This is a genomic window from Streptomyces sp. NBC_00178, assembly GCF_036206005.1.
GTDB lineage: Bacteria > Actinomycetota > Actinomycetes > Streptomycetales > Streptomycetaceae > Streptomyces.
Window position 1 is genome coordinate 5183057 of record NZ_CP108143.1, and the last position, 57671, is coordinate 5240727.

The following is a 57671-nucleotide window of genomic DNA, read 5'->3' on the forward strand; positions in this document are numbered from 1 at the left end:
CATGCCGATACGTGAACTCACAGAGGTGGCGCAGGAGTTCGGTGTCCCCATGCACGCCGACGCGGTGCAGGCGTTCGGGCAGCTGGAGGTCGACTTCGCCCGCTCGGGGCTGGCCGCGATGACCGTCAGCGCGCACAAGATCGGCGGCCCGGTCGGCACCGGTGCGCTGCTGCTCGGCCGCGACCAGACGCCGGTGCCCGTGCTGCACGGGGGCGGGCAGGAACGGCACGTGCGCTCCGGGACGCTCGACGTGGCCGCCGTGGCGGCGTTCGCCGTCGCCGGACGGCATGCCGTGGACGGACGCGAGACGTTCGCGCGTGAGATCGGGCGGCTCCGCGACGAGCTGGTCGCGGCGGTCCTGAAGGCCGTCCCCGACGCGCTCCTCGGGGGCGACCCGGCCCCGGGCGGCCGGCTGCCCGCCAACGCCCACTTCACCTTCCCCGGCTGCGAGGGCGATTCCCTGCTGCTGCTGCTCGACGCCCAGGGGATCGAGTGCTCCACCGGTTCCGCGTGCACGGCGGGCATCGCCCAGCCGAGCCACGTGCTGCTGGCCACCGGAACCGACCCCGGCCTGGCGCGCGGCACCCTGCGCTTCTCGCTGGGCCACACCTCCACCGCCCGGGACGTCGAGGAACTCGCACGAGCGATCGGCCCGGCGGTCGACCGGGCCAGGACGGCGGGGCTCAGCTGAGGGACGGGGGCCGGCGGCGCGGACCGGGGCAGGCACGGAACGCCGGGCCGCACGGTCGCCGCCGGGCGCGGAGGGTCAGCCGGACGCCGTGGACGGACGCGCCGTGGACCGAACCGCCGTCGACGCGGCGCGCACCAGCTTCATGTAGCGGTTCCAGTCCCAGTGGGGGCCGGGGTCGGTGTGGTCCGTGCCCGGCACCTCCACGTGCCCGATGATGTGCTCGCGGTCGACCGGGATGTCGTAGCGCCTGCATATCGAGGCGGTCAGGCGCGCCGACGACTCGTACATCGCCTTCGTGAAGTCCTGCGGCCGGTCCACGAACCCCTCGTGCTCGATGCCGACGCTGCGCTCGTTGAACGAGCGGTTGCCCGCGTGGAACGCCACGTCGAGCTCGCGGATCATCTGCGTGACCCGGCCGTCCTGCCCGACGATGTAATGCGTCGCGGCCCGGTGCGCCGGATCCTGGAAGACCTTCACCGCGCCGGCGAGACTGCCCTGGGTGACATGGATGATCACCCGGTCCACGCTGTAGTCGTCCGGCCGGTCGGCGCGCCGCCAGTTCGCCTCGGACGCGGCGATCCACCGCGCCGGGGTGTAGTCCAGCTCGCCGGGATCGCGCGGCTTCTCCACGCCGGGCATCCGCCACCAGACGTGCCTGATCTCGTCCACGGCCAGCGCGGCCGTGCCCGCGGCCGCGACCCCGCCGCCGATCAGCAGCGCCCGCCGACTGATGCCGTGACCAGGGCCTTTCCCTGATGAACCGGCACTCCCGTTGTTACCCATGTGCTCCTCAACGCATATCCGCGAGGATTCGGTTCCCCGGGCCCCGTACTCTGGACGGGCTATGACTCAGATCTCCCAGCGCCCTCTCCGCGTGCTCGCCGCCATGTCCGGCGGAGTCGACTCCGCCGTCGCCGCGGCGCGTGCCGCCGAGGCGGGCCACGACGTGACCGGCGTGCACCTCGCCCTCTCCGCGAACCCGCAGTCCTTCCGCACGGGCGCGCGGGGCTGCTGCACCATCGAGGACTCCCGTGACGCGCGCCGCGCCGCGGACGTCATCGGGATCCCCTTCTACGTCTGGGACCTGGCGGAACGCTTCCGCGAGGACGTCGTGGACGACTTCGTCGCGGAGTACGAGGCGGGGCGCACCCCCAACCCGTGCCTGCGCTGCAACGAGAAGATCAAGTTCGCCGCGCTGCTCGACAAGGCGCTCGCGCTCGGCTTCGACGCCGTGTGCACGGGCCACTACGCCACGGTCGTCCTGAAGGACGACGGCACCCGTGAGATGCACCGCGCCTCCGACATGGCCAAGGACCAGAGCTACGTCCTCGGTGTCCTGGACGAGAAGCAGCTCGCCCACGCGATGTTCCCGCTGGGTGACACCCTCACCACCAAGGACGAGATCCGGGCCGAGGCCGAGCGCCGGGGCCTGGCGGTCGCCAAGAAGCCGGACAGCCACGACATCTGCTTCATCGCCGACGGCGACACCCAGGGCTTCCTGGCAGGCCGCCTCGGCGGGCCCGCCGAGGGCGACATCCTCGACGAGTCGGGCGCGAAGGTCGGCACCCACGAGGGCGCGTTCGGATTCACCATCGGCCAGCGCAAGGGCCTGCGCATCGGCCACCCGGCCCCGGACGGCAAGCCCCGCTACGTCCTCGACATCTCCCCGGTGAACAACACCGTGACGGTCGGCCCCGCCGAGGCCCTGGACGTCACGGCCCTCACCGCCATCAAGCCCCGCTGGTGCGGCACGGCCCCCACGGGTCCCGGCACCTACACCGCCCAGCTCCGCGCCCACGGCGGTGAGACCGAGGTGACGGCGGAACTGGTGGACGGCATCCTGTCCGTCACCTTCACCGAGCCGGTGCGCGGAGTCGCCCCCGGCCAGGCGGTCGTGCTGTACGACGGGACGCGGGTCGTCGGCTCGGCCACGATCGCGACGACCGTCAGGCGCGAGACGGCGGCCGCGGCCGGCTGACGACGTCCGGACCGGCCAGGTCGCTCCCCTGCGACGACCCGGCCGTGCCGGATGCCCCGCGCCGGTGTCCCGCGCGGAGGTCCGTGGTGCCGCCGGGCGTCCTCGCGGAGCCCTGTCGCGGGACAGCCCTCAGGACGCCGTGCGCAGGGACGAGTCCCGGGCGAAGAAGTCCTCCAGGACCGGTGCGATCACATGCGGTGCCAGTTCGCTGGTCTGACCCGTCAGGGTGCGGTGCCTGGCACGGGGGACGGCCGCCGCCAGGGCGAGCGTCGTCTCGTGCGCCTGCGGGGTGCTGAAACCGCCCGTCACGACGAGAGTGCGTGCCGTGAGGGAGGCGAACCTCCCGACGGGCACCGCCCCGTCGCCCAGCAGCGCCTCGTCGTACGCGAGGGTGTGGGCCACCGCTTCGAGCCCCCGCCACAGTGGCGCCCGGCGCATCCGGGCGACCGTCGCCTCCGGGACCCCCGCACGCGCGAGGTGGAGTGCCACGGCCCCCGCCCGGTCGCCCGCCGCGAGCAGGCGGTGCAGCAGCGCCGTATGCCGGGACGCGTCCGGGCGTCCGGCGGGGCCGGATGTGTACGGCGGCTCGTAGACCGCCAGCAGGTCCACGGGCAGTCCGGCGGCGTGCGCCTCCAGGGCGAGCGCTCCGCCGGACAGCATGCCGAACAGCGAGACGCGCCCGCCCACCCGGGCCGCCACCGCCGCCAGGTCCTCGATCTCGCGGCGCACCGCGTACGGCCCGCTGTCGCCACTGCTCCCGCGGCCCCGGCGGTCGTACGTGACGACCGTGAAGCGCGGGGCCAGGAGCGCGGCCAGCGGCGCCTCGTCGGCCGCCGTGCCCAGGGCCCCGCCGACGAGGACCACCGGCGGCCCGTCGCCGCGGCGGCGATAGGCGATCGACGTGCCGTCGCGGGAGAGAGTCGTGTCCATGTGAGGGTGGACTCCCGGGCCCCGCGGAACTCATCGCCCCGGCGGAGAGAAGTTTCCGGGGGTCAGCCGGTGACCACCTCGGTGGCGTAGAAGCAGAAGTGGTCCTTGATCGGACCGACTTGGTCCCTGGGCTCCGGATAGGCCCACACGAGGTCCGCCGCACCGGGCAGCGACCAGTAGGACGCGTCGCCCTTGAACGGGCAGTGGGTACGGGTGGCGGACGGCGTCAGCAGGTCCGTGCGGACGTCCTCGGGCGGCAGGTAGTAGCGGACCGGACAGCCCGTCTCGCGCAGCACCAGCGGCCTGCGGCTCTCGGCGAGCACCTGTCCGTCGTGCACCGCCCGCACGTGCACGTCGGCGGGTTCCACGGTGATGGTGTGTCCTGTGGTGGAGGTCATATGTGCTTCAGCCCCCCGGGAGGCCGGTTTCTTCCCGCGTCCCGGGCCGGTCGTACGGTGTCCCCATGAACATCTGCGTCTTCCTCTCCGCCGCCGACCTCGACGACCGCTACACCGGGCCCGCACGCGAGTTCGCCGAGCTGCTGGGCCGGGGCGGGCACACCCTGGTCTGGGGCGGGTCCGAGAGCGGGCTGATGAAGGTCGTGGCCGACGGGGTGCAGGAGGCCGGCGGGCGGCTCGTCGGGGTCTCGGTCGACTTCCTTGCGGCGAAGGCGCGGACGGACGCCGACGAGATGGTGATCGCCAAGGACCTGGCCGAGCGCAAGGCCCTGCTCCTGGAGAAGGCCGACGCCGTCGTGATCATGGTCGGGGGAACCGGCACGCTCGACGAGGCGACCGAGATCCTCGAACTGAAGAAGCACGGCAAGCACGCCAAGCCCGTCGTGCTGCTCAACACCGCCGGGTTCTACGACGGTCTGCGCCAGCAGTTCCAGCGCATGGACGACGAGGGTTTCCTGCCGCTGCCCCTCACCGACCTGGTGTTCTTCGCGAAGGACGCCGTCGGCGCGCTCGCCTACCTGGAGGAGTCCGGCGGCCTGGGGTGAGGTCCGGGACACCGTGCGGAGGGCGCCGGGCGTGATGCGAGCATGAGGGCATGCCTACTCATCTCATCACCGGCGCCGGCTCCGGAATCGGCGAGGCCGTCGCCCGCCGCCTCCGGGAACGCGGCGACGACCTCGTGCTGCTCGCCCGCAACGCCGCCCGCGCCAGGGAACTGGCTGCGCTCCACCCCGGCGCCCGCACGCTCGTCGGCGACCTGGACAACCCCGACCGGCTCTCCTGGGCCTTCGGCCAGCAGACGATGCCCGACCGCCTCGACTCGCTGCTCCACGTCGCGGGAGTCGTCGAACTCGGCCGGATCGGCGAACTCACCCCGAAAGCCTGGCACTTCCAGATCAACGCCAATCTGATCGCCCCCGCCGAACTGACCCGGCTGCTGCTGCCCCAGGTGCGCGTCTCCCAGGGCCACGTCGTGTTCGTGAACTCCGGCGCCGGGCTGGCCGCGCACGCCGAATGGGGTGCCTACGCGGCCAGCAAGCACGGCCTCAAGGCGCTCGCCGACTCGCTGCGCCACGAGGAGCACGGCTCCGGGGTCCGCGTCACCACCGTCTACCCGGGCCGTACGGCGAGCCCCATGCAGGCCAAGGTCCACCAGCAGGAGGGCAAGGAGTACGACGCCTCGCGCTGGATCGACCCCGAGTCGGTGGCCACGACGATCGTGATGGCGCTCGATCTGCCCCGGGACGCCGAGGTCACCGACCTGACGGTCCGCCCCGGCCGCTGAGAGCGGCACCCCGGGGCCCGTAGGCTTTCCGCGTGAGCGAGAAGAGCGGGTTCAGCGCGAGTGCAGCCACCGGGATCGGGTCCATGCCGGGAGGGGACGCCCGGGAGACGGCCAGAACCGTGACGGGGTCCTTCGCCGACGGCCAGGGCATGCCGTACCTGGGGGAGCTGCCCGCGCGGGGACCCGGGGCCGACATGACCGGCCGGACGATCGGCATGCTCGTCGACCTGTACGGCCACGTCGAGCCCAGCGGCTGGCGCGTCAGCGACCGGCCCGGCCGCGACACCCGGCGCGCCCGCTCCTGGCTGGGCGAGGACCTCGACGCCCTGGAGGAGTTCACCCAGGGCTACGAAGGGCTGCTCAAGGTCCAGGCCGTCGGCCCCTGGACCCTGGCGGCAGGGCTCGAACTGCGCGGCGGGGAGGCCATGCTCGGCGACCCGGGGGCCTGCCGCGACCTGGCGGGCTCCCTCGCCGAGGGCCTGCGCTCCCACCTCGCCGAGGTGCGGCGCAGGATTCCCGGCGCGGAGGTCGTGCTCCAGCTCGACGAGCCCTCCCTGACCGCCGTACTGCGCGGGCGGGTGAGGTCCGCGAGCGGCTACCGCACCTACCGCGCGGTGGACCGGCAGGTCGTCGAAGGAGCGCTGCGCGACCTGCTCGCCGTCAACGGCTCCTCGCCCACGGTCGTCCACTCGTGCGCCCCCGAGGTGCCCTTCGCGCTGCTGCGCCGGGCCGGAGCGGGGGGCGTCTCCTTCGACTTCTCGCTGCTCACCGAGCGTGAGGAGGAGGCGATCGGGGAAGCCGTCGAGGGCGGTACCCAGCTCTTCCTCGGCGTGGTTCCCGGTCTCGACGGCGCCTCGACCGCATTGTCGGACCCTGGCGGTAGCGTCAAGGAGGTCAGGACGTTGTGGAGCAGGCTGGGGCTGAATCCGGGGACTCTCAGCGAGTCCGTCGTGATCACTCCGTCCTGCGGGCTCGCGGGGGCGTCGCCCGCGTACGCGCGCGCCGCGCTCGCCCACTGCGCCCGGGCCGCGAAGTCGCTCGCAGACAACCCTGAGTAACGGGTCAACGGGAGGAACGGACGATGGCCGGCGAAGAGCAGGCACAGCAGCTGACCGGTGTGCCGGCGGAGGTGCGTGAGCAGCACGCACTCCTCGCCGAGCAGATCGAGGACCACCGCTTCCGCTATTACGTGAAGGACCAGCCGGTCGTCAGCGACGCCGAGTTCGACCGGCTGATGCGCGCGCTGGAGGCCGTCGAGGACGAGCACCCCGCGCTGCGCACCCCGGACTCGCCGACCCAGAAGGTCGCGGGCCCGTACACCACGGAGTTCACCTCCGTCGAGCACCGGGAGCGCCTGCTCTCCCTGGACAACGCCTTCGACGACGCGGAACTCGCGGCCTGGGCCGAGCGTGTGGCCAAGGACGTGGGCCGGGGCGGCTACCACTTCCTGTGCGAGCTCAAGGTGGACGGGCTCGCGGTCAACCTCACCTACGAGCACGGCAGGCTGACCCGCGCGGCGACCCGCGGCGACGGCCGCACGGGCGAGGACATCACCCCCAACGTCCGTACGATCGCCGAGATCCCGCACCGCCTCGAAGGCGACCGGATTCCCGCCCTCGTCGAGATCCGCGGGGAGGTCTTCTTCCCCATGGAGGCCTTCGAAGGGCTCAACGCCCGGCTCGTCGAGGCCGGTGACAAGCCCTTCGCCAACCCGCGGAACGCGGCGGCGGGCTCGCTCAGGCAGAAGGACCCCAAGGTCACCGCAACCCGCCCGCTGCACATGGTGGTGCACGGCATCGGCGCCCGCGAGGGCTTCGACATCGACCGCCTCTCACAGGCCTACGACCTGCTGAGGGAGTGGGGCCTGCCCACCGCCCGGCACAACAAGGTCGTCGAGACGCTCGACGAGGTGCGGGAGTTCATCGGTTACTTCGGCGAGCACCGCCAGTCCGTCGAGCACGAGATCGACGGCGTCGTCATCAAGCTCGACGAGATCCCCCTCCAGGGCAGGCTCGGCTCCACCTCCCGCGCGCCGCGCTGGGCCATCGCCTGGAAGTACGCCCCGCAGGAGGTCAACACCAAGCTGGTCAACATCCGCGTGGGCGTGGGACGCACCGGCCGGGTCACGCCCTACGCCCAGGTGGAGCCCGTGGAGGTGGCGGGGTCGGAGGTGGAGTTCGCCACCCTCCACAACCAGAACGTCGTGAAGGCCAAGGGCGTCCTCATCGGGGACACGGTGGTGCTCCGCAAGGCGGGCGACGTCATCCCCGAGATCCTCGGCCCGGTCGTCGACCTCCGCGACGGCGGCGAGCGCGAGTTCGTCATGCCGTCGGAGTGCCCCGAGTGCGGGACGGCGCTGCGCCCCATGAAGGAGGGCGACATCGACCTCCGCTGCCCCAACGCCCGCTCGTGCCCGGCCCAGTTGAGGGAGCGGCTGGCATACCTGGCCGGCCGGAAGTGCCTGGACATCGACCACTTCGGCTACGTGGCCGCGGCGGCCCTGACCAGGCCGCTGGAACCCGCCGAGCCGCCGCTGCTGGACGAGGGCGACCTCTTCGGGCTGACGGTGGAGCAGCTGCTGCCCATCCGGGCGTACGTCCTGGACCCGGACAGCGGCCTGCCCAAGCGCGACCCGAAGACGGGCGAGGAGAAGATCGCCACCGTCTTCGCCAACCAGCAGGGCGAGCCGAAGAAGAACGCCCTCGGCATGCTGGAAGGCATCGCCGCCGCCAAGGAGGCACCGCTCGCCCGGATCCTGACCGGGCTCTCGATCCGCCACGTGGGACCGGTGGCCGCGGTGGAACTGGCCCGCCAGTTCCGCTCCGTCGACCGGATCGACGAGGCGTCCGAGGAGGAACTGGCCGCGGCCGACGGGGTCGGGCCCATCATCGCCGCCTCGGTCAAGCAGTGGTTCGCCGAGGACTGGCACCGCGAGATCCTGCGCAAGTGGCGTGAGGCCGGAGTCCGTATGGAGGACGAGGGCGCGGGCGCCGACGAGGGCCCCCGGCCCCTGGAGGGGCTCACCGTGGTCGTCACCGGCACGCTCGCGACGCACACCCGGGACGGTGCCAAGGACGCGCTCCAGAGCCTGGGCGCCAAGGTCACCGGCTCGGTGTCGAAGAAGACCTCCTTCGTCGTGGTGGGTGACAACCCGGGGTCGAAGTACGACAAGGCGATGCAGCTCAAGGTGCCCGTCCTCGACGAGGACGGCTTCGCCGTGCTCCTCGGACAGGGGCCGGATGCGGCCAGGGAGGCCGCTGTTCCCGCGGAGGCCTGATCGAGGCGCGATCGATACACAGGTGACGCGTGGCCCGTGCCCCGCGGGGAATCAAGGGGACGGGCCGGAAGGACCGGACCGGCCCGTCCGCACCACCCGTTCGGCGGACAGCGGGCGGCGCGGGCTCCCCGGTCCGCATTCGGGCAAGAGCTGCAGAGCGCTGCCCGCGCGGGCCTCCGGCGGCCTACTGTTGAACGAGCACCTGCCGTGCCCTGGCGCGGGGCGGGAATCGGGTCGTGTGGGCATGGGAGCGGGGGCCACCGTGGGACATCGGCACCGCCGGCTGTGAGAGGGACGGAATGGAACCGACCGAGAGCGCCGCACCGGTGTCGCGGCTGCAGGGTTTCGTGGGCCTGACGTCACGGGCGGGCACGGTGATCGTGGCGGTCGCCGCACTCCAGCTCGCCACCGGGTTCTACCGGACGGTCCAGGACGGACGCGCCCTGTTCCCCGACGGCGCCGCGGGCTGGTCGCTCGCCCTGCTCACCGGGATCATCGTGGGACATCTGGTCGCCCTCGGGCGCGACCGCTGGTGGGGCGGCACCGGTTCCGGTGCCGCCCTCACGCTTGCGGTCCTCCTGCTCTACGGCTGGGTGCCGGCCGGGCTGGTCAGCCTCGTCGTCGTGGTCCTCGTCGGCATGGCCAGGCGCCACCGCTGGTGGCAGGGCCTGTTACACGGTGCCGTGGACATACTCGGCGTCGGGGCCGCGGCGCTCGTGCTGTCGGCGTTCGGCGAGGCACCCACGGTCGAGACACCCTGGCGGCCACTCCACTGGGGCATCGCGGCCCTGCCGGAGGTGCTGCTCGCCGCAGCGGTGTACCTGCTCGTCACCCGAGCTCTTCTGTGGTACGCCCGGGCCTCCCGGACCGGCGGGCTGCCGACGATCGCCCGTACCGCGCTGCTGCGTCAGGGGCTCGTCGCGGTGGCCCTGCTCGGCATCGCCCCCCTGATCTGCGTGGTGGCCTCGGCCACGCCCGTGCTGCTGCCCCTCTTCGCCGTACCGCTGATCGCCCTCGACTCCACGCTGTGGATCGCCCGGGCGCGGGCCGAGGAGCAGCTGCGCGACCCGCTGACCGGCCTGCCGAACCGGCAGTGGCTGCTGGAGCGGACGTGGACCGCACTGGAGGAGACCCGGGGCACCGGCACCCGGTCCGCGCTCGTCCTGATCGACCTGGACCGCTTCCGGGCCGTCAACGACACCCTCGGACACCTGGCCGGTGACCGGCTCCTGCTCCAGATCGCGGAGCGGCTGCGGCTCGCCCTGCCGCGGGGTGCGGAAGCCGCGCGGCTCGGCGGCGACGAGTTCGCCGTCCTGCTGCCGACGGCGGACTCCACCACCAGCGCCCAGCGCGTCGCACGCCACCTCGTCGCCGCCCTCTCCTCGCCGCTCGACCTCGACGGACTGACCCTGGTGCTGGAGGCGAGCGCCGGGGTCGCCGTCCACCCCGACCACGCCCTCGACGCCGAGGGGCTGCTGCGGCGGGCGGACGTCGCCATGTACCAGGCCAAGCGGGACCGTACGGGCGTCGAGGTCTACGAGTCGAAGCGGGACAGCAACACCCCGGACCGGCTGGGCCTGCTGGGCGACCTGCGCCGCGCCCTGGACGCCCGGGAGGTGGAGCTCCACTACCAGCCGAAGGTCCGCTTCGACGGTCAGGTGGCGGGCCTGGAGGCCCTCGTCCGCTGGGTGCACCCGGAGCGCGGCCGGGTCCCCCCGGACGAGTTCATCGCGATCGCCGAGTCCTCCGGGCTCATGCCCCACCTCACGGAGTACGTGCTGGAGACGGCGCTGGCCCAGGTGGCCCGGTGGCGTGCCCAGGGCCTCTTCGTGCCCGTGGCCGTCAACGTCTCGCCCCGCGACGTCCACACGCCCGGCTTCGCGGGCAGCGTGGCGGCCCGGCTCGCCCGGCACGGCGTGCCTGCGGGGTCGCTGCAGCTGGAGATCACGGAACACGTCCTGCTGGAGGACCCGCAGCGGGCCGCCGACACCCTGGCGGGACTGACGGCGCACGGAGTGAAGATGTCGCTGGACGACTTCGGCACCGGCTACTCCTCCCTCGTCCACCTGCGGAAGCTGCCGGTGAGCGAGCTCAAGATCGACCGTTCGTTCGTGGCGCGGCTGGCCGTGGACCACGAGGACGCCGAGATCGTCCGCTGCACCATCGACCTCGCCCATTCGCTCGGGCTGATCGTGGTCGCCGAGGGCGTGGAGGACGACGAGACCTGGGAGCGGCTGCGGGACCTGCACTGCGACGCCGTGCAGGGCTGGCTCGTCGCGGCCGCGATGCCGCCGCAGGAGACGACGGCCTGGCTGAGGGCACGGGGCGAGCACGGCTGGCGGCGGCCGTCCGAGCTGAGGGCCGCGGCCGTGCTGCCCGAGCTGGAACCCAGGTCCGCGGGGCGCGCGCTCAACCCCGGACCGGCGACCGCCTGAGCCACGGGCACACCGGGCGGCCGTTTTGTCCTCAATCGGCGCCCGGCCCCGATCGGCTCGGCCACGGGCGTGCCCGGCGACCCCATAGGATTGGGCCAAAACCACACACCAAACCCTGAGGATCGCTGCATGCCTGGCATCACGCGCGAGGAGGTCGCCCACCTCGCCCGGCTGGCGCGTCTGGAGCTGAAGGGCGAAGAGCTCGAGCACTTCGCCGGTCAGCTCGACGACATCATCGGCGCGGTCGCCCGCGTCTCCGAGGTCGCCGACCAAGACGTACCGCCGACCTCCCACCCGCTGCCGCTGACGAACGTCATGCGCGCGGACGAGGTCCGTCCGTCGCTCACCCCCGAGCAGGCGCTCTCCGGCGCCCCGGCCCAGGAGCAGCAGCGTTTCAAGGTGCCGCAGATCCTGGGGGAGGACTAACAGCCATGACGGACATCAGCACCATCATCAAGCTCACCGCGGCCGAGATCGCCGCGAAGATCGCCTCCGGCGAGCTGACGGCCGTCGAGGTCACCGAGGCCCACCTGGCCCGGATCGACGCCATCGACGAGAAGGTCCACGCCTTCCTGCACATCGACCGTGAGGGCGCGCTCGCGCAGGCCCGCGCCGTCGACGCCAAGCGTGAGGCGGGCGAGAAGCTCGGCCCGCTGGCCGGCGTCCCGCTCGCGCTCAAGGACATCTTCACCACGAAGGACATGCCGACCACCGTCGGTTCGAAGATCCTCGAGGGCTGGGTCCCGCCCTACGACGCGACCCTCACCAGGAAGCTGAAGGCGGCCGACGTCGTCATCCTCGGCAAGACCAACATGGACGAGTTCGCCATGGGGTCCTCCACCGAGAACAGCGCCTACGGCCCGACCGGGAACCCGTGGGACCTCACCCGCATCCCGGGCGGCTCCGGCGGCGGCTCCTCCGCCGCGCTGGCCTCCTTCGAGGCGCCGCTGGCCATCGGCACGGACACCGGCGGTTCCATCCGCCAGCCCGCCGCCGTCACCGGCACCGTCGGCGTCAAGCCCACCTACGGCGGCGTCTCCCGCTACGGCATGGTCGCCTTCTCGTCCTCCCTCGACCAGGGCGGCCCCTGCGCCCGCACGGTCCTGGACGCGGCGCTCCTGCACGAGGTCATCGGCGGACACGACCCGCTCGACTCGACCTCCATCGACGCGCCGGTCCCGCCGGTCGTCGAGGCCGCGCGCAACGGCTCCGTACAGGGCATGCGCGTCGGCGTCGTCAAGCAGTTCTCGGGCGAGGGCTACCAGGCCGGCGTCGTCCAGCGGTTCAACGAGTCCGTCGAGCTGCTGAAGTCCCTCGGTGCCACGGTCGTCGAGCTCGACTGCCCGTCGTTCGACCTGGCGCTCTCGGCGTACTACCTGATCGCGCCGTCCGAGTGCTCCTCGAACCTCGCCCGCTTCGACGCCATGCGCTACGGCCTGCGGGTCGGCGACGACGGCACGCGCTCCGCCGAGGACGTCACCGCGCTCACCCGCGAGGCCGGCTTCGGCGACGAGGTCAAGCGCCGCGTCATCCTCGGTACGTACGCGCTCAGCTCCGGCTACTACGACGCGTACTACGGCTCGGCCCAGAAGGTCCGCACCCTCATCACCCGGGACTTCGAGAAGGCGTTCGAACAGGTCGACGTCATCGTCTCCCCGACGACGCCCACCACGGCCTTCCCGATCGGCGAGCGCGCCGACGACCCGATGGCGATGTACCTCGCGGACCTGTGCACCATTCCGACCAACCTCGCCGGTAATTCCGCCATGTCGCTTCCCTGCGGCCTGGCCCCGGAGGACGGGCTGCCGGTGGGGCTGCAGATCATCGCCCCCGCCATGAAGGACGACCGGCTGTACAAGGTCGGAGCCGCCGTCGAGGCCGCCTTCGTGGAAAAGTGGGGTCACCCGCTGCTTGAGGAGGCTCCGTCACTGTGAGTGCAATGACCAAGAAGGCCAAGAACTTCAAGAAGTCCAAGTCCGGCGTGTACCTGTCGCTCGGCACCACCGCCTTCGGCGCGCTGAGCGTCGCGAAGCAGGCCAAGCTCGCCCGGCAGGAGAGCGACACCCTCCGGCTGATCGACGCCGCCGTCTCGGCCGCCGCGATCGTCACCGGCCTGGCGATCCTCTACCGCGAACTCAAGCGTCTCGGCGACGACGACGTCCTGCTGGGCTGAGAGGGAAAGTTTCACCGTGACTGTCATTGACCTGGAGTCGTACGAGGACGCCCTCGCGACGTACGACCCCGTCATGGGCCTCGAGGTCCATGTCGAGCTGGGCACCAAGACCAAGATGTTCTGCGGCTGCTCCACCGAGCTCAAGCAGGACGCCAACTCGCAGACCTGCCCTGTCTGCCTCGGGCTGCCGGGCGCGCTCCCGGTCGTCAACGAGATCGGCGTCGAGTCCGCCATCAAGATCGGGCTCGCGCTGAACTGCGAGATCGCCGAGTGGTGCCGCTTCGCCCGGAAGAACTACTTCTATCCGGACATGCCGAAGAACTTCCAGACCTCGCAGTACGACGAGCCGATCGCCTTCAACGGCTACCTGGACGTCCAGCTGGAGGACGGCGAGATCTTCCGCGTGGAGATCGAGCGCGCCCACATGGAGGAGGACACCGGCAAGTCGACGCACGTCGGCGGTGCCACCGGCCGCATCCACGGCGCCTCCCACTCGCTGCTCGACTACAACCGTGCGGGCATCCCCCTCATCGAGATCGTCACCAAGCCGATCGAGGGAGCGGGCGCACGCGCCCCCGAGGTCGCCAAGGCGTACGTCGCCGAGCTCCGCGAGCTCATCAAGGCGCTCGGCGTCTCCGAGGCCCGCATGGAGATGGGCCAGATGCGCTGCGACGTGAACCTGTCGCTGCGCCCGCACGGCCGCGAGGCGTTCGGTACGCGCTCCGAGACGAAGAACGTCAACTCGCTGCGCTCCGTCGAGCGCGCCGCCCGCTTCGAGATCCAGCGCCACGCCGCGGTGCTGAACTCCGGCGGGACGATCGTGCAGGAGACCCGGCACTTCCACGAGGAGGACGGCTCCACCACGGCCGGCCGCATCAAGGACAACGCCGAGGACTACCGCTACTTCCCCGAGCCGGACCTGGTGCCGGTCGCCCCGTCCCGCGCCTGGGTCGAGGAGCTCCGCAAGGAGCTTCCCGAGCTGCCGCGGCTCCGCCGTCAGCGGCTGAAGGACGAGTGGGGCGTCAACGAGCACGACATGCAGTCCATCCTCAACGCGGGCGCGGTCGACCTGATCGTCGCCACGACCGAGGCGGGCGCGCCGTCCGACCAGGCCCGCAAGTGGTGGATGGGCGAGCTCGCCCGTAACGCCAACGAGACCGGCCGCAGCCTGGACGAGCTGCCGGTCACCCCGGCGCAGGTCGCCCGGGTGGCCGCACTCGTCGCGTCCGGTGACCTCAACGACAAGCTGGCGCGCCAGGTTCTCGAGGGTGTCCTCGCGGGCGAGGGCGACCCGGACACCGTCGTCGAGAAGCGCGGCCTGAAGGTCGTCTCGGACGAGGGCGCGCTGGGCACGGCGGTCGACGAGGCCATCGCGGGCAACGCGGCGATCGCCGACAAGATCCGCGGCGGAAAGGTCGCCGCCGCCGGCGCCCTGGTCGGCGCGGTCATGAAGGCCACCCGTGGCCAGGCCGACGCCGCGCGGGTGCGTGAACTGATCCTGGAGAAGCTCGGCGTCGAGGGCTGACCCGGGCCCACACCGCAGGGGCGGAGCATCCACCGGATGCTCCGCCCCTGCGGCGTGTGCGGCCCCCGGCCGGCGCAGGCTGTGCGCGGCGCCTGCCGGACATTCACCACCGGGCCGTGCGCACGCCTTCCGGCCGCCACCTCGCTTGTCTACCTTCCTGGCGTACCACTGGTTCTCGGGAGGCTCACATGGCTACGGACTTTTCACGGCGGCGGCTCTTCACACTGGGCGGCGGCGCCCTCGGGGCCGCAGCCGCGGGCTCGCTGCTGCCTCCGTCGCTCCAGGCCGCCATGGCCGCGCAGCCGCAGCAGGCCACGGGATCCGGTGGCCTCGCGGACATCAGGCACGTGGTCGTCCTGATGCAGGAGAACCGTTCGTTCGACCACTACTTCGGCATGCTCCGCGGAGTCCGCGGCTTCGGCGACCGCAATGCGATCGAGCTGCCGTCGGGCAGGCCCGTCTTCGAGCAGCCGGGACCGGCCGGTACCGCGGTGCTGCCCTTCCCCGTGCGCGAGGCGGCCGCCACGCAGAAGCAGGACCTCCAGTACATCGGTGCCCTCGACCACTCCTGGAGCGGTGGCGGCAAGGCGTGGGCCGACGGGTGGATGAACGGCTGGGTGACCGCGAAGACCGCCGCGACCATGGCGTACTACGACCGCCGGGACATCCCGCTGCACTACGAACTGGCCGACACCTTCACGGTCTGCGACGCCTACCACTCCTCCGTCCACACCTCGACGAGCCCCAACCGCAACCATCTCTGGAGCGGGAAGACGGGCTTCGAGGCGAACGGCTCCCGGGCCGTCGGCAACGACGCATACGACGAGGGCACCCACCCCGGCTACGGCTGGGGCACGTACGCGGAGCGGCTGGAGAAGGCCGGGCGCAGCTGGCGCACGTACACCGAGTGGGAGAACTTCACCGACAACCAGATCGAGTTCTTCAGCACCTTCAAGGCGCTGGCCCGCAAGGCCCTGGTCAGGACCGGCGGCCACACCTACATGGAGTCCTTCTACGCGGCGGTCCGGGACGCCGGGGCGGGGCCCGAGCGCGACCGGCTGCTCGGACTGCTGGAGGACGGCGTCGCGATGCTGACCCGCCCGGAGCGAAGCCTCTTCGAACGCGGTCTGCGCCGGGTGGAGACGGGGACGCTGGCCGACGCCTTCGCCGCCGACGTCGCCGCGGGCACGCTGCCCGCGGTGTCCTACCTGGTGCCGTCCGCGGTCGACTCCGAGCATCCGAGCGTCTCGTCCCCGGTCCACAGCGCGACGATCGTCTACAAGATCCTCGACGCGCTCGGCAGGCACCCCGACGTGTGGCGGCACACCGCCGTCATCATCAACTACGACGAGAACGACGGCTTCTTCGACCACGTGCCGCCGCCGGTCCCTCCCGTCGAGGTCACCGAGGAACGCTGGGAGGGCAAGCCCACCGGGCTCGGTGTGCGGGTGCCGCTCCTGGTGGTGTCACCGTGGACCGTCGGCGGCTACGTCTGCTCCGAGGTCTTCGACCACACGTCGGTGGTGCGCCTCCTGGAGCGCTGGACGGGCGTGGCGGAGCCGAACATCGGCGACTGGCGCCGTTCGGTCACCGGCGACCTCACCTCGGTCTTCGACTTCCGCCGGACGCAGCGCAGCCCTGAGATCGCACCCCCGGGCGCCGTCCCGCCCTTCGGCGGGCGGTGGCAGCCGCGGCCGCCCGCCGACCAGCGCATGCCCGTCCAGGAGGCCGGCGTCCGCCCCGCCAGGCCGCTGCCCTACCAGCCCGACGCACAGGCGGTGCTGATGGACGGCGACCGGCTGCGGCTGTCCCTGACCAACACCGGAAGGTCCTCCACGCACTTCGCGCTGTACCCGTACGCAGGGGAGTTCCCCGTCCCGCAGCACCGCGACGTCCGGAGGAAGGCCGAGCTGACCGTGCCCCTCCACGGTGAGCGGTACCGGTTCACGGTCACCGGGCCGAACGGCTTCCGGCGGGAGTTCGAGGGCACCGCGGACAGCCCCGCCGAACTCGCCACGAGGATCGACGCCGACGAGCGCGACCTGCACCTCACCCTGCGCAACACCGGCCGCCGGACCCTGACCTTCGTCGTCCGGCCGCTGGCGTACGTCGAGGAGGACGACCTGCTGGACTGGACCCGGAGGGTCGAGGTCAAGCCGGGCCGCAGCCGCACCGTCGTCCACTCGGCGGCCGACTCCCACGGCTGGTACGACCTCGACGTGACGGCGGACGCGGAGGGGTCCTTCCGGCGGCGTCTGATGGGCCACATCGAGAACGGCAGGCCGAGCGTCTCCGGCTGACGGGCCCCGCCTCCCGCGCACCCACGGGACCCCTGGCGCGCGGCCCGGCCGGTCCGGGCCCGCGCCCGGCCCGTGCTGTGGGTCCGGCGCGTGCGGCGTTAAGGAGGTTCTCATACGGGCCCCCTAGCGTGCGGCGCATGAAGACCACCCCCTCCACCACGACCACCGACGACACCGAGAAGAAGGCGGCGGGCGAGACCGCCGCCGCACCGGACCTGGAGAAGAAGGCCGGCCCCGCGCAGGACGCGGTGCCGGCGGGCGTCGCACCCGGCCTGACCGCGTCGGACGTGACCGCGATGGACGTGGCGGCGACGGACGCCGCGGCGGAGGACGGCCTGGAGAGCGAGCTGGAGTCCGACCCCTACGCAGAGGCGGAGGCCGCCGCGTCCGCCGGGACGGGTTCCGGCGCCGCGGCCGTCGTGGCCGCCGGGCTCGGGATCGTCTCCCTCTCCGGAGCGTGGACCGGCCGGGTCGCCGCCGAGCGCGAAACCCTGATCGGCCAGATCAAGACCTCCGGCGGCGGCAGCGCCGCACAGCAGATCAACGAGATCTACGGCGACGCCTGGCACAGCACGGCGCTCGTCAACGGCCTGTTCGCGCTGCTCGCCCTGCTCGTCGGTGTGTTCGTGCTGGTCCGGCCCGCCTTCGGGGCACCGTCCCCCCTGCCCCGGCCGGGCTGGATCCGTTCCGTGGCCTGGGCGGGCGTCGCACTCGGCGTGCTGGGCGTACTGATCTCCGTGGGCATGTACCTCGACCTGTTCGTCGGCCTGCCGTCCGCGGCCGGCGGCTGAGCCCCCGGAACCGGACAGCCGGTCGCGCGGGTTCCGGGAGGCCGGGCCCCGGCGGGACGGGAACTCCGAGGCGCCGCCCGGCCTTCCGGGCGGCGCCTCCCCGCATGGTCCGCGGACGCCGGAGAGGCCGTCTCGACGCCATCGCGCCGGGCCGGCCCCCGCCTCGGGATCGCCGGAGCGCAGGCGTCCACCGGCAGAGGCACACCGTGGACGAGCGCCGCGTCCTGTGCCGACCGCCGGCCGTGCCTTGAGGCGGGTCACGACGTACCTCCGACCGTGCGCGGTGCGTCACCGGGGGTGGGCGGGCACCACCGGCCGTCGGGATCCACCTGGCACCCTGCGGCAAGGCGGTCACAACGTGATGATCACCCCGTCGATCAGCCGGAGTTCAGAGGGCGGGGCCGCGTCGTCGGCGCCGGGACGGGAGCCAACGGCCTTACTGGCAGGCACGGTTCACGAGGCGATGCGTGGAGCGCGTCTCCTCAGGGACGACCCGCGGACCACCCGCGGACCACCCGCGGACGACCCGCGGACGACTCGCGGACGACCGGCGGAGGCACGCCATCGGGATGTCCGGCGACGGGGCGCGGAGGCACCGTAGGGACGTCCGGCGTCGGGCCGACGCGCGATGCCGGGACACGTAGGGCCGTCCGGCGACGGCCCGAGGCGCGCCCTCGGGATGTCCGGCAGGACACCTAAGGCCCCCCGCCCGCAGAGATACGGCACTCGCCCGATGCGGTGAGGCCCCCTGCCGGACGAGAGTGGTGCCACGGCAACCGCCGTGGCACCAACTCCGTTCCACGTCAGGGGAGACGACCATGTACCACTACGAACTCCACCAGCTCGCCGTCGGTGAACTGCTCCACCGGGCCGAGGAGCAGCGCACCGTGCGCCAGGCCGTCCTCGCCCGCCGCGCCGCCCGGCGCTCGGCGCGGCGTACCGGACGGGACGAAACCGAGGGGCGGGTGGGGGACGAGCGGGGCCGGTTCGGCCGTGCCGCGTAGCGGTGGAGCCCCAGCCGAAAACCCCTCTCTCGAAGTCGCACGCGTATGCGATGCTCGGCGACGTGGAGACCAACACCGTCAGCCCCGTCTTCGTCGGCCGGACCGGTGAACTCGCCGCGCTCACCGACACGCTCACCCGGGCCGGAGCCGGCGAGCCCCAGGCCCTCCTCGTCGGCGGCGAGGCCGGGGTCGGCAAGACGCGGCTGGTCGAGGAGTTCCTCGCGGCGGCCCGCCGCCGCGAGGCCGTCGTGGCCGTCGGGGGATGTGTGGAGATCGGGGCCGACGGTCTGCCCTACGCCCCGATCTCCACGGCCCTCCGCGCCCTGCGCCGTGCGCTGCCCGACGAGCTGACCGAAGCCCTGGCGGGGCAGGAGGGCGAACTCGCCCGCCTGCTGCCCGAACTGGGCGAGGCCGACCGGGCCCCGGACGACGAGCACGGCACCGCGCGGCTCTTCGAGCTCGCGGCCCGGCTGCTGGAGCGCCTCTCCGCGGCGTGCACGGTCGTGCTCGTCCTGGAGGACCTGCACTGGGCCGACGCCTCCACCCGCCATCTGCTCGCTTACCTCTTCCGGACCCTGCGCAGCGGCAGGCTGGTCGTGATCGGGACCTACCGCGCGGACGACGTCCACCGGCGCCACCCCCTGCGGCCGCTGCTCGCCGAACTCGACAGACTCCGTACGGTCCGGCGCATCGAACTCGACCGCTTCAGTCACGCCGAGGTGGGACGGCAGCTCACCGGGATCCTCGCGACCGTCCCGGACGCCGGACTCGTCGACGACATATTCGAACGCTCCGACGGCAACGCCTTCTTCGTCGAGGAGCTCGCCCGCAGCCTCGAATGCTGCGGAGACAGCTCCGGCCTCTCCGACTCGCTCAGGGACCTCCTGCTCGTGCGCGTGGAGGCGCTGCCCGAGAACGCCCAGCGGATCGCCCGGATCGTCGCCGAGGGCGGCTCCACGGTGGAACACCCCCTCCTCGCCGCCGTCGCGCAGCTCGGCGAGGACGACCTCGACGAGGCCCTGCGGTCCGCCGTCGGAGCCAACCTCCTGCTGCCCGCGCCCGACAGCGACGGCTACCGCTTCCGGCACTCCCTCGTGCGCGAGGCCGTCAGCGACGACCTGCTGCCCGGCGAACGCACCCGCCTCAACCGCCGTTACGCCGAAGCGCTGGAGGCGGACCCGTCGCTCGTGCGCGCCGACGAGCGTGCCGCCCGCCTCGCGAGCTACTGGTACGCCGCGCACGACGCGGCGAAGGCCCTGCCCGCAGTGCTGCAGGCGGCCGTCGCGGCCAGACGGCGGTTCGCCTACTCCGAACAACTGCGTCTGCTGGAGCGGGCGATGGAGCTCTGGGACGACGTCCCGGACGCGGTGCGCGCGACCCTGCGTCCCCTGGACTACGCCGAGGTCTACCCCGGCTGCGGATGCGAGCCGGGGACAAACCCGCTGCGCTACCTCGACCTGATGGCGGAGGCCACCGTCGCCGCCCGCATCGGCGGCGACCGCGAGCGCTCCCTGGCCATCGCGAAGAAGGCGCTGCGCATCCTGGACCAGGACACCGACCCCCTTCGGGCCGCGTGGTTCTGGGTGCAGCGCTCCCTGCTGATGCAGACGCTCTCCAGGGGCGACGGGTGGCAGGAACTCGCCACGGCCCAGGGCCTGGTGCGAGGGCTCCAACCGTCGGCCGTACACGCGGACGTCCTGGCCGCCGTCGCCGGCTGGGGCGCTCTGCACCGGCCCGGAGCGGAGACGCTGGTGGCCGCGGACCGGGCCGTGGAGTACGCCCGGCTGGTGGGCGAGGAGTCCATCGAACTCCACGCCCGGCTCACCAGGGGCTGGCTCACCATCGACGCGGGAGCCGTCGAGGAGGGCATCGCCGAGATGTACGCCGTCCGGGAACGGGCCGAGGAACTGCGCCTGGTGGGTGTGATGAGCCGCACCAGCATCAACCTGCCCTCCTCACTGGAGTCCATAGGCCGCTCCCTCGAATCGGTGCGGGCCGCCGATCACGGCATCGACATCTGCCACCGGCACGGGCTCCCCGAGTCCGAGGCCTGGGTGAGGGCGAACCAGGCGCAGTCGTACTTCTCGCTGGGGCGCTGGGAGGAGTGCCGAGGGGCCCTCGACGCGGCGGCCCCGCTCGCCCGGTCCCGCAAGTCCAACGGCCTCGTCGCCTCGCACCGGACCGATCTGGCCCTGGCCCGCGGCGACTTCGAGGCGGCCGCGGAGCACCTGGCGGCCAACAGGCGGCACATCGGGCTGCACGACCCCCAGCCGCAGCACCTGATCGGCCCGGTCCGGCAGGCCATGACCCTCGCGGCACAGCAGGGACGGCTCCCCGAGGCGCGCGCCGCCTTCGAGGCGCAGTCCGAAGCCGGTCTCCCGCCCGGCACCCAGCGCTACTCGCTCCCGCTGCTGTACGCCGCCGCCACCATGGAGGCGGACGCACGGGGGCTGCCGGCCACCGACCCGGAACGGCCGGCCGTCCTGGAGCGGATCCGCGGGCACCTGAAGCGGACCCCCATGCTCGTCCCCGTGTGGGCGGGATACGGCGTGCTGATCGAGGCGGAACTGGCCAGGGCGGAAGGGGCGGACACTCCGGACCACTGGTGCCGGGCCGCCACGGCCTTCACCCCGCTCCAGCGGCCCTACGAGTCCGCCCGGATCCGTCACCGCTGGGCGGAGGCGATACTCACCGCCTCCGGGGACCGGGCCAGGGCCGTCCGCCTCCTGCGCGAGGCCCACTCGGTGGCCGCGGCCCTCGACGCGCGGCCGTTGGTGGAGAGCATCGAGCTGCTGGCCGGCCGGGCCCGGATCGCCCTCGCCGCCGCGCCGGGAGCCGACGAGGCCAGGGCGGAGAGCACGCGCGCGCAGGACGTGGCTCCGGCGGTCGACGCGATCGAGTCGTTCGGGCTGACCTCGCGCGAACAGGAGGTGCACCGGCTGGTCGCGGCCGGGTACACCAACCGCAGGATCGCGGAGGAGCTGTACATCTCGCCGAAGACCGCGAGCGTGCACGTCTCCAACATCCTGGCCAAGCTCAGCGTCTCCAGCCGTGGGGAGGCGGCCGCGCTGGCCCACCGCTTCCGGCTCTACACGGTCGGCTGACCACCGGCAGCCGCCGCCGTGCCGCCCCCGGCCCGGCGGCTACCGCACCTTGAGGAGCAGGATCCGGTCGTCACCCGGCTTCGGGGTGCCGCGGCCGTCCGTGTTGCTCGTGACCAGCCACAGGGTGTCGCCGCCCGCCGCGAGGACCGTGCGGAGCCTGCCGTACTTCCCGTCGAGAAAGGCCTGGGGTGCCGCCAGCGGTTCCGCGCCGGGTTTGCCGGAGAGGGGGATCCGCCAGAGCCGCTCGCCGCGCAGCCCCGCCATCCAGATCGACCCCCCGGCATAGGCGATGCCGCTCGGGGACGCCTCGGAGGTCTTCCACTGGGCCACCGGGTCCACGAACCCGGCCTCGCCCTTCCTGCCCTCCACCTCCGGCCAGCCGTAGTTCCCGCCCGGTTCGATCCGGTTCAGCTCGTCCCAGGTGTTCTGGCCGAACTCGGCGGCCCACAGCTGCTTCCGGCCGTCCCATGCGAGCCCCTGCACATTGCGGTGGCCGTAGGAATACACCACCGAATCGGCCTCGGGGTTGCCGTGCACAGGTTCGCCGTCCGGGGTCATCCGCAGGATCTTGCCCGCGAGCGAGGCCTTGTCCTGGGCGAGACCCGTGTCGCCCGTCTCGCCCGTGCCCGCGTACAGCATGCGGTCCGGGCCGAACGCGATCCGCCCGCCGTTGTGGATGGAGCCCTTCGGGATACCCCGCAGGATGGTGTCCGGGGCCCCCAGCTGCTGGCCCGGCGGCTTCTTCTCGTCGTACTGCATGCGGGCGATGCGGTTGTCCGACTCGGTGGTGAAGTAGGCGTAGATCAGGTGGTCCGCGCCGAAGGTGGGGGCGACGGCGAGGCCGAGGAGCCCGCCCTCACCCGACGGGGCGACCCCGGGCACCGAACCCAGCAGGGTCTTCCTGCCGCTCTCCCCGTCGATCCGCGTGATGGTCGCGTCGTCGCGCGACGCCACCAGCAGGTCTCCGCCCGGCAGCACGGCCAGGCCCCAGGGGGACGCGAGGCCGGTGGTGAGGGTCCTCACCACCTCGACCGAGCCCTTGGCGGGCGGCAGATCGGGTGAGGGGCTCGCCGCGCCCGGGGGAGCGGTCGACGAAGCCGTCGCGGAAGAGGAGGGGGCGCCCTCACCGGCCGCCGGGCCGTCGGCGGACGAGCAGGCGGACAGCAGGAGCGAGGCCGAGGCGAGTCCGGCCACCACCCCCTTGCGCAGCACGGGACTCAGCACAGCACCGATCCTTTCGACGGTCGTACGACTACTGTTCTTACACCGCTCCGCCCCAGCGGGTTCCCGGTCTCCGCCGATTGTCCCGCCGCGGTCCCGCCGGCACGACTCAGTCCCACGACCCGCGCGCCCGCGGCAGCCCGGCGATCTCCTGGAGGTCCCGGTCCGTGAGCGTCAGTCCGGCCGCCGCGGCGTTCTCCACCACCCACTCCTCACGCTTCGCCCCCGGTACGGGCACCACGTGGCGGCCCTGTCGCAGGACCCAGGCCAGCGCCACCTGAGCGGGAGTGGCGCCGTGCCGCTCCGCGATCCGGCGCAGCCCCGCCACGACCGGCTGGTTGGCCGCCATCATCTCCGAGGTGAACCGGGGGTGCCTGGCCCGCGGGTCGTCCGGCTCGAAGCCGTGGCCCGGCTTGAGCGTCCCCGTCAGATAGCCGCTGCCCAGCGGCATCGCGGCCAGCACGCCCACACCCCGCGCCGCGCACCACGGCAGCAGGTCCTCCAGCGCCTGGGGTGACCAGACCGACACCTCGGCCTGCACGGCGCTGACGGGAAAGACCTGCTGCACCCGCTCCAGCTGCCGGATCGTCGCGTCGTGCGTCCGCGCACCGGGCCTCCGGCCCGCCCTGGCCCCCACCGCGCACAGACCGAGCGCCCGCACCTTGCCCGCGGTGACCAGCTCCGCCATCGCACCCCAGGTCTCCTCCACCGGCACCTCGGGATCCGCCCTGTGCAGCTGGTAGAGATCGATCACATCGGTCTGGAGCCGGCGCAGCGAGGCGTGGCAGGCCCGGCGCACGTACCCCGGACGGCCGTTGGCCACGACGTGCTGGTCGCCCACGAGAAGGCCGCACTTGGTGGAGAGGAACGCCTCGGACCTGCGGCCCTTGAGCGCCCTCCCGAGCAGGAGTTCATTGGTGAAGGGGCCGTACATGTCGGCGGTGTCGAGCAGTTGCACGCCCGCGTCCAGCGCCGCGAGCACCGTCCGCACCGAGCGGTCCCCACGCTGCTGCGACGTGCTGTACGCCCAGCTCATCGGCATACAGCCCAGCCCGACCGCGCCGACGGACAACGCCGTCGCACCGATAGTCCTGCGCTCCAACTCCCCGAACCCTCCCTAGGCCGCGCGATCATGGGACCACCAGCACCCCAAAGTAACCTCTGCCGTCGCGAGGGCTTCGCATAGCCTCCTGACCATGACTTCCGCAACCGCCAACGACGTATGGCTGCCCTTCGCCGCCCATGAGATCGACGGACTCCCCGAGGGCCTCGACTACCGCTTCTGGGACGGCGGTCCGGACTACCCGGCGGACCCCTCCGACTGTGCCTTCTACGTCGTCCCGTACATGAAGGGACCAAAGGTCGCGGTCCGTCCGCTGGGGGCCATGGACCGGGTCAGGGTCGTCCAGACCCTCTCGGCGGGCATCGACCACGTCGAGCCCGGGCTCGGGCTGCTGCCCTCCGGGGTGCAGCTGTGCAACGCCAAGGGCGTGCACGAGGCGTCGACCGCCGAACTGGCCCTGGCCCTGGTCCTCGCCTCGCTCCGCGGCTTCCCCGGCTTCGTGCGCGGCCAGGACGAGGAGGAGTGGCGCTCGGGCTTCTACCCCGCGCTCGCCGACAAGTCCGTCCTGGTGGTGGGTTACGGATCGATCGGCGCCGCCATCGAGGACCGGCTCGAACCCTTCGAGTGTGCGCGGGTGGTGCGCGTCGCACGCTCCGCACGGACCACCGGGCGCGGCCCCGTACACGCGATCGAGGACCTTCCCGCGCTGCTGCCGGAGGCCGACGTCGTCATCCTGTCCACCCCGCTGAACCCGTCCACACAAGGGCTGGTGGGACCCGGGTTCCTCGCCGCGATGCGCGACGGCGCGCTGCTCGTGAACGTCGCCAGGGGAGGTGTCGTCGACACCGCCGCCCTGCTGGCCGAACTCGAGTCCGGCCGCCTGCGTGCCGCGCTGGACGTCACCGACCCCGAACCCCTGCCCGCCGGCCACCCGCTCTGGCATGCTCCCCACACGCTGCTCACTCCCCATGTGGGCGGCAGCACCTCCGCGTTCCTGCCCCGGGCCAAGCGGCTGCTGGCCGGACAGCTCACCCGGTACGCGGCCGGGGAGCCGGTCGCCAACCTCGTGCGCACGACCGGCTGACCACGTGACGGACAGGGGCCCGACCGCACGGAGTTCCCACAACACCCCAGGTGGTCACGGAGAGTAGAGAAGGTATGTCCCTGAGTGACGACTCTGGTGTATCGTCCACAACAGGGCTGCGCCGTGGAAGGGACGGCGCCGGGGGTGAGCCGAACGCGAGGGGGCGACGGGCGATGTGCGGCCAGTGGAGAGACGATCCGACGCTGCGGGGCCGACGGAAGCGGCCGGTACCGAGGGTGCCCGGGCCCGCCCGCGGAGTTCCCCGGTGAGCGCCCTCGGCGCCATGCTCTCCCGGCAGCCCGCCACCGGCCGCACCGCGGGGCTGCGCGCCCAGCTCGCCCTCGCCGCCCTCTGCGCCGGATACGGGGTGGGGGCGGCCGTCGGCTGGGGATCGCCCCGACTCGCCCTGTTCATGGGCGACTTCGGCCTCAGTGTCGCGGCGCTGATCGCCGCCGTCTCGTGCTTCCTCTACGCCCGCGCCGGTGACATCCGGTTCCGGCCGGCCTGGCTCCTGTTCTCCCTCTCCTCCGCGATGGCCGCGGGCGGGAACGCCGTCTGGGGATGGTACGAGGTGGTGCTGGGGCGCGCGGTGCCCTCCCCCTCGCTCGCCGACCTCTTCTTCCTCTGCTTCGCACCGCCCGCCATCGTCGGCCTGCTCGTCCTCGCCAAGCGGCCGGTCACCAGGGCGGGCTGGGTCTGCCTCGTGCTGGACGCCTGGCTGATCGGCGGGTCCCTCCTGACCCTCTCCTGGAGCCTCGCGCTCGCCCACACCGCCCACGTCGTGAACGAGGCGGGCGAGAGCGTCGCGAGGGCGGCCCTCTCCCTCGCCTACCCCCTGCTCGACATCGTCCTGGTGTCCATGGTCCTCGCGCTGCACTTCCGGCGGGTCAACGTGAACCGCTCCGCCGTGAACACGGCCATCGCGGGCCTCGCCCTGACCGTGGTGTGCGACGCGCTGTTCACGGCCCCGCTGCTGCGCTCGGCGTACCACTCCGGACAGCTCCTGGACGCCGGGTGGTTCGCCGGTTCCCTCCTCCTCGCCTACGCGCCCTGGGGGGCCCGTCGGCACGAGGAGGACAACGCTGTCGACGCCGTCCCGGAAGCCCGGGCCGTGAGCCGTCCCATCGCCGGCTCCCTGGCCGCGCTCACGCCGTACCTCGCCGCGGCCGTGTGCACCCTCGGCATCCTCTACAACGTGGTCGAGGGCCGCCGGGTCGACCGCGTCGTCGTCCTCACCGGCTGCACCGTGGTGCTCGCCCTGGTGCTGCGGCAGGCCATCATGCTCCTCGACAACATCGCCCTCACCCATGAACTCGCCCAGAAAGAGAACTACTTCCGCTCCCTGGTGCAGGGCTCCAGCGACGTCATCATGATCGCCGAGCCGAGCGGCGTGCTGCGCTACGTCAGCCCCGCCGCGGCCGGGGTGTACCGGCGCGACGCCGAGGACCTCGTCGGCGCGGAGCTCGCGTCGATCATCCACCCCGACGACCTCGGGGGAGTGGTCCACGAGCTGCGGCGCTTCCTCGCCGCGCCCTCGCGCGACGCGCGCACCACCCGTATCGAATGCCGCTTCCGGTCGGGCACGGGGGACTGGCTGCACGTCGAGTCGACCGTCAACCGGCACGAGGGCGGCCTGCTGCTCAACAGCCGGGACGTCACCGAGCGGGTCAGGCTGCAGGCGCAGTTGCAGCACAACGCCGAGCACGACCCCCTGACCGACCTGCCCAACCGGTCCCTCTTCACCGCCCGGGTCGGCCGCGCGCTCGGCGGCCGGAGAGCCGGCGACCCCGGCACGGCGGTGCTCTTCATCGACCTCGACGGCTTCAAGGCCGTCAACGACTCCATCGGCCACCAGGCGGGCGACGAACTGCTGATCCAGGCGGCCCGCAGGCTCCAGGAGTCCGTACGCACCTCCGACACGGCGGCGCGCCTGGGCGGGGACGAGTTCGCCGCCCTCATCGTCGGTGACGGCACGCGCGACCAGGCCGCCAGGGAGTGCCAGGTCCACGAGATCGCCGAGCGGCTGCGCCTGAGGCTCTCCCAGCCGTACCGGATCGGCACCGGGGACGTCAGGGTGGCCGCCTCCATCGGAGTCGCCTTCGCCGAGCCCTCCATCACGCCCAAGGACCTCATGCGCAACGCCGACCTCGCCATGTACCGGGCGAAGGCGGGCGGCAAGGACCGGGTCGAGCTGTACGCCCCCCAGATGCAGGCCGACGTCGTGCGCCGCTCGGAACTGGTCGCGCGGACGCGCACCGCCCTGCGCGACGGCGAGTTCGCGCTGCTGCACCAGCCCGTCGTCCATCTGGCCACCGGGACGGTCGCGGCCGTCGCCGCCCAGGCCCGATGGCGGTCCTCCCAGGGCATCCTCTTCACCCCCGCGGAGTTCCTCAGGGCGCCCGAGGACGGCGAGCGCGCCGCCGAGCTCAGCACCTGGCTCCTGGAGGAGGCCGTCGAGCAGGCCGCCGACCGGGCGGGCGCCGGGCACGCCGTCTCCGTCAGCGTGCGGGTCCCGGCCTCCAGGCTGCTGGACCGGACCCTTCCCCCGGGATCGGTCGAGGCGCTCCTGACGCGGTACGGCCTGCCCTCCGGCGCCCTCATGATCGAGGTGGCCGACAGCGACCCCCGGATCTCCTTCGACGAGCTGGAACAGCGGCTGGTGTCCCTGCGGCGTCTCGGTGTACGGATCGCGCTCGACGGCTTCGGCAGCGGGTACGCCGCCGTCAACGCCCTGCGCCGCCTCCCCGTCGACGTGCTGAAGCTGGACCGCTGCCTGGTGGAGGGCGTGGTCGAGTCGGCGAGGCTCCACAAGATCACCAGTGGGCTGCTGCGCATCGCCGGCGACCTCGGGATGCAGTCCGTGGCCGACGGGGTGGACGTACCCGAGCAGGTGCGGGCCCTGCGTGCCATGGGCTGCACGCACGGCCAGGGCATGGCCTTCGCCGGGCCGCTGGACGAATACCGTCTGCGGCGGACGCTGATCCGCGGGAAGTACCCCGTCCCGGGTCTCGGGCCGGCGGCTCGGCCGGTGCTCGCGGGCGGCTCGATTCCGCTCCAGACCCGCTCACATGATGAGACGCCCGTCCCACCCACTTGACACCGCACGCGTGCCGGAGAGAGGGTCAATGCCATGCGCACCCGAATTCTCGTACTTGGAAAGCGCGTCGGCTGAAGCAGGGTCACTCATGGAAACCCTGCAGACCGCACCGGCGCGCTCCCCTCGCTTGCCTCACGGCACGAGGGGTTTTTTGTTGCACCGGGACCTCTCAAAACCCCACAAACACACCGCATAAACCCTCAGCTTCGAGAAGAGATGCCGATGACCGAGCAGGCCACCGGGGCCCAGCACCCGCAGCCGCGGGCCCGTAACGGCGGACCGTCCTCCGCCTCCGTTGAGCACCTCACGGGCGCGCAGTCCCTCATCCGTTCTCTCGAGGAGGTCGGGGCCGACACCGTGTTCGGGCTCCCCGGCGGCTGCATCCTCCCGGCGTACGACCCGCTGATGGACTCCACCCGCGTCCGGCACATCCTGGTCCGCCACGAGCAGGGTGCGGGCCACGCGGCCACCGGTTACGCACAGGCCACCGGCAAGGTCGGGGTCTGCATGGTCACCTCGGGCCCCGGCGCCACGAACCTGGTCACCCCGATCGCCGACGCCGCGATGGACTCGGTGCCGATGGTCGCGATCACCGGCCAGGTGGCCTCCGCCGCCATCGGCACGGACGCCTTCCAGGAAGCCGACATCTGCGGCATCACGATGCCGATCACGAAGCACAACTTCCTGGTCACCCGCGCCGAGGACATTGCGCATACCATCGCCGAGGCCTTCCACATCGCCTCGACCGGCCGCCCGGGCCCGGTCCTCGTCGACATCGCCAAGGACGCACTGCAGGCGCAGACGACCTTCAGCTGGCCGCCGACGATGGACCTGCCCGGCTACCGTCCGGTCACCAAGCCGCACGCCAAGCAGATCCGCGAGGCCGCCCGGCTGATCACGCAGGCCCAGCGCCCGGTGCTGTACGTCGGCGGCGGCGTCCTCAAGGCCGGCGCCACCGCCGAGCTGAAGGTCCTGGCGGAGCTCACCGGAGCGCCCGTGACCACCACCCTGATGGCGCTCGGCGCGTTCCCCGACAGCCACCCGCTGCACGTGGGAATGCCCGGCATGCACGGCTCGGTCACCGCCGTCACCGCGCTCCAGAAGGCCGACCTGATCGTCGCGCTCGGTGCGAGGTTCGACGACCGGGTCACCGGGAAGCTCGACAGCTTCGCCCCGTACGCCAAGATCGTCCACGCCGACATCGACCCCGCCGAGATCGGCAAGAACCGCGAAGCCGACGTCCCGATCGTCGGTGACGCCCGGGAGGTCATCGCCGACCTCGTCCAGGCGGTCCAGGCGGAGCACACCACCGGCACACCCGGCATCTCCGCCCAGGAGCGGTACGCGGCGTGGTGGAAGGACCTCAACCGCTGGCGCGAGACCTATCCCGTCGGCTACGACCTGCCCGAGGACGGCAGCCTCTCGCCGCAGCAGGTCATCCAGCGCATCGGTGAACTCGCCCCCGACGGCACGATCTTCGCCGCGGGCGTCGGCCAGCACCAGATGTGGGCCTCGCACTTCATCCAGTACGAGCAGCCCGCGACCTGGCTCAACTCCGGCGGCGCCGGGACCATGGGCTACGCCGTCCCGGCGGCGATGGGCGCCAAGGCCGGCATGCCGGAGCGCGCCGTCTGGGCGATCGACGGCGACGGCTGCTTCCAGATGACCAACCAGGAACTCACCACCTGCGCGCTCAACAACATCCCGATCAAGGTCGCCATCATCAACAACGGCGCGCTCGGGATGGTCCGCCAGTGGCAGACCCTGTTCTACAACCAGCGCTACTCCAACACGGTGCTGCACACCGGCGCGGACCCGGACGGCGTCCCCGCCAAGGGCACCCGCGTCCCGGACTTCGTCAAGCTGTCCGAGGCCATGGGCTGCTACGCGATCCGCTGCGAGGACCCGGCCGACCTGGACAAGGTCATCGCCGAGGCCAACGCGATCAACGACCGCCCGGTCGTCATCGACTTCATCGTCCACGAGGACGCGATGGTGTGGCCGATGGTCGCCGCCGGAACCTCCAACGACGAGGTCATGGCGGCGCGCGGTGTCCGTCCCGACTTCGGCGACAACGAAGACGACTGAGAGACAGAGAGAGACCGACTCCATGTCCAGTAAGCACACGCTCTCCGTCCTGGTCGAGAACAAGCCAGGTGTCCTCGCCCGGATCACGGCCCTGTTCTCCCGGCGCGGCTTCAACATCGACTCGCTCGCGGTCGGGACCACCGAACACCCCGACATCTCACGCATCACCATCGTCGTGAACGTCGCGGGCCTGCCCCTGGAGCAGGTGACCAAGCAGCTCAACAAGCTCGTCAACGTGCTGAAGATCGTCGAACTCGAGCCCGCCGCCGCGATCCAGCGCGAGCTCGTCCTGGTGAAGGTCCGCGCGGACAACGAGACCCGCTCCCAGATCGTCGAGATCGTCCAGCTGTTCCGCGCCAAGACCGTCGACGTCTCGCCCGAGGCCGTCACGATCGAGGCGACAGGGGGAGCCGACAAGCTGGAGGCCATGCTCAAGATGCTGGAGCAGTTCGGCATCAAGGAGCTCGTCCAGTCCGGCACCATCGCCATAGGGCGCGGCGCGCGCTCGATCACCGACCGTTCTCTGCGCGCACTCGACCGCACGGCGTAAACCTTCACGGGGCACCCCGCCGCTCGCATGGCGAGACCCCGCCACGTATCCCACGCACCCCGCCGTACGGTGGGACGCAACACCCGCACACAAGGAGAAGACCCAGTGGCCGAGCTGTTCTACGACGACGATGCCGACCTGTCCATCATCCAGGGCCGCAAGGTCGCGGTCCTCGGATACGGCAGCCAGGGCCACGCCCACGCGCTGTCGCTGCGTGACTCGGGTGTCGACGTCCGAGTCGGTCTGCACGAGGGTTCGAAGTCCAAGGCCAAGGCCGAGGAGCAGGGCCTGCGCGTGGTCACCCCGGCCGAGGCCGCGGCCGAGGCCGACGTCATCATGATCCTCGTCCCGGACCCGATCCAGGCCCAGGTCTACGAGGAGTCCGTCAAGGACAACCTCAAGGACGGCGACGCGCTGTTCTTCGGCCACGGCCTGAACATCCGCTTCGACTTCATCAAGCCGCCGGCCAACGTCGACGTCTGCATGGTCGCTCCGAAGGGCCCGGGCCACCTGGTCCGCCGCCAGTACGAGGAGGGCCGCGGCGTCCCGTGCATCGTGGCCGTCGAGCAGGACGCCTCGGGCAAGGGCCTGGAGCTCGCCCTCAGCTACGCGAAGGGGATCGGCGGCACCCGCGCCGGCGTCATCAAGACGACCTTCACCGAGGAGACCGAGACCGACCTGTTCGGCGAGCAGGCCGTCCTCTGCGGTGGCACCGCCGCTCTGGTCAAGGCCGGTTTCGAGACCCTGACCGAGGCCGGCTACCAGCCGGAGATCGCGTACTTCGAGTGCCTCCACGAGCTGAAGCTCATCGTGGACCTCATGTACGAGGGCGGCCTGGAGAAGATGCGCTGGTCCATCTCCGAGACCGCCGAGTGGGGCGACTACATCACCGGCCCCCGGATCATCACGGACGCCACCAAGGCCGAGATGAAGAAGGTTCTCGCGGAGATCCAGGACGGCACCTTCGCCAAGAACTGGATGGCCGAATACCACAACGGCCTGCCCAAGTACAACGAGTACAAGAAGGCCGACAGCGACCACCTGCTGGAGACCACCGGCAAGGAGCTGCGCAAGCTCATGAGCTGGGTCGACAACGAGGAAGCCTAGAGTTCCCGGCCGGGGGCGGGTCCGCGAGGGCCCGCCCCCGGCCGCGTACGGCCCACCTCGCCCGTGTCACTGCGGGGGAGGGACGGGTGGCGGAAACAGCACCGTACGTCTGTACAGACCGTCCAACCCCGTGCGGGTGATCCTTCCACCAGGGCGCTGCCGACGCCCGGCCGCATGACTACACTTCCCCTCAACCCATACACGCGTCAGGGCCCACAGTGTCGTGCGTCTTCCACGCGGCTAGCCCCTCCACCGCCTGCGGCCGTCGGGACGGCCGTCCGCACTGGACTTGTGAGGACACACGTGAGCTCGAAACCTGTCGTACTCATCGCCGAAGAGCTGTCGCCCGCCACGGTCGACGCCCTGGGTCCGGACTTCGAGATCCGGCACTGCAACGGCGCCGACCGCGCCGAACTCCTCCCCGCGATCGCCGACGTCGACGCCATCCTGGTGCGCTCCGCCACCAAGGTCGACGCCGAGGCCATCGCCGCCGCGAAGCAGCTCAAGGTCGTCGCCCGCGCGGGCGTCGGTCTCGACAACGTCGACGTCTCCTCGGCCACCAAGGCCGGCGTGATGGTCGTCAACGCCCCTACCTCTAACATCGTCACCGCCGCCGAGCTGGCGTGCGGCCTGCTCGTCGCCACCGCGCGCAACATCCCGCAGGCCAACACCGCGCTGAAGAACGGCGAGTGGAAGCGCTCCAAGTACACGGGTGTGGAGCTCAGCGAGAAGACGCTCGGTGTCGTCGGCCTCGGCCGCATCGGCGTGCTGGTCGCGCAGCGCATGTCCGCCTTCGGCATGAAGATCGTCGCCTACGACCCCTACGTGCAGCCCGCGCGCGCCGCGCAGATGGGCGTCAAGCTCCTCACGCTGGACGAGCTGCTCGAGGTCTCCGACTTCATCACCGTGCACCTGCCGAAGACCCCCGAGACGCTGGGCCTCATCGGTGACGAGGCGCTGCACAAGGTGAAGCCCTCGGTGCGCATCGTCAACGCCGCCCGCGGCGGCATCGTCGACGAGGAGGCACTGGCCTCCGCCCTCAAGGAGGGCCGCGTCGCCGGCGCCGGCCTGGACGTGTACACCAAGGAGCCCTGCACGGACTCCCCGCTGTTCCAGTTCGACCAGGTCGTCTGCACGCCGCACCTCGGTGCCTCCACCGACGAGGCGCAGGAGAAGGCCGGCATCGCCGTCGCCAAGTCCGTCCGCCTGGCGCTCGCCGGTGAACTCGTCCCCGACGCGGTCAACGTCCAGGGCGGCGTCATCGCCGAGGACGTCCGTCCCGGACTGCCGCTCGCCGAGAAGCTCGGCCGGATCTTCACCGCGCTCGCGGGTGAGGTCGCCGCCCGCCTCGACGTCGAGGTCTACGGGGAGATCACCCAGCACGACGTGAAGGTGCTCGAACTCTCCGCGCTCAAGGGCGTCTTCGAGGACGTCGTCGACGAGACCGTCAGCTACGTCAACGCCCCGCTGTTCGCGCAGGAGCGCGGTGTCGAGGTCCGCCTCACCACCAGCTCCGAGTCGCCGGACCACCGCAACGTGGTCACCGTCCGCGGCACGCTGTCCAGCGGCGAGGAGGTCGCGGTCTCCGGCACGCTGGCCGGCCCCAAGCACCTCCAGAAGATCGTCGCGATCGGCGAGCACGACGTCGACCTGGCGCTCGCCGACCACATGGTCGTCCTGCGCTACGAGGACCGTCCCGGCGTCGTCGGCGCGGTCGGCAAGATCCTCGGCGAGGCCGGGCTCAACATCGCCGGCATGCAGGTCTCGCGCCAGGACGCGGGCGGCGAGGCGCTCGTCGTCCTCACGGTCGACGACACCATCCCGCAGGGGGTCCTGACCGAGATCGCCGAGGAGATCGGCGCGACCTCGGCCCGCTCGGTGAACCTCACCGACTGACCTGACCCGCACGACGACCGCGCCCGGCGGACGGAGCCGACTCCGTCCGCCGGGCGCGGCGTCATGTTCCGGTGGTTCAGCCGTCGACGTGCCCGGTGACGAGCGCGATCAGGAACACGGTCCAGCCGAGGGCGGTGCCCAGGGACGGGAATCCCGCGGCGACCGCGCAGCCCGCCACGGCGAGATCCTTCCGCCGACTCCTGCGGGCGTGTCCGGGCGAGGAACCAGCTCGGCAGGATCAGCGCGAAGGCGGCCCCCAGTCCGGCTGCCAGGAGGAAGCCCCGCTCCGCGAAGAAGTGTTGTCGTGCGCGGACACCGTGACGGCCGGCGCCGGGGCCGGCAGGGTGGCCGCCGGAGGCGCGGCCCACCGGCGCGGGCCGGTTTCCGCGGGCGCGGTGGCGGGGATCCGGATGTCGTTGCTCACCAAGCCAGTTGACCGCGCGGAGCGAGTGCGGGACCTGGACGATCGCACTCAGCCGCTGCCCGGCACGTGCTCGACGGCCCGTGCCGGGATGCTCACAGCCGGGCCTGCTTCAGCGCCATGTGCAGCAGCAGGCGGTCCTCCCCGTCGTTGAGGTCGAGGCCGGTGAGCTGCTGGACGCGGCCGAGGCGGTAGTAGAGCGTCTGGCGGTGGACGCCCAGTGCGGTGGCGGTCCTGCTCGCCTGGCCCGCGAGGTCGAGGAACACCTCGGCGGTCCGGGCCAGTTCGGCGTGGGGCGGGGTCAGCAGGGTGCGGACGGTGTGGTCCGGCCCGGTGTCCTCGGTGCGGGGGAGGGCGGCCAGCAGGCGGTACGGGCCGATGGCCGACCAGTCGGCGACCGGGCCGTAGCGGGACTCGGCCGCCGCGGCCCGGGCCGCGGAGAGTGCCTCGCGCCAGGAGTCGGCCAGTTCCGCCAGACCACGGCGGGCGGCCGCCAGGCCGCCGGTCGCGCCCGGCCCCGCGGCGGCGCGCAGCCGGTCCGCGGCCTGCGCCGCCGGGTCGAGGGAGTCGGCGGAGCGCAGCCGCACCAGCGCCGCGAGCGCCTGGGTGCCCGCTCCGGGCACCGCGGTGAGGGCCGCGGCCGAGGGCACCGTGCGGACGGAGGGCGTCTCGCCGGGCCACGGGGTCACGCACACCACCGTGTGCAGGCCCTCCGCGCCGGTCCCCAGCGCGTCGCGCAGGGCCGCCACCGCCATGTCGCGCTGCCATCCGTGCCCGGCGACGAGCACCGCGCCGAACTCCCGCGACAGGTCCGAGCCGGCCCGCTCCTCGTCGGCGAGCAGGGCGCCGATCCGGGCCGCCACGTCCATCGCCGCCGCGAGCTGCCCGTCGGCCGGGCCCGGGTCGGCGTCGAGCAGCCAGACATAGCCCAGGACGACACCCCGATGGCGTACCGGCAGGCAGATCCGGTCGCGGAAGACCCCCGCCTCGGGGGCGGCCGGAATGCGGACCGGTCCCGTCGCCCGGGTGATGCCGAAGCCCTCGAACCAGGCGCGGACCGCCGGGGTGGAGCGGCGCGTCAGGATCGAACGGGTACGGACCGGGTCCATGGCCGTGTCGTCGTCGCTGTCGTGGGCGCCGAAGGCGACCAGGCCGAAATCACGGTTCTCCAGGGTCGCCGGCGCGCCGAGCAGGGCCGAGATCTCGTCGACCAGCTCCTGGTAATCGCCCTTCACCCCGCCATTCTCGCACCTCTTCAGACATATGTCTGAGATCCAGTACACGGATGCGTGACAGGTGTCGATGGCAGGGGCCCTTGGCGGTCCCTAGATTTCACCTTGGTTCTCCGTGCCGTCCCGGTCCGTACACATCGTCGCCGGTTCGGCCTCTTTCGTACTCCGTGGAGGTGCCCCGTGCTGGGTCCCGTGATTCTCGCCGCGTCCCGCAGCGACGCCATGCGCCGTTTCATCTCGGCCGCGCCCGGCACCAAGCAGGTCGTCGACCGGTTCATCGCGGGTGAGACCGTCGACCAGGTCGTCACGGTCGTGAAGGACGCCGCGGGCAAGGGCCTCGAGGTCACCCTCGACGTCGTCGGCGAGGACATCACCACCCCGGTGCAGGCCGCCGCCGCGCGTGACGCCTACCTGGAGCTGATCGGCCGCCTGGAGGAGCTCGGGCTCGGGGTCCGGGCCGAGATGTCCGTCAAGCTGTCGATGTTCGGCCAGTCGCTGGAGGGCGGCCACGAGCTCGCCCTCGCGAACGTCCGCCCGGTCGTCGAGGCCGCCGCCGCGATCGGCACCACGGTCACGCTGGACGCCGAGGACCACACCACCCTCGACTCGATGTTCGCCATCCACACGGAGCTGCGGAAGGACTTCCCGCAGACCGGCTGCGTGATCCAGTCGTACCTGTTCCGCACCGAGGCCGACGCGCGCCGCCTGGCGGCCGAGGGCAGCCGGGTCCGCCTGGTGAAGGGCGCCTACAAGGAGCCCGCCTCCGTCGCGTACCAGAACAAGCCGGAGATCGACAAGGCGTACGTCCGCGTCCTGAAGACCCTGATGCTGGGCGACGGCTACCCGATGATCGGCTCGCACGATCCCCGTCTCATCGCCATCGGCCAGGAGCTCGCACGCCAGGCCGGGCGCAAACTGGACGAGTACGAGTTCCAGATGCTGTACGGCATCCGCAGCGACGAGCACGTCCGGCTCGCGGCCGAGGGCCACCGGATGCGCGTCTACACGGCGTACGGCACCGACTGGTACGGGTACTTCATGCGCCGCCTCGCGGAGAAGCCGGCCAACCTGCTCTTCTTCGGCCGCTCCGTCCTCACCAAGGGCTGAGCCGGCGAACCGGAGCCAGCGGGCCGGACCAACCGAACCAGGGCTGACCGCCCGGCCGACCACCCACCTCAACCAAGGAGACAAGGCACTCATGGACGCTGTCACCCAGGTCCCCGCGCCGGTCAACGAGCCGGTCCACTCCTACGCCCCCGGCACCGCGGAGCGCGCCCGTCTGGAGGCGAAGCTCAAGGAGCTCAGCCAGAACCCGATCGACCTGCCGATGACCATCGGCGGCGAGAAGCGCATGGGCGGCGGCGAGCGCGTCGACGTCGTGCAGCCGCACAACCACAAGGCCGTCATCGGCACCTTCGCCGGTGCCACCGAGCAGGACGCCCAGGACGCCGTCGACGCGGCCCTCGCCGCCGCTCCGGCCTGGCGCGCCATGTCCTTCGACGACCGCGCCGCGATCATCCTGCGCGCAGCCGAGCTGCTCTCCGGCCCCTGGCGCGAGACGCTGGCCGCCTCCACGATGCTCGGCCAGGGCAAGACCGCCCAGCAGGCCGAGATCGACTGCCCCTGCGAGCTCGTCGACTTCTGGCGCTTCAACGTGCACTACGCGCGCCAGATCCTCGCCGAGCAGCCCCCGGCGAACTCCCCGGGCGTGTGGAACCGCATGGACCACCGTCCGCTGGAGGGCTTCGTCTACGCGATCACGCCCTTCAACTTCTCGGCCATCGCCGCCAACCTGCCCACCGCCCCCGCCCTCATGGGCAACGTGGTGGTCTGGAAGCCGTCCCCGACGCAGACCCACGCCGCCGTGCTGCTGATGCAGCTCCTGGAGGAGGCCGGCCTGCCCAAGGGCGTCATCAACCTGGTCACGGGCGACGGCATCGCCGTCTCCGACGTGGTGCTCAACCACCGCGACCTGGCGGGCATCCACTTCACCGGCTCGACCCCCACCTTCCAGCACCTGTGGAAGACGGTCGGCAACAACATCGCCAACTACCGCACCTACCCGCGGCTGGTCGGCGAGACCGGCGGCAAGGACTTCGTCGTCGCGCACCCGAGCGCCGACCGCGCCGTCCTGAAGACCGCGCTGACCCGTGGCTCGTTCGAGTACCAGGGCCAGAAGTGCTCCGCCTCCTCGCGCGCCTACGTCCCGGCCTCCATCTGGAACTCCGGTTTCAAGGAGGAGTTCGCGGCCGAGGTCGACGGCATCACCATGGGTGACGTCACCGACCTGTCGAACTTCATGGGCGCCGTCATCGACGCGCGTTCGTTCGCGAAGAACAAGGCCGCGATCGACCGCGCCGCGGCAGACCCGTCCTGCACGATCGTCGCGGGCGGAACCTACGACGACAGCGTCGGCTACTTCGTGCGCCCGACCGTCATCGTGTGCGACGACCCGGCCAACGAGGTCTTCACCACCGAGTACTTCGGCCCGATCCTCGCCGTCCACGTCTACGAGGACGAGAAGTACGACGCCATGCTGGAGCAGATGGAGTCGGTCTCCGACTACGCGCTCACCGGCGCCGTCATCTCCAACGACCGCGCGGCGGCCGCGTACACGATGGACAAGCTCCGCTACGCGGCGGGCAACTTCTACATCAACGACAAGTCGACCGGTGCGGTCGTCGGCCAGCAGCCCTTCGGCGGCGGGCGTGCCTCGGGCACCAACGACAAGGCGGGCGCGCCGCAGAACCTGCAGCGCTGGACGCTGACCCGCGCCATCAAGGAGACGCTGGTCCCGCCGACCGAGTACACCTACCCCCACCAGGGCTGACGGCCCCGGGGCGCCCGCGCGGGCGCCCCGCTCCAGAACTCCGCCCCCCGACCGGTTCCCCCGCCGGCCGGGGGGCGGTTTCCATGTCCGGACCGCCCGCCCGGCCGGGGCCTCAGCCCTTGACGGTGAAGTCCGCCCGCAGGAGGGCGTCGTCACGGGAGGACGGACCGACCAGCAGCTCGAAGGCGCCCGGCTCGACCACCCGCCGGCCGGCGGCGTCCACGAGGGTGCAGTCGGCGACCGGCAGCTCCACCTGCACCTCACGCGTCTCGCCGGGGGCGAGCGTCACCTGCCGGTAGGTCTTGAGCTCCTTCTCGGCCCAGGTCACCGAGGTCACGGTGTCGCTCACGTAGACCTGCACGGTCTCCAGGGCGGGCCGCGCGCCGGTGTTGCGGACGGTCACGCGCGCCCGCAGGGTGTCACTCCCGCCCACGCACGCCGTCAGCACCTCCAGCCCGGTGTACTCGACGCTCGTGTAGCTCAGGCCCTCGCCGAACACGAAGGCCGGACTCTGGGTGAGGTCGGCGTACCTGCTGCCGTGCTGGCCGCGGATCTGGTTGTAGTACGTCGGCTGCTGGCCCGCGTGCCGGGCGAACGAGAGCGGCAGGCGGCCCGTGGGTTCGACGAGCCCGAGCAGGACCTCCGCGACGGCCCGGCCGCCCTGCATGCCCGGGTTGAAGGCGTGCACGATCGCGGCGGCGCCGAGCGCGGACGGCGGCAGCACCAGCGGCTTCGAGCTGATGACCACCACCACGAGCGGCTTCCCGGTGGCGGCGAGCGCGTCGAGCAACGCGACCTGGTCGCCGACGAGTTCGAGCGTCGCGGTCGAACGGCCCTCACCGACCAGCTCGATGCGGTCGCCCACCACGGCGACGACGTAGTCGGCCGCTTCGGCCGCGGCGACCGCCTCACCGATCAGGGCCTCGGAGGGCTCCGAGGGCACGACGACCTCAGGACGCGGCTGCCCGTCGGGGAAGAACGCGCCCTCCGGGTCGGGCCCCACCGTCAGGATCTCGGCGCCGCGGGCGTACGTGACGCTCCAGTCGTGCGGGACGTGCTCGCGGAAGCCGTCGAGCACGGTCCGGATCATGGCGCGCGGGTGGCCGTCGGGCAGCCAGTCGGCCTGGCCGGAGGAACCGGCCCAGTCGCCCAGCTGGTTCTGCGCGTCGTCGGCGTTCGGGCCGACGACGGCGACCGTACGCGGCGCGGCGGAGGCGGCGGCGCGTCCGTCATCGCCCGGGACGAGTCCGCCGGCCAGCGGCAGGGTGCCGTCGTTGGTGAGCAGCACCAGGGAGCGGCGCGCGGCCTCCAGGTTCAGCTCGGCGTGCCCGGCGCTGCCGATGACCTCGGCCTGCCGTGCGGCGTCGGGGTGCCGCGGGTTCTCGAACAGACCGAGCTCGAACTTCAGGGTGAGCACGCGCCGGACCGCGGCGTCGATCTCCGCCTCGTCGAGCGTGCCCTCGGCGACGGCGTTCTGGGCGCCGTCGAAGAACTGCGGGGTGGTCATCACCATGTCGTTGCCCGCCCGGACCGCCGCGGCGGCGGCCTGGGTGTGGTCGGCGTAGACCTTCTGCTCCCAGACCATCCGGCCGACGTTGTCCCAGTCGGTGACCAGCGTGCCGGTGTAGCCCCACTCGCCCCGCAGCACCTCGTTCAGGAGCCAGTCGTTGACGGTGATCGGCACCCCGTCCATGGACTGGTAGCCGAGCATGAAGGTGCGGCAGCCCTCGCGGGCGACCCGCTCGAACGGCGGGAGGAACCAGGAGCGCAGCTTGCGCCGGGAGATGTCGGCCTCGCTGGCGTCACGGCCGCCCTGCGTCTCGGAGTAGCCGGCGAAGTGCTTGGCGCAGGCCAGGACGGCCGTCGGGTCGTCCAGCCCGTCGCCCTGGTAGCCGCGCACCATCGCCGAGGCCAGCTCGCCGATGAGGAACGGGTCCTCGCCGAACGTCTCGCTCACCCGGCCCCAGCGCAGGTCCCTGGTGATGCAGAGCACCGGCGAGAACGTCCAGTGGACGCCCGTCGCCGCGACCTCGACCGCCGTCGCCCTGGCGACGCGCTCCACGAGCGAGGGATCCCAGGTCGCGGCGAGGCCGAGCTGCGTGGGGTAGATCGTGGCGCCCTCCCAGAAGGAGTGGCCGTGGATGCAGTCCTCGGCGACCAGCAGCGGGATGCGCAGACGGGTGCGCTCGGTGAGCGCCGCCGCCTCCAGGACCCGCTCGGGCGAGGCGTGGAGGATCGAGCCCGCGTGCAGGTCCTCGATGTGGTGGCGCACCCCGTCCTTGGCGTTCAGCTGGAGCATCTGACCGGTCTTCTCGGCCAGGGTCATGCGGCCGAGGAGGTCGTCGACACGCTCGGGGACGGGGAGCGCGGGATCGAGGTAGGGCAGGGAGGGGGACACGGGGGGTCCTTTCGCGACACGGTTCGTGTTCACCATAGAGTCAATCCCGACCACCTGGTAAGTATCTTCGGGGGCCGAACGGAAATCCGATGTAATGCAGTGCCGGCCCGAACCGACGCCGGCGGGACCGGGAGAGTGGCAAGTGACCGCCGAGGCGCCGCGTGGCTACGCGAAGGGCCGCGCCAAGCGGCGGGAGATCCTCGACCAGGCCATGTCCCTGTTCGGCGAGGCCGGCTACCGGGGGGCGTCCCTGCGGGTGATCGCCACCCGGTGCGGCATCTCGCACACCGGACTGCTGCACCACTTCCCGACGAAGGAGGCGCTGCTGCTCGCGGTGCTCGAACGGCGGGACGACGTGGACGACGAGTGGCTCTCGGTCGGCGGCACCACGGGCGTGGACCGGCTGCGCCGGTTCGCCGAACTGGCCGCGCTCAACGCCGGGCGGCGGGGGATCGTCGAGCTGTTCACCGTGGTCTCCGCAGAGGCGACGGCCGCCGACCACCCCGCGCACACCTACTTCGTACGCCGCTACGAGAACTCGGTCGCGGGTGCCCGCCTGGCCTACGAACAGGCGGGCCGGGACGGGGCGCTGCGGGAGGGGATCGTGCCCGCCGACGCCGGCCGGCAGCTGATCGCGCTGATGGACGGCCTCCAGGTCCAGTGGCTGCTCGGCGACTTGGGCACGGACATGGCCGGCGTCCTGCGGGCGCACATCCAGGCCCAGCTCACCGTGGCTCTCTGAGGTTCCGGGGCGGCTCGCGTAGCACGTCCGGCTCGTGTCGCCGTCTCAGATAGTAGGAAGTCCGAGTATCTGTAGAGACAGACGGCCCGGGGTGTCCTAGCGTTGTAGGAGCCGAACGAATCGCTGATCCAGCGAGGGTGGTCGCGAGCGCGCCCCGAAGCAGGCAATCCCTGCGGCATCCGCTCCCCGCCCCTTCCGGCGCCTCGACATCCCGATCTCGAAATCCCCTCTGCAGTCCCGATCTCGAAATCCACGCGATCCCAAGGAGTCGATCCCCCATGGCCGAGACCAACGCCCGCCGCGTCCGCCACGCCTCCCGTCCCGCCGACTCGGACCGCAAGAACGCCGCCGCGGCCCTGCAGCGGGCCCTCGACCGCCGTGACAACGGCGGCTCGACCGGTCACTGAGCACCCGTCACCGAGTACGGCGTGGTCCCGCCCCGTGGTGTCCGCCGCGCATGATCCACTGTCCGGATCGTGGACAACGGATGTCATGGGGTGGGACGAAACGCTAAGGTGCCCCTATGTCTCGCAGCATCGATCTCGCAGTGATCCCCGGCGACGGTATCGGCCGGGAGGTCGTCACCCAGGGCCTCAAGGTCCTCAACGCCGTTCTCCCGCAGGACGTCAAGCTGGAGACCAGGGAGTACGACCTGGGTGCCCAGCGCTGGCACCGCACCGGTGAGACCCTCCCGGACGCGGAACTCGAATCGCTCAAGGGCCACGACGCCATCCTGCTCGGCGCGATCGGAGACCCCTCCGTGCCGTCCGGCGTCCTGGAGCGCGGGCTGCTGCTGAAGCTGCGCTTCGCCTTCGACCACTTCATCAACCTGAGGCCGTCGAAGCTCTTCCCGAACACCGCCACGCCGCTGGCCGGCCGGCCGGAGATCGACTTCGTCGTGGTCCGCGAGGGAACCGAGGGCCCCTACACGGGCAACGGCGGTTCGCTGCGCACCGGCACGGAGCACGAGATCGCCACCGAGGTCAGCGTCAACACGGCCCACGGTGTCGAGCGGGTCGTGCGGGACGCCTTCGCGCGTGCCGCGGGCCGCCCGCGCAAGAAGCTGACGCTGGTCCACAAGAACAACGTCCTCGTGTACGCCGGCCACCTGTGGAAGAACACCTTCGACAAGGTCGCGGCCGAGTACCCCGAGGTCACCACCGACTACCTGCACGTCGACGCCGCGACGATCTTCTTCGTCACCCAGCCGGAGCGCTTCGACGTCATCGTCACCGACAACCTCTTCGGCGACATCCTCACCGACCTGGCCGCGGCCGTGACCGGCGGCATCGGCCTGGCCGCGTCCGGCAACATCAACCCGACGGGTGCCTTCCCGTCCATGTTCGAGCCCGTCCACGGCACCGCGCCGGACATCGCGGGCCAGGGCAAGGCCGACCCGACCGCCACGGTCCTCTCCGTCGCCCTCCTGCTGCGCCACCTCGGTTACGAGGCCGAGGCCGTGCGCATCGAGGAGGCCGTCTCCGCCGACCTCGCGGAGCGTGACGGAGGAAACACCCGCACCACCGACGAGATCGGCGACGCGCTCGCGGTACGAGTAGCGAGCTGACCCGACGATTCCACTTCGAAGCCGCCGGGTCGCAACCGCACCCGGCGGCTTCACCTCGCGGTCTCCGGGTGCCACCATCGACCCCTGGACCGCGTTCTTCGCGTCGCCGCCACACGCCGTACCGAGTCCTGCACCGAACGCGTCATTTCGTGCAGAGCCGCCCCCGGGAGATAATCGAACGCGGGACCGCGGCTCGCGGTGGAGCTCGGACGTCCTGTGAACCTTCCGGCAGTGGCCGGGAGGGCGGGCGTGGGCGCGGTCCATCACACACAAGACCGGTGAAGGACACGCACTCATGACGACGCCCACGATCGAGCTCAAGCCCTCCTCGAACCCGCTGTCCGACGCGGAGCGCGACGCGATCCTGGTCAGCCCCGGCTTCGGCCGCTACTTCACCGATCACATGGTGACGATCAGCTGGACCGAGGGCCGCGGCTGGCACGACGCCCAGCTCGTGCCGTACGGACCGCTCTCGATCGACCCGGCCAACATGACCCTGCACTACGCGCAGGAGATCTTCGAAGGGCTCAAGGCCTACCGGCAGCCCGACGGCTCGGTCGCCACCTTCCGCCCCGAGTCCAACGCCGCGCGCTTCCAGCGCTCCGCCGCCCGGCTCGCCATGCCCGAGCTGCCGGTCGAGACGTTCATCGAGGCCTGTGACGCCCTGGTCCGGCAGGACCAGGCGTGGGTGCCCGGCCACGGCGGTGAGGAATCCCTCTACCTGCGCCCGTTCATGATCGCCTCCGAGGTCGGCCTCGGCGTGCGGCCCGCCAACGAGTACCTCTTCCTCGTCATCGCCTCTCCCGCCGGTGCGTACTTCCCCGGCGGGGTGAAGCCCGTCTCCATCTGGCTCTCCCAGGACCGGGTGCGCGCCGTCCCCGGCGGCATGGGCGACGCCAAGACCGGCGGCAACTACGCCGCCTCCCTGCTCGCGCAGGCCGAGGCCGCGGCGAAGGGCTGCGACCAGGTCGCCTACCTCGACGCCGTCGAGCACAAGTGGGTGGAGGAGCTGGGCGGCATGAACCTCTACTTCGTGTACGAGCAGGCGGACGGCGGCAAGCGGATCGTCACCCCCTCCCTGACCGGCTCACTGCTCGCCGGCGTCACCCGCGACTCCCTCCTCACCGTCGCCGAGGACCTCGGCTACACCTCCGAGGAGGGCCGCGTCTCCATCGACCAGTGGCGCGACGACACCGCCGACGGCACCCTCACCGAGGTCTTCGCCTGCGGCACCGCCGCCGTCATCACCCCCGTCGGCACCGTGAAGTCGGCCGACGGCGAGTGGACGCAGGGCGATGGCACGCCCGGCGAGGTCACCGTGAAGCTGCGCGAGCGCCTGCTGGACATCCAGCGCGGCATCGCCGAGGACACCCACGGGTGGATGCACCGCCTCGGCTGATCCCCGAGTCCCGCCGCACGAAGGCCGCGCCCTCCCCGGGGGCCGCGGCCTTCGTCGTACCCGGTACGGGGGTGCCTTCGTCGCACCCATGGCCGAGGGGGCCGTCGTGACCGGAACGGGGGGAGCCGTCGCCGGACCAGGACCGGCGAAGTTTTGAGTGCTGCTCAAAACCTGGTTAGAGTGACGCTCCAACCAGGAGGTGCGGTGACGTGCGACTGACCCCGACCGAACGCGACCGGCTGCTGCTCTTCGGCGCCGCCGAGCTGGCCAGGGCCCGGCGGGCCCGCGGCCTCCGGCTCAACGTCCCCGAGGCGACCGCCCTGATCGCCGACACCGTCTGCGAGGCGGCCCGGGACGGGCGCAGGCTGGCCGAGGCCGTGGAGGCGGGCCGGACCGTGCTGGGACCCGGCGACGTGCTGCCCGGGGTGGCCGAGATCGTCACCGAGGTCCAGGTGGAGGCCGTCTTCGACGACGGCTCGCGGCTCGCCGTCGTCACCCGGCCGCTCGGCGACGGCTCGCTCGGTGCAGCGGGGCCCGGAGCGCTCGTTCCCGGCCCCGCCGCGCCCGACCCGGAACCGGCCGTGCGGCTGGACGTGCGCAACACCGCGACCGTGCCGGTCAGCGTGACCTCGCACTTCCACTTCTTCGAGGCCAACCCCCGGCTGCGGTTCGACCGGGCCGCGGCCTACGGCATGCGGCTGTGCGTGCCGGCCGGCTCCTCCGTCCGCTTCGGCCCGGGGGAGTCGGTGCGGGTGGGCCTCGTGCCCATCGGCGGGGACCGCGTCGCCATCGGGTTCGCCGGCCTCGTGGACGGACCGCTGGACGCGCCGGGCGCGAAGGCGGAGGCGCTGCGCAGGGCGGCTGCCTGCGGATACCTCGGAGCGGAGGAGAGGTGATGGACCCCTACGCGTACGCCTCCGCGCACGGGCCGCGCGCCGGGGACCGGGTCATGCTCGGCGACTCGGGCCTGACCGTCCGCGTCGGGTCCGACTCCCAGAAACCGGGGGACGAGTTCCTCGCCGGCTTCGGGAAGACGGCTCGTGACGGCCTGCACCTCAAGGCCGCCGCCGTGCGGGACACCTGCGACGTCGTCATCAGCAACGTCCTCGTCATCGACGCGGTCCTCGGCATCAGGAAGGTGTCCGTCGGCATCCGGGAGGGCCGCGTCCACGCGGTCGGGCGGGCCGGGAACCCCGACACCCTCGACGGCGTCGACGTGGTCGTCGGCACGGGCACCACCATCGTCTCCGGCGAGGGTCTGATCGCGACGGCGGGCGCCGTGGACCCGCACGTGCATCTGCTGTCCCCGCGCATCATGGAGGCCTCGCTCGCCTCCGGGGTCACCACGATCATCGGCCAGGAGTTCGGCCCCGTCTGGGGCGTCGGCGTCAACTCCCCGTGGGCGCTGCGCGACGCCTTCGACGCCTGGCCGGTCAACATAGGCTTCCTCGGCCGCGGTTCCTCGTCCGACGAGGCGCCGCTGGTCGAGGCGCTGGCCGAGGGCGGTGCCTGCGGGTTCAAGGTCCACGAGGACATGGGCGCCCACACCCGGGCCCTGGACACCGCGCTGCGGGTCGCCGAGGAACACGACGTACAGGTCGCCCTGCACAGCGACGGGCTGAACGAATGCCTGTCCGTGGAGGACACCCTCGCCGTCCTGGAGGGCCGTACGATCCACGCCTTCCACATCGAGGGCTGCGGCGGCGGGCACGTGCCCAACGTCCTGAAGATGGCCGGCGTCCCCCACGTCATCGGATCGTCCACCAACCCGACGCTCCCCTTCGGCCGCGACGCGGTCGCCGAGCACTACGGGATGATCGTCTCCGTCCACGACCTCAAGACCGACCTCCCCGGGGACGCCGCCATGGCCCGCGACCGCATCCGGGCCGGGACGATGGGCGCCGAGGACGTGCTGCACGACCTGGGGGCCATCGGGATCACCTCCTCCGACGCGCAGGGCATGGGACGGGCCGGTGAGACGGTGCGCCGCACCTTCGCCATGGCCGCGAAGATGAAGGCCGAGTTCGGCCCGATGGAGGGCGACGGGCCCGGCGACGACAACGCGCGCGTGCTGCGCTACATCGCCAAGCTCACGATCAATCCGGCCATCGCCCACGGCATCGCGCACGAGGTCGGCTCCATCGAGCCGGGCAAGCTCGCCGACATCGTCCTGTGGCGCCCGGAGTTCTTCGGCGCGAAGCCCCAGCTGGTCCTGAAGTCGGGCTTCCCCGCGTACGGGGTAACCGGCGACCCCAACGCGGCGACCGACACGTGCGAACCCCTGGTCCTGGGGCCGCAGTTCGGTGCGTACGGGGCGACGGCCGCCGATCTGTCCGTCGCCTTCGTCGCGGAGGCGGCCACCCAGCTCGGTGCCGACCGGATGCCCACCCGGCGCCGCAGGGTCGGGGTCCGGGGCACGCGCGGCATCGGGCCCGCGGACCTGCTCCTCAACTCCCGTACCGGCACCGTCGACGTGGACGGCGACAGCGGACTCGTCACCCTCGACGGGGACCCGCTGCACTCGCCCGCCGCCGAGTCGGTCCCGCTGAACCGCCTCTACTTCCTCTGAGGACCCGTCATGACCTACCGCATGCCGCCCGAGTGGGCTCCGCACGAGCGCACCTGGATGGCCTGGCCGGGTCCCAACCCGACCTTCGCCTCCGGTGCCGAACTCGACGGGGCCCGCGCGGCCTGGGCCGCCGTGGCCCGTGCCGTACGCCGCTTCGAGCCCGTCACCGTCGTCGTCGGACCCGGACAGGAGGAGGGCGCCCGCGCGCTCCTCGGCCCGGACGTCGAGATCACCGTCCGCCCCCTCGACGACGCCTGGATGCGGGACATCGGGCCGACCTTCGTCACCGACGGCGGCCGGCTCGCGGCGGTGGACTGGACGTTCAACGGCTGGGGCGCCCAGGGCTGGGCCCGGTGGGAGCACGACCGGCACATCGCGCGGGGCGTCGCCGAGCTGGCGGGCGTGCCCGTGCACGCTTCGCCGCTCGTCAACGAGGGCGGCGCGATCCACGTCGACGGCGAGGGCACGGTGCTGCTCACCGAGACGGTCCAGCTGGGCAAGGAGCGCAACCCCGGCTGGTCCCGGCAGGCCGTCGAGGACGAGATCCACGCCCGGCTGGGCACCGAGAAGGCCATCTGGCTCCCGCGCGGCCTGACCGGCGACTACGGCACCTACGGCACGCTCGGCCACGTCGACATCGTCGCCGCCTTCGCCCGCCCCGGGGTCGTCGTCGCCCACGTCCAGCCCGATCCCTCCCACCCGGACCACGAGGTCACCCGCGAGACGACCGCGATCCTGCGTGCCGCCACCGACGCGCGGGGCCGCTCCCTCGACGTGGTCGAGATCGCCGCGCCCACGGTGCTGCGCGACGAGGACGGGGGGTGGGCCGACTACTCCTACATCAACCACTACCTCTGCAACGGAGCGGTGATCCTCTGCTCCTTCGACGACCCGAGGGACGAGGAGGCGGCCGCCGCCTTCCGCGCGCTGTTCCCGGACCGCGAGGTGACACCCGTCGACGCCCGTACGATCTTCGCGAGCGGTGGGGGCATCCACTGCATCACCCAGCAACAGCCCAGGATCTGAACGTGACCCCTGCTTCCCGCCGTCGCAACATCGCCCCGCCCAGAGGGGACGTGCTCGCCGCCGTCATGGCCACCGTCGCCCGCAAGGGGCTCGACGGGCTCACGATGGCCGGGCTCGGCCGCGAGGTCGGGATGAGCAGCGGGCACCTCCTCTACTACTTCCGGACGAAGGACGAGTTGCTGCTGCAGACCCTGGAATGGAGCGAGGCGCGGCTCGGCACCGAGCGCCGGGCCCTGCTCACCGGCCCGGGCACCGCCCGCGAGCGGCTCGACGCCTACATCGCGCTGTACGTGCCCGACGGCCACCGCGACCCGCACTGGACGCTCTGGCTGGAGGTCTGGAACCGCTCGCAGGACGCCGACGACGACGCCCGCGCGCGGCAGGCCGCCATCGAGGACGCCTGGCACGGCGACCTCGTGGAGCTGCTGGCCGAGGGCGTCGGGCGCGGGGAGTTCCGGGCCGTGGACACCGGCAGCGCCGCGACGCGCCTGCGGGCCCTGATGGACGGTTTCAGCGTCCACGTCACGGTCGGCATCCCCGGTACGGGCCGCGAGCAGGTGCTGCGCCAGATGCGCGGTCACGTCGACGAGACCCTGCGCCCCGCGGGCGGTGCCCCGCCCGCGACGGACGTCACGCCCGCATCCTGAGACGGCCCGGGACCCCGGGGCTCCGCTGTGCCAGACTGCGTGCGTGTCCTCGTTCGCCATGATTATCGGCAGCAGGCGCGCCGGTCCGCAGTGACCGTGCCGTACCACCACGTACGGAACGGACATCGTGCCCCAGACCCGCGCGCAGACCTCTCGCACCCGCGAGGGGTTTTTTCGTTTTCCGGCCCACACCACGGCCGGAGCGAGGCACGCGAGATGATGGGGGCAAGTGGAGCCGATTCGTCCGGATCCGCCCACCCGACAGGAGTCAGACCAGCATGACCACCAAGGCAACGGCCCCCGATGACACGTTCCACGTCTTCGACACCACGCTGCGCGACGGTGCGCAGCGTGAAGGCATCAACCTGACGGTCGCCGACAAGCTGACGATCGCACGGCACCTGGACGACTTCGGTGTGGGCTTCATCGAGGGCGGCTGGCCCGGCGCCAACCCGCGGGACACGGAGTTCTTCGCCCGCGCCCGGCAGGAGATCGAGTTCCGCCACGCCGAACTCGTCGCGTTCGGCGCGACCCGCAGGGCGGGCGGCACGGCGGCCGAGGACCCGCAGGTCCAGGCACTCCTGGAATCGGGCGCCCCGGTGATCACGCTCGTCGCCAAGTCCCACGACCGCCATGTGGAACTGGCCCTGCGCACCACGCTCGACGAGAACCTGGAGATGGTCCGCGACACCGTCGCCCACCTCCGCGCGCAGGGCCGACGCGTCTTCGTCGACTGCGAGCACTTCTTCGACGGCTACCGCGCGAACCCCGAGTACGCCAAGGCGGTCGTGCGCACCGCCTCGGAGGCGGGCGCCGACGTGGTCATCCTCTGCGACACCAACGGCGGCATGCTCCCCGCCCAGGTCCAGGCCGTCGTCTCCACCGTCCTCGCCGACACGGGCGCCCGGATCGGCATCCACGCCCAGGACGACACCGGCTGCGCCGTCGCCAACACCCTGGCCGCCGTGGACGCCGGCGCCACCCACGTGCAGTGCACCGCGAACGGGTACGGCGAGCGGGTCGGCAACGCGAACCTCTTCCCCGTCGTCGCCGCGCTGGAGCTCAAGTACGGCAAGACCGTCCTGCCCGAGGGCGCGCTCGCCGACATGACGCGGGTCTCCCACGCCATCGCCGAGGTCGTCAACCTGACGCCCTCCACCCACCAGCCGTACGTCGGTGTCTCCGCCTTCGCCCACAAGGCCGGGCTCCACGCCTCCGCGATCAAGGTCGACCCGGACCTCTACCAGCACATCGACCCCGAGCGCGTCGGCAACACCATGCGCATGCTGGTGTCCGACATGGCCGGCCGCGCCTCCATCGAGCTGAAGGGCAAGGAACTCGGCATCGACCTGGGCGACGACCGCGAGCTCGTCGGCCGCGTCGTCGCGCGGGTCAAGGAACGCGAACTGAAGGGCTACACCTACGAGGCGGCCGACGCCTCCTTCGAACTCCTCCTGCGCGCCGAGGTCGACGGCCGCTCGCGCCGCTACTTCCGTATCGAGTCCTGGCGCGCGATCGTCGAGGACCGGCCCGACGGCACCCACGCCAACGAGGCGACCGTGAAGCTCTGGGCCAAGGGCGAGAGGATCGTCGCCACCGCCGAGGGAAACGGCCCGGTCAACGCCCTGGACCGGGCCCTGCGCGTCGGCCTGGAGCGGATCTACCCGCAGCTGGCCAAGCTGGAGCTCGTCGACTACAAGGTCCGCATCCTGGAGGGCCGCACAGGCACCGAGTCCACCACCCGTGTGCTGATCACCACGGGTGACGGAACCGGTGACTGGGCGACGGTCGGCGTGGCCGAGAACGTCATCGCCGCGTCGTGGCAGGCCCTGGAGGACGCGTACACCTACGGCCTGCTGCGCGCCGGCATCGAGCCCACCGACTGACGGGTCCCCCTACTGGAGCCGCCACTTCTGGTTGGCGGCTCCGGTGCAGGTCCAGATCTGGACGCGGGCGCCGTTCGCGGAGGACCGGTCCACCACGTCCAGGCACTTGCCCGAGGCCGTGTTGACCACGTCCCCGGACGAGGCGTCGTACGTCCAGCGCTGCGCGCCCGAGCCGTTGCACGTGTACAGCTGGACCTTCGCCCCGTCGGCCGTCGCACCCGAGGTGACGTCCAGGCAGGCGCCGAGCACCTTCACCGAGCCGTCGCCGGAGACCGTCCACTTCTGGTTGGCCGCGCCGGTGCAGTCCCAGATCTGGACCGGGGTGCCGTCCGAACCGGTGTTGCCGGTGGCGTCGAGGCACTTGCCTCCGATGCCCGTGAGCGCACCGCCCCCGCCGCCCGGGGTGCCCGACTGTGTGCCCGACCAGGTGAACGTCGCCGACGTGCGGCCGGGCAGCGCGTAGGTGAACCTCTGCCCGCCCCAGTTGACGGTGACCTGCTGGGCCGAGGAGGAACCGTTGTACGCGATCAGGGCCTTGGAGCCGTCCGGGTTGCGCCACGCGACGTTGGGCACCGCGGAACTGCCCGTCGACGCGATCCTGGCGGCGCCGGGCCGTACGTACTTCGTCAGGTGCCCCATCGTGTAGTACTCGATCGTGTAGTCCACCTGGCCGTGCCTGCCGTCCCCGTTGTGCACGGTGACCAGCCCGTCGCAGGTGCCGCAGCCGCCGTTGTGCGGGCCGCGGTTCTGGTCGACGGCGAGGGACCACTTGGTGACCGACTTCGCCCAGTTGCGGGTGTAGTCGATGATGTTGAGCATGTCCTCGCGCTGCTGGTCGGCGATCCAGGTGCCGCCGGAGTGCTCGGTCTGGAAGGCGTCCAGCTGCGGGTACCGGTCGTGGACGGCCGTCTGCTTCGCGATGTCGCCGCCGTAGCCGTGCCAGGCGATTCCGCCGAAGTTCGGGTGGCTGCGCACGGCCGCGTCGTCGACGGTGGGGGCGGCGTACGCGTCGTAGCTGTCCCAGTTCCAGTCGTGCGCCAGCACCTTGGTGGCCAGCCCCGCAGACTGGAGCTTCGGCAGCAGCTCGTTCTTGGTGAAGTAGGCGAGCCCCGAGCCGTTCCAGCTCATCGACGGGTAGCCGGAGCAGCAGGTCGGCTCGTTCTGCGCGGTGACGTAGTCGACCGGGACGCCCTGGTCCTTCCACGCCTGGAGGTACTTCACGAAGTAGTCCGCGTAGACGCCGTAGTTCTCGGCCTTCAGCCAGCCGCCGTTGAGCTGCCCGTTGTCCTTCATCCAGGCGGGCGCGGTCCAGGGCGAGGCGACCGTCGTCAGGGCCGGGTTCAGCTGCTCGGCCTGCTTCGTGAGCGGCAGGACGTCCTGCAGGTCGTGTGCGATCGAGAACCTGGTGAGACCGGGGTCGGTCTGCCCGGCCGGCATGTCGTCGTAGGTGTAACCGAACCGCGCGAGGTCCGACCCGCCCATCGGATTGCGTACGAAGGACAGCCCGATGCCCTCCGTCGGTGAGAAGAGCTTCTTCATCGTCGCGTCGCGGGTCGCCTGGCTCAGCGCCCCGCTGCCCTTCATCAGCCAGGCCGCGGTGTCCGTGAACGAGGCGCCGCCGCCGGTGAATGTCTGATAGCGGGTGTTCTCGTCGACGGTGATGTTCGTGCCCTGGCCGCCGTTTCCGGTGCCGAACGCCACCGGGGTCTGGGTCTGGAGTCCGCGCGTGACGTGACGGCCGCCGGAGTCGTCGGTCGTGGTCAGCACGATGTTCACGGTCTCACCGGCGGCCTGGGCGGTGCCGGAGGAGAGCCCGGCGAGGCCCGCGGTCGCGAGCGCCGTCGCGACGAGGACTCTCGCCGCTCTGCTTGTCCGAATCATGGCTGCTGCCTTTCTCGGCAGGGGCGTGGGGGAAATGCCGTCGAACGAGCCGTGAGTGAACTGCTCTTGCGTGTCCGCGTCAAGAGGTTCGTTCGTTCAACTAGTGAACAAATGCTTCGCCGGACCTGCCTGGATCATCGGTACGGACCAATGTCGGTGTGAAGTATTGACGCCTCTGTTCCGGCGGGGTTAACTCCAGCCGCAACGCCGGTACCGGTTCCGGTACCGGTTGCGGAACCGGTACCGAACCCCGGCCGCCCCTTGTCCTGCCTTGTCCCTGGAGGCTCCGTTGCGCGTCACCATCGCCGATGTCGCCCGCGAGGCCGGCGTCAGCAAGACGACCGTGTCACGGGTCATCAACTTCAAGGGCGAGGTGGACGGTTCGACGGCCGCCCGTGTTCGTGAAGTGATCGCGGACCTCGGTTACGTGCCCAGCTCGGGCGCCGTGGGGCTGGCGCGCGGCCGCAGCCGTACGGTCGGGCTGCTGGTTCCCTCGTTCACCTGGCCGTGGATGGGTGAGGTGCTCCAGGGGATCGTCGACACGGTCGAGGCCGCCGACTACGGGCTGCTGCTCTTCACGTGCACCCGGGGGGCGGAGTCCGTCAAGCGCTTCACCACCCAGGTGTCGGCGCGTGCCTTCGACGGGCTCGTCGTCGTCGAACCGGAGAACACGCTCGACCAGCTCACCGAACTCCACCGCTCCGGCCTGCCGATCGTCCTGATCGACGACCGGGGCCACCACCCCGAATTCCCCTCCGTCGTGACCACCAATCACGAGGGGGGCGCGTCCGCCGCCCGTCATCTGCGGGCCGCCGGCCGCACCAGACCCCTGGTGGTCACCGGCCCCAGGCACTTCGGCTGCGTGAACGACCGGCTCGCGGGCTTCCGTTCCGTCCTGCCCACCGAACTGGTCGTCGACGGTGACTTCACCGAGCGGCGCGGGCGTCTCGCGGTGGAGGAACTCCTCGCTTCCGGTGCGGACTTCGACTCCGTCTTCGCCCTGAACGACATCAGTGCGGCGGGTGTCCTGCGGGCTCTGCGCGCCGCCGGCCGCCGCGTGCCGGAGGACGTCGCCGTGGTCGGGTTCGACGACATCCCGATGGCCGAACACACCGAACCGCCGCTGACCACCGTGCATCAGCCCACGCGGCGGATGGGCGAGGCGGCGGCCCTTCTGCTGCTCTCCCACCTCGGCGGCACCGCCGTACCGGACGGACCGGTCGTGCTGCCCACCGAACTGGTCGTGCGCCACTCGGCGCCGTAGAGGTTCCCGGCCCCGCCGGTCACCCGCCCGCATCCCCGACCCCGCCGCACCGGCACCCGCACCACCCGCATCCGGCGCGTCGCGCGCTGACCACCTCGCAGGGCCCCCGGTCCCGCAGTCCCTCTGGAGTCGCCATGTCCGTACGCCGTCGTCACACTCTGAGAGCGCTCTCAGTCGCCACTGCCGTGGTCGCGCTCGCCGCGGGCTGCTCGTCCGCCAACTCGGGCGCCGACAAGGGGGGCGGCGCCGGCGCCTCCGGCGTGCTGAACATCGGGAAGCCCGACGGGCCGCAGACGAACAACAGCAACCCGTTCCTCGCCACCTCCGCGAGTGCCACGCTCGGCTACCGGTACATGATCTACGAGCCGCTGGCGATGACCAACATGATCCGCCCCACCGACAAGGCGGACCCCTGGCTCGCGACCGCGTGGGACTGGGAGTCGAACTTCACCAAGCTCACCTTCACGCTCGACAAGCGCGCGAAGTGGGCCGACGGCAAGCCGCTCACCGCGGCCGACGTCGCCTTCACCTTCGAACTGCTCAAGAAGCACCCGGCGCTCAACGGCAACGGCATCCCCTACGACGGTGTCGCGGTCGAGGGCGAGAAGGTCGTCCTGACCTTCAAGGACTCGCAGTTCGTCAACCAGAACAAGATCATATCGACCTATGTCGTGCCCAAGCACATCTGGGAGAAGGTCGAGAATCCGGAGACCTGGCCCAACCGCACCCCGGTCGGCTCCGGCCCGTACAAGCTGAAGACCTTCACCCCGCAGACCACCACCCTGACCGCCACGCCCGCCTACTGGAAGGGCACGACCAAGGTCAGGGAGCTGCGCTACAGCACGTACAACGACAACAGCGCCGCGACCACGGCCCTGGCCAACGGCAAGCTCGAGTGGTCGTTCGTCTTCATGCCGAACTACAAGCAGCTCTACGTCGCCAAGGACCAGAAGAACCACAAGCTCTGGTTCCCCTCGGGGCTCGGCATCCACGGCCTGTGGTTCAACACCGCCCGCAAGCCGTTCGACAACCCGGCACTGCGCAAGGCGATGGCCATGGTCGTCGACCGCAACGCGATCCACGTGCAGGCGCAGGCGACCCTCTACCCGGAGATCACCAACCCGACCGGCATCCCCCTGCCCGCCGGTGACCCGTTCCTCGCCCCGGAGTACAAGAGCGCCACCACCAAGCCCGACGTGGACGGCGCCAAGGCGCTGCTCATGGACGCCGGCTTCAAGCTCAGCGGCGGCGTGCTGAAGGACCCGAGCGGCAAGCCCGTGAAGCTGACCCTCACCGACCCGGCCGGCTGGAACGACTACATCACCGGGCTCTCGATCATCAAGGACAGCATCAAGCAGCTGGGCATCGAGGCCAAGGTCAAGACCCAGACCGCCGAGGCCTGGACGAACGACGTCGCCGTCGGCAACTTCGACGCCACCCTGCACTGGACCAACAGCGGCGCCACCCCGTACGACATGTACCAGAACATCATGGACGGGGCGATCCTCCAGCCCGTCGGCAAGGCCTCCCAGCTCGGCAACTTCGGCCGCTTCAAGAGCCCCGAGGGCACCGCGGCGCTGAAGGAGTACGCCAACGCCACGGACGACGCCACGCGCACCAAGGCCATGAACTCCCTCCAGAAGATCATGGTCGAGCAGGCCCCGGTCATCCCGACGGCCGCGGCCCCCATCGGTGCCGAGTACTCCACGAAGAACTGGACGGGCTGGCCGACCGAGGAGAACCCCTACGCAGCCCCGCAGCACACCCAGCAGGACGCGCTGGAAGTCGTGCTGAACCTGAAGCCCGCCAAGTAAGCACGGGAAGAACCGGCCATGACCACCGAACAGTCCGAAGACGTGCGCGCCACGGCCGACGTGGTGCTCGAAGCACGCGGAGTCACCAAGCACTTCCCCGTACGGCGCACCGGCAGGGACCTCCTCACCCGCAGCCGCCGTACCGTCCACGCCGTCGACGACGTCTCGCTGAAGCTCCGGCGCGGCACCGTCACGGCTCTGGTGGGGGAGTCCGGCTCGGGCAAATCCACCGTCGCGCGGCTGCTCGCCCAGCTGTACCCGCTCACCGCGGGCGAGATCGAGCTGGGCGGCACGGCGGTGAAGGCCGGACGTGGCCGGTCCTTCCGCAGATACGTCAAGCAGGTCCAGCTGATCTTCCAGGACCCCTTCGCCTCGCTCAACCCGGTGCACACCGTGCGCTACCACCTGACCCGCGCCCTGAGGATCCACGGCCGGGCGGGGGAGGGGGAGGCGGAACTGGAGAACGGCCTGGCGGCTCTGCTGGAACGCGTCCAGCTGACTCCTCCTCATCAGTACCTGGACAAGTTCCCGCACGAGCTGTCGGGAGGTCAGCGCCAGCGCGTCGCGATCGCGCGCGCGCTCGGCGCCGACCCCCAGGTCCTGCTCGCGGACGAGCCGGTGTCGATGCTGGACGTGTCGATCCGGCTCGGGGTCCTCAACCTGCTCCGCGACCTCAAGGAGCGCCTGCACCTGGCGATCCTCTACATCACCCACGACATCGCGTCCGCCCGCTACTTCGCGGACACGACCCTCGTGATGTACGCCGGCCGGATCGTCGAGGGCGGTGGCAGCGAGACCGTCACCCAGCATCCCGCGCACCCCTACACCCAGCTGCTCATCGCCTCCGCGCCGGACCCCGACCGGGTGGCGGACGCCGAGGCGCAGGAGGAGACCGGGAGCGGCGAGCCGCCCTCCCTGATCGCCCCTCCGGCCGGCTGCCGCTTCCACCCCCGCTGCCCGAAGGCCATGGAGCGCTGCCGCACCGAGCTGCCGCCGCGCTTCGACCTGGCGGACGGCCAGTGGGCCGCCTGCTGGCTGTACGACGGCACCACCGCCGAGGGAGCAGCGAAGTGAAGTACATCCTCCAGCGGTTCGCCTTCTACGCGGTCACCGCGTGGGCCGCGATCACCATCAACTTCCTGATCCCGCGCATGATGCCGGGCGACCCCGTCGACGCCCTGATGAGCCGCTACCAGGGGCAGCTCGACACCACCGCCATCGCCTCGCTGAAGGCGCTGTTCGGACTCGACGAGAACCAGTCCCTCTGGTCGCAGTACACCGACTACTGGTCGCACCTCCTCGACGGCGACCTCGGCCTCTCCTTCACCTTCTTCCCGACCCCGGTCGGCGAGGTGATCTCCCAGTCGCTGCCCTGGACGCTCGCCCTGGTCGGCATCACCACCCTGATCAGCTTCCTGCTCGGCACCGGCATCGGCGTCTACAGCGGCTGGCGGCGCGGCTCCTGGCTGGACGGGCTGCTGCCCGTGACCACCTTCATCTCGGCCATCCCGTACTTCTGGCTCGGTCTCATCGCCATCGCGGTGTTCGCGGTGAAGTGGCAGATCTTCCCGGCCGCCGGCGGGTACGACAACTCCCTGGTCCCGGCCTTCGACTGGCCGTTCGTCTCCAGCGCGCTGTACCACGGGGTGCTCCCCGGCGTGACGATCGTCCTGAGCGCCGTCGCCGGGTGGATCCTCGGCATGCGCAACATGATGGTGACGGTCTCCTCGGAGGACTACGTCATGGTCGCGCAGGCCAAGGGGCTCTCCGAGCGGCGCGTGATGTTCTCCTACGCCGCGCGCAACGCGGTCCTGCCCAACATCTCGGGCTTCGCCCTCTCGCTGGGCTTCATCGTCGGCGGCACCCTGCTGGTCGAGATGGTCTTCTCCTACCCGGGCATCGGCTACCAGCTCTTCCAGGCCGTCGGAGCCAAGGACT

Annotated in this window: 44 protein-coding genes (2 of these 44 running past the window's edge); 36 read left to right on the forward strand and 8 right to left on the reverse strand. The window is 71.7% G+C overall.

Features of this window, described 5'->3' with window-relative positions; all coding sequences use genetic code 11:
* Nucleotides 1-691 carry the 3' portion of a cysteine desulfurase family protein gene (locus tag OHT61_RS22845; RefSeq protein ID WP_329040778.1) on the forward strand. 479 nt of this gene lie to the left of the window's left edge, so only the last 691 of its 1170 coding nucleotides appear in the window; the start codon falls outside the window, past its left edge; the stop codon is at nt 689-691.
* A gap of 75 nt (nt 692-766) precedes the next feature.
* Here OHT61_RS22845 and OHT61_RS22850 read toward each other — a convergent pair whose 3' ends face one another.
* A complete protein-coding gene (locus tag OHT61_RS22850) occupies nt 767-1474 on the reverse strand; it encodes an N-acetylmuramoyl-L-alanine amidase (RefSeq protein WP_329040779.1) in 708 nt (235 codons plus the stop codon).
* Nucleotides 1475-1535: 61 nt separating this feature from the next.
* Here OHT61_RS22850 and mnmA point away from each other — a divergent pair, with 61 nt between their 5' ends.
* Nucleotides 1536-2669 carry a tRNA 2-thiouridine(34) synthase MnmA gene (gene mnmA, locus OHT61_RS22855; RefSeq protein WP_329040780.1) on the forward strand — a complete coding sequence of 378 codons (1134 nt, stop codon included), beginning with the start codon at nt 1536-1538 and terminating at the stop codon, nt 2667-2669.
* Between the two features lie 129 nt (nt 2670-2798).
* On the opposite strand, the gene OHT61_RS22860 is transcribed toward mnmA, so the two are convergent.
* A complete protein-coding gene (locus OHT61_RS22860) occupies nt 2799-3599 on the reverse strand; it encodes an alpha/beta fold hydrolase (RefSeq protein WP_329040781.1) in 801 nt (266 codons plus the stop codon).
* A 62-nt stretch (nt 3600-3661) separates the two neighbouring features.
* Entirely contained in the window at nt 3662-3997 is a 336-nt protein-coding gene (locus tag OHT61_RS22865) for a DUF427 domain-containing protein (RefSeq protein ID WP_329040783.1), read from the reverse strand.
* Between the two features lie 65 nt (nt 3998-4062).
* On the opposite strand from OHT61_RS22865, the gene OHT61_RS22870 reads away from it, so the two are divergent.
* The 13 genes from OHT61_RS22870 (at nt 4063) to OHT61_RS22930 (ending at nt 21951) form a co-directional block, all read left to right on the forward strand.
* Entirely contained in the window at nt 4063-4602 is a 540-nt protein-coding gene (locus OHT61_RS22870; RefSeq protein ID WP_329040784.1) for a TIGR00730 family Rossman fold protein, read from the forward strand.
* Nucleotides 4603-4652: 50 nt separating this feature from the next.
* Nucleotides 4653-5342: an SDR family oxidoreductase gene (locus tag OHT61_RS22875; protein ID WP_329040785.1), complete on the forward strand. Its 690-nt coding sequence runs from the start codon at nt 4653-4655 to the stop codon at nt 5340-5342.
* Nucleotides 5343-5374: 32 nt separating this feature from the next.
* Nucleotides 5375-6400, forward strand: coding sequence for a methionine synthase (locus tag OHT61_RS22880; RefSeq protein ID WP_329040786.1), 1026 nt, complete (start codon nt 5375-5377; stop codon nt 6398-6400).
* A gap of 23 nt (nt 6401-6423) precedes the next feature.
* Entirely contained in the window at nt 6424-8619 is a 2196-nt protein-coding gene (gene ligA, locus OHT61_RS22885; RefSeq protein WP_329040787.1) for an NAD-dependent DNA ligase LigA, read from the forward strand.
* A 299-nt stretch (nt 8620-8918) separates the two neighbouring features.
* Nucleotides 8919-11054 (forward strand): putative bifunctional diguanylate cyclase/phosphodiesterase, encoded by a 2136-nt coding sequence (locus tag OHT61_RS22890; RefSeq protein WP_329040789.1) that lies wholly within the window; start codon nt 8919-8921, stop codon nt 11052-11054.
* Nucleotides 11055-11183: 129 nt separating this feature from the next.
* Nucleotides 11184-11480 (forward strand): Asp-tRNA(Asn)/Glu-tRNA(Gln) amidotransferase subunit GatC, encoded by a 297-nt coding sequence (gene gatC / locus OHT61_RS22895; protein ID WP_014153935.1) that lies wholly within the window; start codon nt 11184-11186, stop codon nt 11478-11480.
* A 5-nt stretch (nt 11481-11485) separates the two neighbouring features.
* Complete coding sequence (gatA, locus tag OHT61_RS22900; RefSeq protein WP_329040793.1) at nt 11486-12988, forward strand: Asp-tRNA(Asn)/Glu-tRNA(Gln) amidotransferase subunit GatA; 1503 nt, start codon at nt 11486-11488, stop codon at nt 12986-12988.
* 5 nt (nt 12989-12993) lie between these two features.
* Entirely contained in the window at nt 12994-13227 is a 234-nt protein-coding gene (locus OHT61_RS22905; RefSeq protein ID WP_327122222.1) for a hypothetical protein, read from the forward strand.
* 16 nt (nt 13228-13243) lie between these two features.
* Nucleotides 13244-14752: an Asp-tRNA(Asn)/Glu-tRNA(Gln) amidotransferase subunit GatB gene (gene gatB, locus OHT61_RS22910; RefSeq protein WP_329040794.1), complete on the forward strand. Its 1509-nt coding sequence runs from the start codon at nt 13244-13246 to the stop codon at nt 14750-14752.
* A gap of 188 nt (nt 14753-14940) precedes the next feature.
* On the forward strand, nt 14941-17052 hold the full coding sequence (locus OHT61_RS22915; RefSeq protein WP_329040795.1) for a phosphocholine-specific phospholipase C: 2112 nt from the start codon (nt 14941-14943) through the stop codon (nt 17050-17052).
* A 137-nt stretch (nt 17053-17189) separates the two neighbouring features.
* Nucleotides 17190-17843: a hypothetical protein gene (locus tag OHT61_RS22920; RefSeq protein WP_443049514.1), complete on the forward strand. Its 654-nt coding sequence runs from the start codon at nt 17190-17192 to the stop codon at nt 17841-17843.
* Between the two features lie 818 nt (nt 17844-18661).
* Nucleotides 18662-18847, forward strand: coding sequence for a hypothetical protein (locus tag OHT61_RS22925; RefSeq protein WP_329040798.1), 186 nt, complete (start codon nt 18662-18664; stop codon nt 18845-18847).
* Between the two features lie 50 nt (nt 18848-18897).
* Nucleotides 18898-21951, forward strand: a complete 3054-nt coding sequence (locus tag OHT61_RS22930) for a helix-turn-helix transcriptional regulator (protein WP_329040799.1) — start codon at nt 18898-18900, stop codon at nt 21949-21951.
* 39 nt (nt 21952-21990) lie between these two features.
* On the opposite strand, the gene OHT61_RS22935 is transcribed toward OHT61_RS22930, so the two are convergent.
* Both OHT61_RS22935 and OHT61_RS22940 read right to left on the reverse strand, forming a co-directional pair.
* On the reverse strand, nt 21991-23175 hold the full coding sequence (locus OHT61_RS22935; protein WP_329040802.1) for a PQQ-dependent sugar dehydrogenase: 1185 nt from the start codon (nt 23173-23175) through the stop codon (nt 21991-21993).
* 106 nt (nt 23176-23281) lie between these two features.
* Nucleotides 23282-24274, reverse strand: a complete 993-nt coding sequence (locus OHT61_RS22940; protein ID WP_329040803.1) for an aldo/keto reductase — start codon at nt 24272-24274, stop codon at nt 23282-23284.
* A gap of 94 nt (nt 24275-24368) precedes the next feature.
* Between OHT61_RS22940 and OHT61_RS22945 the strand changes: the two genes are divergently transcribed.
* The 6 genes from OHT61_RS22945 to serA all read left to right on the forward strand — a co-directional run bounded on the left by OHT61_RS22945 (nt 24369) and on the right by serA (nt 34057).
* On the forward strand, nt 24369-25319 hold the full coding sequence (locus tag OHT61_RS22945; protein ID WP_329040804.1) for a 2-hydroxyacid dehydrogenase: 951 nt from the start codon (nt 24369-24371) through the stop codon (nt 25317-25319).
* A 265-nt stretch (nt 25320-25584) separates the two neighbouring features.
* Entirely contained in the window at nt 25585-28416 is a 2832-nt protein-coding gene (locus tag OHT61_RS22950) for a putative bifunctional diguanylate cyclase/phosphodiesterase (protein WP_329040805.1), read from the forward strand.
* A 216-nt stretch (nt 28417-28632) separates the two neighbouring features.
* On the forward strand, nt 28633-30504 hold the full coding sequence (locus OHT61_RS22955; RefSeq protein WP_329040806.1) for an acetolactate synthase large subunit: 1872 nt from the start codon (nt 28633-28635) through the stop codon (nt 30502-30504).
* A 22-nt stretch (nt 30505-30526) separates the two neighbouring features.
* On the forward strand, nt 30527-31054 hold the full coding sequence (ilvN, locus tag OHT61_RS22960) for an acetolactate synthase small subunit (RefSeq protein ID WP_329040807.1): 528 nt from the start codon (nt 30527-30529) through the stop codon (nt 31052-31054).
* Nucleotides 31055-31159: 105 nt separating this feature from the next.
* Nucleotides 31160-32161 carry a ketol-acid reductoisomerase gene (gene ilvC / locus OHT61_RS22965; protein WP_329040808.1) on the forward strand — a complete coding sequence of 334 codons (1002 nt, stop codon included), beginning with the start codon at nt 31160-31162 and terminating at the stop codon, nt 32159-32161.
* Between the two features lie 303 nt (nt 32162-32464).
* Nucleotides 32465-34057 carry a phosphoglycerate dehydrogenase gene (gene serA, locus OHT61_RS22970; RefSeq protein ID WP_329040809.1) on the forward strand — a complete coding sequence of 531 codons (1593 nt, stop codon included), beginning with the start codon at nt 32465-32467 and terminating at the stop codon, nt 34055-34057.
* A 516-nt stretch (nt 34058-34573) separates the two neighbouring features.
* On the opposite strand, the gene OHT61_RS22975 is transcribed toward serA, so the two are convergent.
* Nucleotides 34574-35713 carry a PucR family transcriptional regulator gene (locus OHT61_RS22975; protein WP_329040810.1) on the reverse strand — a complete coding sequence of 380 codons (1140 nt, stop codon included), beginning with the start codon at nt 35711-35713 and terminating at the stop codon, nt 34574-34576.
* Between the two features lie 177 nt (nt 35714-35890).
* On the opposite strand from OHT61_RS22975, the gene OHT61_RS22980 reads away from it, so the two are divergent.
* A complete protein-coding gene (locus OHT61_RS22980) occupies nt 35891-36817 on the forward strand; it encodes a proline dehydrogenase family protein (RefSeq protein WP_329040811.1) in 927 nt (308 codons plus the stop codon).
* 91 nt (nt 36818-36908) lie between these two features.
* On the forward strand, nt 36909-38540 hold the full coding sequence (pruA, locus tag OHT61_RS22985; RefSeq protein WP_329040812.1) for an L-glutamate gamma-semialdehyde dehydrogenase: 1632 nt from the start codon (nt 36909-36911) through the stop codon (nt 38538-38540).
* Nucleotides 38541-38652: 112 nt separating this feature from the next.
* On the opposite strand, the gene OHT61_RS22990 is transcribed toward pruA, so the two are convergent.
* A complete protein-coding gene (locus tag OHT61_RS22990) occupies nt 38653-40938 on the reverse strand; it encodes a glycoside hydrolase family 3 N-terminal domain-containing protein (RefSeq protein WP_329040813.1) in 2286 nt (761 codons plus the stop codon).
* A 142-nt stretch (nt 40939-41080) separates the two neighbouring features.
* Here OHT61_RS22990 and OHT61_RS22995 point away from each other — a divergent pair, with 142 nt between their 5' ends.
* From OHT61_RS22995 to cimA, 9 genes are all read left to right on the forward strand, one after another.
* Nucleotides 41081-41680: a TetR/AcrR family transcriptional regulator gene (locus OHT61_RS22995; RefSeq protein ID WP_329040814.1), complete on the forward strand. Its 600-nt coding sequence runs from the start codon at nt 41081-41083 to the stop codon at nt 41678-41680.
* Nucleotides 41681-41958: 278 nt separating this feature from the next.
* A complete protein-coding gene (locus tag OHT61_RS23000) occupies nt 41959-42087 on the forward strand; it encodes a hypothetical protein (protein WP_329040816.1) in 129 nt (42 codons plus the stop codon).
* A 116-nt stretch (nt 42088-42203) separates the two neighbouring features.
* A complete protein-coding gene (locus OHT61_RS23005) occupies nt 42204-43247 on the forward strand; it encodes a 3-isopropylmalate dehydrogenase (protein WP_329040818.1) in 1044 nt (347 codons plus the stop codon).
* A 295-nt stretch (nt 43248-43542) separates the two neighbouring features.
* Entirely contained in the window at nt 43543-44646 is a 1104-nt protein-coding gene (locus OHT61_RS23010; protein ID WP_329040819.1) for a branched-chain amino acid aminotransferase, read from the forward strand.
* Nucleotides 44647-44855: 209 nt separating this feature from the next.
* Complete coding sequence (ureA, locus tag OHT61_RS23015; protein ID WP_329040820.1) at nt 44856-45542, forward strand: urease subunit gamma; 687 nt, start codon at nt 44856-44858, stop codon at nt 45540-45542.
* Nucleotides 45542-47215, forward strand: coding sequence for an urease subunit alpha (locus OHT61_RS23020; protein WP_329040822.1), 1674 nt, complete (start codon nt 45542-45544; stop codon nt 47213-47215). The genes ureA and OHT61_RS23020 overlap by 1 nt, the downstream gene beginning before the upstream one ends.
* A gap of 9 nt (nt 47216-47224) precedes the next feature.
* Nucleotides 47225-48241 carry an agmatine deiminase family protein gene (locus tag OHT61_RS23025; RefSeq protein WP_329040823.1) on the forward strand — a complete coding sequence of 339 codons (1017 nt, stop codon included), beginning with the start codon at nt 47225-47227 and terminating at the stop codon, nt 48239-48241.
* 2 nt (nt 48242-48243) lie between these two features.
* The gene (locus tag OHT61_RS23030; RefSeq protein WP_329040824.1) at nt 48244-48888 is read left to right on the forward strand and encodes a TetR/AcrR family transcriptional regulator; all 645 of its coding nucleotides are present in this window, start codon (nt 48244-48246) and stop codon (nt 48886-48888) included.
* A gap of 278 nt (nt 48889-49166) precedes the next feature.
* A complete protein-coding gene (gene cimA, locus OHT61_RS23035; protein WP_329040825.1) occupies nt 49167-50774 on the forward strand; it encodes a citramalate synthase in 1608 nt (535 codons plus the stop codon).
* A gap of 9 nt (nt 50775-50783) precedes the next feature.
* On the opposite strand, the gene OHT61_RS23040 is transcribed toward cimA, so the two are convergent.
* Complete coding sequence (locus OHT61_RS23040; protein WP_329040826.1) at nt 50784-52655, reverse strand: ricin-type beta-trefoil lectin domain protein; 1872 nt, start codon at nt 52653-52655, stop codon at nt 50784-50786.
* Nucleotides 52656-52944: 289 nt separating this feature from the next.
* Here OHT61_RS23040 and OHT61_RS23045 point away from each other — a divergent pair, with 289 nt between their 5' ends.
* The 4 genes from OHT61_RS23045 to OHT61_RS23060 form a co-directional block, all read left to right on the forward strand.
* The gene (locus tag OHT61_RS23045; RefSeq protein ID WP_329040828.1) at nt 52945-53919 is read left to right on the forward strand and encodes a LacI family DNA-binding transcriptional regulator; all 975 of its coding nucleotides are present in this window, start codon (nt 52945-52947) and stop codon (nt 53917-53919) included.
* 134 nt (nt 53920-54053) lie between these two features.
* A complete protein-coding gene (locus OHT61_RS23050; RefSeq protein WP_329040829.1) occupies nt 54054-55733 on the forward strand; it encodes an ABC transporter substrate-binding protein in 1680 nt (559 codons plus the stop codon).
* An 18-nt stretch (nt 55734-55751) separates the two neighbouring features.
* Nucleotides 55752-56807: an ABC transporter ATP-binding protein gene (locus OHT61_RS23055; protein ID WP_329040830.1), complete on the forward strand. Its 1056-nt coding sequence runs from the start codon at nt 55752-55754 to the stop codon at nt 56805-56807.
* Nucleotides 56804-57671: the 5' portion of an ABC transporter permease gene (locus tag OHT61_RS23060; protein WP_329040832.1), read on the forward strand. 113 nt of this gene lie beyond the right edge of the window; 868 of the gene's 981 nt are visible here — the first part of the coding sequence; the start codon lies at nt 56804-56806; its stop codon lies beyond the right edge, outside the window. Before OHT61_RS23055 ends, OHT61_RS23060 begins: the two co-directional genes overlap by 4 nt.

Coding starts and splice junctions, on each gene's coding strand:
- OHT61_RS22850 (WP_329040779.1), bottom strand. CDS start 1,474: ATGGGTAACAACGGGAGTGCCGGTTCATCAGGGAAAGGCCCTGGTCAC.
- mnmA (WP_329040780.1), top strand. CDS start 1,536: ATGACTCAGATCTCCCAGCGCCCTCTCCGCGTGCTCGCCGCCATGTCC.
- OHT61_RS22860 (WP_329040781.1), bottom strand. CDS start 3,599: ATGGACACGACTCTCTCCCGCGACGGCACGTCGATCGCCTATCGCCGC.
- OHT61_RS22865 (WP_329040783.1), bottom strand. CDS start 3,997: ATGACCTCCACCACAGGACACACCATCACCGTGGAACCCGCCGACGTG.
- OHT61_RS22870 (WP_329040784.1), top strand. CDS start 4,063: ATGAACATCTGCGTCTTCCTCTCCGCCGCCGACCTCGACGACCGCTAC.
- OHT61_RS22875 (WP_329040785.1), top strand. CDS start 4,653: ATGCCTACTCATCTCATCACCGGCGCCGGCTCCGGAATCGGCGAGGCC.
- ligA (WP_329040787.1), top strand. CDS start 6,424: ATGGCCGGCGAAGAGCAGGCACAGCAGCTGACCGGTGTGCCGGCGGAG.
- OHT61_RS22890 (WP_329040789.1), top strand. CDS start 8,919: ATGGAACCGACCGAGAGCGCCGCACCGGTGTCGCGGCTGCAGGGTTTC.
- gatC (WP_014153935.1), top strand. CDS start 11,184: ATGCCTGGCATCACGCGCGAGGAGGTCGCCCACCTCGCCCGGCTGGCG.
- gatA (WP_329040793.1), top strand. CDS start 11,486: ATGACGGACATCAGCACCATCATCAAGCTCACCGCGGCCGAGATCGCC.
- OHT61_RS22905 (WP_327122222.1), top strand. CDS start 12,994: ATGACCAAGAAGGCCAAGAACTTCAAGAAGTCCAAGTCCGGCGTGTAC.
- OHT61_RS22915 (WP_329040795.1), top strand. CDS start 14,941: ATGGCTACGGACTTTTCACGGCGGCGGCTCTTCACACTGGGCGGCGGC.
- OHT61_RS22920 (WP_443049514.1), top strand. CDS start 17,190: ATGAAGACCACCCCCTCCACCACGACCACCGACGACACCGAGAAGAAG.
- OHT61_RS22925 (WP_329040798.1), top strand. CDS start 18,662: ATGTACCACTACGAACTCCACCAGCTCGCCGTCGGTGAACTGCTCCAC.
- OHT61_RS22930 (WP_329040799.1), top strand. CDS start 18,898: ATGCTCGGCGACGTGGAGACCAACACCGTCAGCCCCGTCTTCGTCGGC.
- OHT61_RS22945 (WP_329040804.1), top strand. CDS start 24,369: ATGACTTCCGCAACCGCCAACGACGTATGGCTGCCCTTCGCCGCCCAT.
- OHT61_RS22955 (WP_329040806.1), top strand. CDS start 28,633: ATGCCGATGACCGAGCAGGCCACCGGGGCCCAGCACCCGCAGCCGCGG.
- ilvN (WP_329040807.1), top strand. CDS start 30,527: ATGTCCAGTAAGCACACGCTCTCCGTCCTGGTCGAGAACAAGCCAGGT.
- pruA (WP_329040812.1), top strand. CDS start 36,909: ATGGACGCTGTCACCCAGGTCCCCGCGCCGGTCAACGAGCCGGTCCAC.
- OHT61_RS23000 (WP_329040816.1), top strand. CDS start 41,959: ATGGCCGAGACCAACGCCCGCCGCGTCCGCCACGCCTCCCGTCCCGCC.
- OHT61_RS23005 (WP_329040818.1), top strand. CDS start 42,204: ATGTCTCGCAGCATCGATCTCGCAGTGATCCCCGGCGACGGTATCGGC.
- OHT61_RS23010 (WP_329040819.1), top strand. CDS start 43,543: ATGACGACGCCCACGATCGAGCTCAAGCCCTCCTCGAACCCGCTGTCC.
- OHT61_RS23020 (WP_329040822.1), top strand. CDS start 45,542: ATGGACCCCTACGCGTACGCCTCCGCGCACGGGCCGCGCGCCGGGGAC.
- OHT61_RS23025 (WP_329040823.1), top strand. CDS start 47,225: ATGACCTACCGCATGCCGCCCGAGTGGGCTCCGCACGAGCGCACCTGG.
- cimA (WP_329040825.1), top strand. CDS start 49,167: ATGACCACCAAGGCAACGGCCCCCGATGACACGTTCCACGTCTTCGAC.
- OHT61_RS23040 (WP_329040826.1), bottom strand. CDS start 52,655: ATGATTCGGACAAGCAGAGCGGCGAGAGTCCTCGTCGCGACGGCGCTC.
- OHT61_RS23050 (WP_329040829.1), top strand. CDS start 54,054: ATGTCCGTACGCCGTCGTCACACTCTGAGAGCGCTCTCAGTCGCCACT.
- OHT61_RS23055 (WP_329040830.1), top strand. CDS start 55,752: ATGACCACCGAACAGTCCGAAGACGTGCGCGCCACGGCCGACGTGGTG.